Genomic DNA, 57,671 nt, shown 5'->3' with positions numbered 1-57,671 from the left:
ATGCTAATCAGCTTGCCATTAACCGCGCACTATTAAGCGATGATTGGCAGCAATTTGCTAAAGCCATTCAAAGCTTTTATAGCAGCATTCCTTATGATTACTACAGCAAAACACCATTACATCGCTATGAAGGTTATTATTGCGCGATTATTTATAGCTATTTTGCCGCCCTTGGTTATGACGTTAAACTAGAAGATCATACCTCTGAAGGTCGTATTGATATGTCGATTATTATCACGGGTAAAAAGGTCATTATTTTTGAGTTTAAGGTCAGTCAAGGTGAAGATTTGGCCGCAAAAGCCGTACAGCAGATTATCGATAAAAACTATGCGTTGAAATTTACCCATCTTGAGCTACCAATCTACCAAGTGGGGATTTCATTTGACTATAACTTACGCACAATTAATGGTTTTGAGGTTGTTGAAAAATAACCAAAGGAATTATTCACAAAAAACCACCGCCATTGATTATTACCATCCATGGCAGCTGACGCATTGGATTTGGACACCCCTAGCTCACGGATAACTCTGCTATTCCTAAGTCATGTGTTCTTTGCTACACTCTATGCCAGTAATGGTTTTACTTAAAGACATAATAAGCGCATGAAAAAATTACCAATTGGCTACTCAACCCTTGAGAAAATGCGTCAACCCAATATGATTTACGTTGATAAAACCAAGCATTTACTTAATTTAATTGAGCAAGATGCTTATTACTTTTTATCCCGTCCGCGACGCTTTGGTAAGAGCCTCACTATTGACACCTTAAAGCAGCTATTTCTTGGCAAGCGTGAGCTGTTTAAAGGCTTATATATTGAAGATAAATGGGATTTCAATGAAATATTTCCTGTCATTCATTTTAGCTTTGGGCGATCTAAAGCCGTGTTTTCTGAAGAGTCCTTACTACAATGGATTAGCCGTGAGTTAAGCGATAATTCTAAACGTTATAATGTTGAGTTAGACACTAGTATGCACTATGATCTACAACTTGATCAGCTCATTAAAACCTTATATCAAAAATACAATCAACGCGTTGTATTCTTGGTCGATGAATACGACAAACCCATTCTCGATGTCATTAATGAATCCGATAAGGCGCTGCGCAATCGCGAGATTCTCAAGGGTCTTTACAGTGTCATCAAAGATAATGATGCTTGTTTACGCTTTGTCTTTTTAACTGGAGTATCTAAGTTTTCTAAGGTAAGTTTATTTAGTGGTTTAAACAATTTGGAAGACATCTCCTTCCAAGCACGATTCGCTGATCTATGTGGCTACACCCAAGAAGAGTTAGAAAATACTTTCGATGATTATCTACCCAATGTTGATCTTGGCAAACTCAAAGCCTGGTACAACGGCTATAATTTTGCAGGTTCTGAAAAGCAAAAAGTCTACAACCCTTTTGATATCTTGTTATTCTTTAGAAATCAACAGTATCAAAGTTACTGGTTTGAAACTGGTACACCCACTTTTTTAATCAAGCTCATCAGCAAACGCCGCGACATAATTCCTGAGCTTGAGAATTATGAAGCAACGCCTGATGCGTTAAATAGCATTGATGTCAACAATATCCCAATTGCAGCATTAATGCTGCAAAGTGGTTATCTAACGATAAAAGAGCAATTTTATTTTGGTCAAGATCTTTGGTATCGTTTAGGCTACCCAAATTTTGAAGTGAAAACGGCCCTAAATAGACAACTGACCAAAATTGGGCTTACTCAGGAAGATGCCACCGCCAATCAACTTGCCATTAACCGTGCGTTATTAAGCGATGACTGGGATCAATTTGCTAAAGCCATTCAAAGCTTTTACAGTAGCATTCCCTATGATTACTATAGCAAAACACCATTACATCGCTATGAAGGTTATTATTGCGCGATTATTTATAGCTATTTTGCCGCCCTTGGTTATGACGTTAAACTAGAAGATCACACCTCTGAAGGTCGCATTGATATGTCGATTATTATCACGGGTAAAAAGGTCATTATTTTTGAGTTTAAGGTCAGTCAAGGTGAAGACTTAGCCGCAAAAGCTGTACAACAGATTATCGATAAAAACTATGCGTTGAAATTTACCCATCTTGAGCTACCGATCTATCAAGTGGGGATTTCGTTTGATTATAATTTACGGACAATCAATGGTTTTGATGTTATTGAAAGACAATCAAAGATTTGACATGGACAAAACCTAGCACACAACAGCAAGCCAAGAAACGCTGTAAAATAGCTTCTTATCGGTATATACTGCCTAGCAATAATAAGCTTCGCTCATTTATCTTATGCATAAAAAACCACACGATCAAACCACGCACTTTGGCTTTGAAGAAGTCAACTGGGAAGACAAACAGCAAAAAGTCGCCGATGTCTTTCATTCGGTGGCAGCAAAATACGACATTATGAATGACGTGATGTCATTTGGTGTGCATCGTTTATGGAAGAAAATCGCCATTCAGAAAGCCTCAGTCAAATCAGGTCAAAAGATTCTTGATCTAGCTGGTGGCACGGGTGATTTGGCTTATCAATTCACCCAAAAAGTTGGTGATCATGGCAAGGTAATATTAAGTGACATCAATGCATCCATGCTTAATATTGGTCGTGAAAAGCTCACCAATCGCGGTTGTGTTGGTAATATCGAATACGTTCAAGCCAATGCCGAGTGTTTACCCTTTGCCGATAATACATTTGATTGCATCACGATTTCATTTGGTCTTAGAAATGTCACCGATAAAGATGCGGCACTCGCTTCGATGCAACGCGTATTAAAACCAGGTGGCCGTTTGTTGGTACTTGAGTTTTCAAAGCCGATACTACCATTATTAAGCGCGATTTATGATCAATACTCTTTTAAGATTTTACCTTTTATGGGACAACTTATTGCCCAAGATGCCGATAGTTATCGCTATCTCGCCGAATCAATTCGCAAGCACCCAGATCAAGACACACTAAAAGAGATGATGCTAAATGCAGGCTTTGATAAGGTGGACTATCAGAACATGACTGGCGGCGTTGTCGCCTTACATATGGGCATTAAATACTAAGGTGATCAAATGAATGAACAAATGATCATTAAATCTATCAATCTCATACTCGATAAAGTACTTAGCTTAGATCCACAGAAAACCTATTTGCTCCAGCAGCTGAACAGTCAGCCTCTTTATATTGCTATTAATGATCTTGGTCTATGTTTTTGTTTTGAGCCAAGTGAAGATAAGCTTATATTTGCATTAGCTAAAAGCACTCATTCAGCCAATCTACTGACAGCAAGCTCGGGAACTTTAATTGCAATGGCATTAAGTCAGCATCCACAAAGCTATATTCAACAAGGTGAAGCTAAATTCATTGGTGATATGCATGTGCTTGAGTGTTATCGCGACTTCTTCAAAGCGATTCGCCCTGATCTGATCTTCACACTAACTTCAGGCCAAACGACGTCACTGAATTCTTTTTTAGCCAAACCGCTTGGTGTCATTAAAGCATGGTGGATGACCAGCAAAGAACGTCTGCCGCATGAATTGAGAGAATATATTCAATATGAAAAAGAGCTTTTCCCATGTAAAGAAGAAGTCGAGGATTTCTTCAGTGACATTCAGCTGTTAAAACAGGATCTAGAGCGCGTCACTACCAAGATAACTCGCCATATTAATGCCAACGGTGATCAGCATGACTAAACTTAAAAAATGGCTACGCCTGATCTATATTGGTTACGTGCTAAATAAATATAATGTCACCACGATGATGGCTGATTTACCCTTATTGCGCGCACTTAAAATCACGCTTATCTTTAATCCTTATTATTGGTTTGCACGTAATAAGCTTGATCGCGGTACTCGCTTACGTTTAGCGCTGGAGACTTTGGGTCCTATCTTTATTAAGTTTGGGCAAGCATTGTCAACACGTCGCGATTTATTACCGCATGATCTTGCAAATGAACTTGCCAAGCTACAAGATAAAGTCCCGCCTTTTTCTGGCGAATATGCACGTACAGTGATTGAAAAGGCATTGCAGCAACCGATTAGTGACGCTTTTACACAATTTGACATCACCCCTTTAGCATCGGCATCGATTGCTCAGGTGCATAGTGCTACACTTGCCAATGGTCAAGAAGTTGTGGTCAAAGTCTTGCGTCCAAATATCGAAAAAGTATTAGTGCAGGATACAGAGCTATTAAAAACCCTTGCACATATGCTTGAGCGTTATGTGCCGGCAACGCGGCGTTTACGTCCCGTTGAGGTCGTGGCTGAGATTAGTCGCAATCTTCTTGATGAGCTTGATTTACAGCGCGAAGCTGCCAATGCCTCACAACTGAAACGCAACTTCAAAGACAGTCAGATCCATTATGTGCCTGAAGTTTATTGGCAATATTGCCGCAGCAATCTATTAACCATTGAGAAAATAAAGGGCATCCCTGTCTCTGATATTGACACATTAAAGTCACTCAACACCGATCTTAAACTCTTAGCTGAGCGTGGCGTTGAAATCTTCTACACGCAGGTTTTCCGTGATTGTTTTTTTCATGCCGATATGCATCCGGGCAATATTTTTATCGATGCAACTAACCCGCAAGACCCAAAGTATATATCCATTGATTTTGGTATTGTTGGCACGCTTACCCGTGAGGATCAGCATTATCTTGCTGGTAATTTTCTAGCTTTTTTTAATCGTGATTATAAAAAAGTAGCTGAACTGCACATCGAATCAGGCTGGGTTCCCTATGACACTCGTGTCGATGAGTTGGAATCAGCAATCCGCACCGTATGCGAGCCTATTTTTGAAAAGCCATTAGCTGAAATATCATTTGGTTATACCTTAATGCGTTTATTCCAAGTGGCAAGACGCTTTAATATGTCCGTACAACCACAATTAGTACTATTACAAAAGACTTTATTAAATATCGAAGGCTTAGGACGAAATCTGTATCCTGAGCTTAACCTATGGGCGACGGCTAAGCCATTTTTAGAGAAATGGATGAAGACGCGTGTTGGCTGGCAAGGCTTTGTTAAGCGTTCAATGGCAAGCATTCCTGATTTGAGTGAACGTTTGCCTGATGTGCCTGAGCTGTTATTTGATTTATTAAGTGCCCAAGTTAATCAGACTAAACGTGATAGCTTAGCATTGCCGAATCAAAGCAAACAGGTCAAACACTCTAAACGCTATGGTGTTATGATTGGCTTTGGTATTTCACTAACCGCGCTTGGTATTATCTCCGGGTTTCAAGGTGAGCTATTAAACACCTTGCATCAGTTTATTGACAAACATTATGCTGTTGTTGCTGGGGTTGGTGTGGCACTGTTACTATACACTTTTTTCTCAAAACAAAAGGATTAGATCAATGAGTGATTGTATTTTTTGCAAAATTATTAATGGTGAAATCAAATCAAATAAAGTCTATGAGGATGCTGACATTTTAGCGTTTCATGATGCTTTTCCGGTGGCTGAAGCTCATGTGCTTGTTGTCCCTAAAAAGCATATCGATAGCTTAAATCATCTTGAAGATGAAGATATTCCTCTTGTTGGAAAAATTAATCTAGCGATCCCTAAGATTGCACAAACCTTAGGGCTTAAAGCAGGTTTTAAGACCTTGGTGAATACCGGTAAAGCAGGTGGACAAACTGTTTATCATCTGCATTATCATATATTAGGTGGGCGCTTTACCAAAAAGGATGCACTGCTACACACTTAATTTTCTTTGGTAAACTCAGCTGTTGTAGTGATTTGTGCCAAACGCGATAAAGCACTTAAACTTGCCTCATGTGACTCTTTAGTTGCTGCATTACAGGCATCAGCAACAATAACCACTTGATAATCACGATCATGCAACTCGCGTGCTGTCGCTTCAACCACATAAGTCGTTGATACGCCACAAATGATTACGCGTTCAATTTTATTTGCCCTTAATACAGGTTCCAAATTCGTGCCATATAATGCACTCACGCGGTGCTTAGTAACAATGACATCTTGAGGCTCTACATCCATTTTTTCGTGAAACTCAGTTCCCCATGTTCCCAGTTTTAATACACCGTATTCTGGCGCCTTACCGAACATCGGCGAATGCTGAGGGCACTCTTGATAATGTGCTTCAAAACCTACTTTAACATGCGCAATCAGCACCTTATGTTTTCTTGCCCAAGCAATCACTTCATTTGCCTTTTCCATTGTTTTATCTTCGATAATACGTGCCGCATTATGCGCACCAAAAGCACCCTTTGGATCTACGATTTCGTTAATAAAGTCTGCAACTAAGACTAATGTGTTTTGCATGATAAATTCCTTAAGTTATATGATATTTCATTTAGCTCCAGTCAGTGATATGTAGCTAAACAATCGTTTGTTGGTAATCATAGATATTAAGATCGAGCCTGAATATGACGGTTTACTGTCACTCTCAGACTTGACCCGAAAATCCAAATGAGGTGATTTAAACGCCATATGCAACGGCTTTAACTTCGCTCAGCCAACGTTCGTACTAACAAGCTCGCGTGTTATAACAACACAACACAACTCAACGCCACTTAGTTTAATCCAAAATAATACTAAATTGCTAATGGTAAAAACTAAATAGCTATATAGAAACTTTAAAGATTACATCCATCCAAGGCACAAAATTCCTTATCAAAAGCATACCCATCATAAATCTTTTTGCGGTGTTTGGTTGTAAAATAGTTTGTGAAGATTTTGGCAAGTTGGATTGCAGGTAATAGCTAGGACTATTATCAAAATTCAACTTGCTAAAAACACGCAAAATATAAAGCAAAAAAAATTCTGTAAAATGGTTTGTGATGGGTATATACGATTACACCGCTAAATATTTATTAACCAAACCGACAAAGTTTGCGGGATCTTCAAGTTGAGCACCTTCAACCAACAAGGCTTGTTGATATAAAAGATCTGTCCAATCAGCAAATTGCGCATCGTCTTGCTCTTGCTGCAAGTGCTTCACTAATTTATGATCAGCATTGATCTCAAGAATTGGTTTGCCCCCCATGCCTGGCATCATCATTTGCCCTGCATCTGCCATCATTTTTTGCAAATGCATGCTCATGCCATAATCATTAACAACAATACAGCTTGGTGAATTAGTCAAACGCTTAGAAAGACGTACATCTTCGACTTTATCTTTTAGCACTTCTTTCATTTGCTTAATAATGCTTTCAAACTCTTTCTGTGTTTCTTCTTGCTGCTTTTTATCTTCTTCAGAATCCAAGTCACCAAGGTCTAAATCACCTTTAGCCACTGATTTTAAGGTCTTGCCATCAAATTCAGATAAGTGCGATGTCATCCACTCATCAACGCGATCGCTTAACAATAACACCTCAATGCCTTTCTTACGGAATACTTCCAACTGTGGGTTATTCTTCGCTGCATTAAAGCTCTCAGCGGTCACATAGTAGATAAACTTCTGATCTTCCTTCATACGTGACACATAATCAGCTAATGACACATCTTGTTCGGCAGTATCTTTGTGCGTTGAAGCAAAGCGCAATAACTTAGCGATCTTATCTTTGTTTTCATGATCTTCAGCAGGCGCCTCTTTTAATACTTGTCCAAACGCCTTCCAGAATTTCGCATATTGCTCTTTATCATCTTTAGCCATTTTATCGAGCATATCTAAGACTTTCTTAGCTGTAGCTTTTTTGATCTTATCGATCACTTTATTATGCTGCAAAATCTCACGTGAGATATTCAATGGCAAATCATTTGAATCAATCACCCCTTTAACAAAACGCAAGTATGACGGCAACAAATGCTCGTTTTCCATGATAAATACGCGTTGTACGTAAAGCTGTAAACCAGATTTACGCTCGCGATCCCATAGATCAAATGGCGCGCGCTCTGGTAGATACAAGAGGCTTGTATATTCAAGATTACCCTCAACCTTATTGTGCGACCAAGTTAATGGATCAGTAAAATCATGTGAAATATGCTTATAAAACTCTTTGTACTCTTCATCGGTAATTTCAGACTTAGAACGTGTCCATAACGCTTTAGCTTTATTAATCGTTTCCCATTCTTTCGTTTCTTTTTCTTTCCCTTCTTCATCATATTCTGTTTTTAACATTTGAATAGGTAAGGAGATATGATCAGAATATTTTTTAACGATTTGACGCAATTTCCAATCATCTAACAAATCATGTTCTTCATCTTTAAGATGCAAAACAATCTCCGTACCACGTGCTTCTTTAGTGATATCTTCAACGCTAAATGAACCATCGGCCTTGGACTCCCAACGCACGCCTTGTGAAGCTTCAACACCAGCTTTGCGTGTATTTACCGTCACTTTATCAGCAACGATATACGCAGAATAAAAACCAACACCAAATTGACCAATCAATTGTGAGTCTTTACTCTGATCACCACTTAATGCTTCTAAGAATTTCTTAGTTCCTGATTTTGCAATTGTACCCAAATGCTCAATTGCCTCATCACGCGTCATACCAATACCATTATCGGCAATCGTGATCGTTTTAGCTTCCTTATCAAAAGAAATGCGTACTTTTAAATCGGCATCATTTTCAAAAATATCGGCATTACTTAATGCTTCAAAACGCAGCTTTTCTGCAGCATCTGATGCGTTAGAAATAAGCTCTCTTAAGAAAATTTCACGGTTTGAATAGAGTGAATGAATCACCAAATGTAATAATTGTTTTACTTCCGTTTGAAAGTCAAAAACTTGCTTTTCAGACATGGTCGCTCCTATTTTGGTTTGCTTTATTTAAAACTCGACCGCAAACAAATGGGCGTTAAAAAAGATATTTCAAGGCGAAATTTATAAAATGTTGTTATTGACAAGTTAAGCTCATAAATAGTACCGTCTATCCACACCAAACTTTTGGATATAACAGACAATGAACAACACCATCTACACTGCTAGTTGCCTTTGCGGAGATATCAAAATAAATATTACTGCTGAACCCATCGCCATGCTTAATTGCCACTGTAAAGATTGCCAAAAATGGACAGGCTGCGCTTATGAGCCAGCCGTTGCTTTTAACAAAAGTGACATTCAACTTCAAGGTCAAGTCAATTTTTTTGACAAAACGTCTGATAGCGGAAGCGTTGTCTCACGTGGTTCATGTGCCAACTGCGGTGGCTCAATTATCAATAAGTGCACCGCCTTTGATCACTTGTATATTCTATATGCCGGCACTATTGATAGTGAAAATTTCAAACATACGCCACTTGCTGAGATCTATACCCGCAGCAGAATGAATGATCATTGTGAATTAGAAAATACACCTCAATATCAAGGGGCATTACAGAGATAACTATTGAGTTTCACTCGTTTCCTGAGCATAGTCGAAGGGTACGAGTATCAATGGCTTCGACTGACGCTCAGCCAACGTTGATAAAATGATGAGTCAAATTATAAGTGCATCTTCATTTGTTGACATATGTCAACATTGATCTATAATTCAAAACATCCTGATAAACTACACAAATGCATGAGAACCAAGCACCCTAATAAAGAAATTGAGAAAGCCATCAAATATGCTGAAATGAAGGGGTGGCGCTATCAATCTAGCGGGAGCTCTGCACATGCTTGGGGTCGATTATTATGCCCACTTGAAAGCAGAGATGGTCACTCAATCAGTATATGGTCAACACCTCGTAGTGCTGAGAACCATGCAAAACAAATTAGAAGAGTCGTTGATAACTGTGAGCATCAAGGAGAATAACATGGCTGAAACTTATGAATTTACACTTATCCTTCAGGGAGTCGATGAAAATACACCGAACTTGGAAGACGCCTTATTTGAGGCAGGTTGTGACGACGCTATTATTAACTTTAAAAATGGCACTGTATATCTTGATTTTGACCGAGAAGATGTAAGCTTTGAACACGCAATTCTTTCCGCAATTAAAGATATTGAATCAGCGCAAATCAATGCTTCTGTAAGTAGTGTTGCGCCAGAACACCTTGTCAACTCAACTGATATTGCAAGTCGAGTTTCATTAAGTAAGCAGGCGCTATCGCTATACATTCTGGGCAAAAGGGGCAATAACACTTTCCCCAAACCAATTTTGAAAATTAGCAATAAAAGTCCTTTATGGCGATGGACAGCCGTAGCTGAATGGTTCTATCAGCAAGGAAGAATCAAAGATCATAAAGTCATTGAGCATGCCACAACTGTAGAAGATATTAATGAGACTCTGGGTGCTCGAGCAAGAAAAGCATTTTCCCATCGTAAAAAAATCTATCATGACTTAGGTGCATCACAGAGGTAATTATTGAGATTCACTTTTTCCCTAAGCATAGTCGAAGGGTGCGAGTAACAATGACTTCGACTGACACTCAGCCAATATTGATGCTAAACTAATATTATTTTTCAGATTGATCGTCCGCTTGTTGCGGTTTAGCCGCTTCAGACGGTGTCGCAGTTAACACTTCTTTGGCTACTTGTGGAGCCAATTTTTCTTTCTCATCTTTCGGGATATAGCTATCACCCCAATCACCTGGCTCTCTGACCTCGCGACGCGCCATTAAGTCATCGACCTGCATTGAATCAATCGTTTCATATTTCATCAACGCATCCGCCATAGCGTGCAAGATATCCGTGTTTTCCTTAAGAATAGTTTCCGCTCTTGAGTAATTTTCATCGATTAAGCGACGAACTTCGCCATCGATATCAACGGCTGTTTTATCTGAGAAATGTTTTGGATTCTTACCCATACTTTGCCCTAAAAACGGCTGCTGATCATCTTCATCAAACAAAATTGGCCCCATCTTGTCAGACAAGCCCCACTTGGTGACCATGCTGCGAGCGATATTGGTTGCTACTTGAATATCATTAGAAGCACCCGTAGTAACTTTGTCATAGCCAAAGATCAGCTCCTCAGCAATACGCCCACCAAAGATACTTGATAAGCGACTTAATAACTGCTCACGTGATTGACTGACTTGATCACCATCTGGCAAGTACATTGTCACACCTAACGCGCGCCCTCTTGGGATAATACTAACCTTATACACAGGATCGTGATCAGGTACCAAACGCCCAACAATCGCGTGTCCGGCTTCATGATAAGCCGTTAAGCGCTTCTGCTCGTCACTCATTGCCATCGAACGACGCTCAGTTCCCATCAAAATTTTATCCTTGGCTTTTTCAAACTCTTCCATGCCAACGATTTCTTTGTTAACACGCGCAGCAAATAATGCTGCTTCATTCACCAAGTTAGCAAGCTCAGCACCTGAGAAACCAGGTGTACCACGCGCAATCCAATCAACTCGCACCTCATCTGCTACCGCAATCTTACGCATGTGAACTTTTAGAATTTGCTCACGTCCTTTGACACTTGGTAACCCAACAGTTACTTGTCGGTCAAAACGACCAGGACGCAACAATGCTGGATCTAACACATCCGGTCGGTTAGTTGCAGCAATAACAATAACGCCTTCATTGTCAGCAAATCCATCCATCTCAACCAACATTTGGTTTAATGTCTGCTCACGCTCGTCATGACCACCCCCTAGACCAGCTCCACGATGACGCCCAACGGCATCAATCTCATCGATAAAGATAATACACGGCGCACGACGCTTGGCTTGCTCAAACATATCACGCACACGTGACGCACCAACACCAACAAACATCTCAACGAAATCAGAACCTGAAATTGAGAAGAAAGGCACCTTTGCTTCACCGGCAATTGCACGTGCTAATAATGTTTTACCCGTTCCAGGTGGTCCTACCATCAACACACCTTTAGGGATCTTGCCGCCAATCTTCTCGTATTTGGCAGGATTTTTTAAGAAATCAACGATTTCAGCCACTTCCTCTTTGGCTTCATCCACACCGGCAACATCTGCTAATGTGACTTTGATCTGATCTTCACCTAGAAGCTTTGCCTTACTTTTACCAAATGAGAAAGCACCACTTTTGCCACCTCCGGCACGCATCATTAGGAAAATAAAAAAGCCGGCAATTAACAATAATGGCAACCAATTAAACAAAAATGCCAATAGCAAACTTGGCTTTTCTGGTGCTTTCGCAGAAACTTCAGCATTTTTACTGAGCATCTGATCAACAATACTTTGATCCAAGAGTGGTGCATAGGTAGTAAACTTCTCATCAGAATCCGTTGTCCCCGTGAACGTCCGTCCATCAACGTTAACTGATTTGATGCTGCCGCTATTTAATTGTTGCACAAAACTTGAGTACTTCATCGTTGTTGATGGATCGGTCTTCGTACTCATGTTGCTAAAAATAAACACTAAGCCTACGGCAATCAAGCCCCAGAATAGTGCATTTCGCAAGAACTCATTTTTCTTCATGCAAGTGTAATCCTATTGATTTTGCTTAATTATTCAACTTCCAAGCTCAAACCTAAAAGCCAATTTATTGGTTGGACATTATAGTATATCGCTGACCTTGTCGCGATGGCTTCACAACAAAATTTTGCAAACACTTATTAAGCTCAACCTTAGCACAAAAAAATATCGCTTCACAGTTGTAATTCAGCAGATATTTAGCGAATGCGCTAACTCTTCTGTTTCGCCATTCCAATATTTAGTGGCGTAAGCATGGCAATGGTGAAAAAACAAGTTACACCAACTATTACCTCTCCCCTTGCAGGAGAGGTCGTGCAGCTTACGCTGCGCGGGTGAGGGGGGAGTTGAAACGCAACTTCTCTTTTATTCATTACGTAACAAATGTTTTGAAATAAATTAAATAATTATTGTTTATCGAAGTTGCAATATAGATCTGGATTAAACTTCATGGCTTTTAGCCCGTTATTAAATAAGCTAATCAGCTTAGCTGAACCGGTTTGATCTTTTGCAGCAATTAGGTAATGTGTCTGCTGATCAGCAACAAATGCCTTAGTGAAAAGAGTTACCCCGTCTTTGATATGCGCAATATTTTCAAGCGCATCGTCACCTGCGTAGACAGCAGTCACACGCTTTGCTTTCAATTGACTAAAACAATCTTGCATTGTTAATACAGTAATACGCGTCGCTGTCTTTTGCGTAAACATGTCTGCCAACTTGCCATAGGCACCATAGCCTTGCGGCACGCAGACTTTCGCCCCTTGTAACGACTTGAAATCAATATAGCTTTGCTTATCATCATTCAATACCCAAATGTAAGCCGATTTAGTGTAAAGCGCGTCACTATAAAGATACTTTTGTGCACGTTCTTTGGTGTAGCTCCATGGAAATGACACACTAGGTGAAGCGCCATAGGCTAAGCTTTTCATTGCCACACTCCAGGGTAACCATTTAATCTCGCCAAGATTCACACCCTGACTTTTAAAAACTTTTGTCACAAATTCAGTCAAGCAACCTTTGTTGTTTTCATGCTGATTAACATATGGGTAATAATAATCACCTAAGGCATAATCCACTGTATATTGAGTTTGCGCACTAGCATAGACCATGCCCATGCTCAGTAAAATAACACTAAACTTTAATCCCCTCACATCGCACTCCTCTTTCGCATTATTTATCCTTCACACCGATGCTCTTAGCATAAACGTAATTAATCCAAAATGCATTAATCATAATATAGATCCAGTGAATATAGCATTTTTTTGCCGCATACACATATTGACTTATACCAAATCAATTTCTACGATGTGGTGCGTATTTGAACTTTTAACAGATAATCTCAATCTAAGGAGAACACATGAAAAAGATTATTGCACTAACCACTGCCATGCTACTTGCTGGCTCAATCACAGCTTATGCCGCTGATGCACAAACAACCGCAACTGCAGTTGATGCCAAGCCTGCTGCGGCTAAAACTGACGCGGCAAAACCTGCTAAAGTCGATATGAAAGAAGTAAGCTACATCATCGGTCAAGAGATGGGCAAAGGATTCAAATCACAAGATATCGAGCTTGATGTCAAACAATTAAATGCAGGTCTAGAAGCGGGGCTTTCTGGCAAAGAATCTAAGATTTCTGAAGCTAAAAGCAAAGAGATCATGCAAGCTTTCCAAATGGAAATGATCCAAAAAGCCCAAACAAAAATGAAAGCTGAAGGTGAAGCAAATCAAAAGGCAGCCGATGCATTTATGGCTGACGTTGCTAAAATGCCTAATGTTAAAAAAGCAGCTGATGGCATCTACTACCAAGTAATCACTGAAGGCAAAGGTGACGTCCCTGCTAAAACTGATACTGTAACTGTCAACTACACAGGCACAACACCTGCTGCTGATTTCAACAAAGACGCTAAAGCAGGTGCAGCACAACTAGCCAAGGGCGAGCTTCTTGGTAAAGTATTTGATAGCTCTGAAAAAACTGGCAAACCAGCAACTTTCCCATTAAATCAAGTGATCCCTTGCTGGACTGATGCTTTAAGTCAAATCCCAGTAGGTTCAACAGTTATTCTTTACTGTGCACCTAAGCAAGCATATGGCGAGATGGCTCCACCACAAATCGGACCTAATCAAGTATTAAGCTTCAAAGTAGAATTAATCAAAGCAGAAAAAGCGGAAAAACCTGCAGCTAATGACGCTGCTGCAACTGATACTCAAGCAGACGCAACAACAGCTGCTGAATAATATACTCTGACATTTTAATCTTAAGCCCGCTGTTGCGGGCTTTTTTATTTATTTTTATTGCAGAAAGACAAGAGGGATGATTATATGAAGGTTATTTCATTTAATGCCAACGGCATTCGCGCTGCCACGCGCAAGGGCTTTTTTGACTGGTTCACCCAGCAAGATGCTGATTTTTTATGTATTCAAGAAACGAAAGCACAGTTTGATCAACTCAAAGACGATGGCATTTATTTCCCTGAAGGCTATCACTATGCTTATACTGATGCCAAGAAAAAAGGCTACAGTGGCGTTGCCATCTATGCCAAACGCAAACCTAAGCGCATCATCCACACCCTAGGCATAGACTGGGCAGATGATGAGGGGCGCTATATTCAATTTGATTATGATGATTTAAGTATCGCCTCTATTTATATCCCTTCAGGCTCAAGCGGTGATGAACGTCAGGCGTATAAAATGGATTTTTTAGATAAGTATAAAGATATACTCAAAGATCAAATTAACCATAACAAGCGCTTTATCGTCTGCGGTGATGTTAATATCGTGCACAAAGAAATCGATATTAAAAATTGGAAACAAAACCAGAAAACATCCGGCGTTTTACCTGAGGAACGTGCGTGGCTTGATCATGTCTTTGATTATATTGGCTGGATTGATGCCTTTCGCGTGATTAATCAACAAGCTGAACAATATACCTGGTGGTCGAATCGCGGTCAGGCACGCGCTAAAAATGTCGGTTGGCGAATTGATTATCAGTGGATTACACCTGAATTAAAAGACAAAGTCATTGCAGATAGCATCTACACTGATTCATGGTTTTCAGATCACGCACCTTTATCAATAACCTATCAAACTTAAGGATAAAACTCATCATCTAATAATTGCGCTAACGTGTAAGGCAAGCATGCTGGGAATTCACTTTCGGCCAGTCCCGTTTCTTTTTGCGCTGCCAAAATCGCATCACCATAAACATCATCAAGCACTTCAGCAAGATCAAACAAAAAAGCCTGCGACTGCAGGCTTAATAGTAAAAATAGCAAAAATAGAAAGTTGAGGAGTTCTTCCTATTTTTTACGGTTTTTTATCTTTAGAAGTATACTGAGATATCTAAAGTATATGCATTAGTATGCTGATTGTTGTACATATGCATATAAGCATATTCTAGACCAATCAACACATTCTCAGTGAAGAATGGACGTTGCGCTGAAGCAACAATCATCTTATCAACACCAGAACCTGGGTAGATAACTTTATAGTTATTACTTGAGGTAGCCCCCGACGTTGTCCCATAACCTTTATCTGCATTACCACTTAAAGTAATCGGTAAATTATTAGTGTTATAAGCACCGTTATAGGCGATATTGAAGTTGGTTGAACGACCATAAATCTCTGGTGAGAAGCCAGCTTGAACATACCAAGCACCAGCATAGCCATTATTTGTCATATCTGATTTATTTGTCGTTTGCGCCCAACCAGCACCAACACCATAGATATCATAAGCCAAGCTTGTATCGAAGTTTACTGCACCAATACGCGTCTTACTTGGTCCTGGGTTTGTTGCCAAATTAAATGAGCTATTACCTGTACCACTAACATTGTAGACGTAACCACCATTAATGCCGTATGCCAACTTACCAATCTCGTTGCCATAAAATGCAGCATAAACAAAGTCACTGGTGTGATCATCGGTTTGGAAAAGTGTCAAATTACTGCTTAGACCATCCTTATAGTAAGCAAGAGAGACATTATTAACACGACCTGGTCTAAATAACATCTGCGTCAATGAACCAGTCCATGGACCACCACCTGAGAATGAACCGAATGCTAAGCGGTTTTTACCAACCGTTGCATACAGTGGGAAGTCATCTAAATTACCAAACATCACAAAAGCATCTTGTGCATTGACTTTATAGCCGTCAGATGGATCAGCTGCTAAGGTTGTCTCAGCGGTCACATAACGACCTAAGTTCGCTGCAACATATAAGTTAGCAGTAGTAATTGGCAAGCCTTTACCTGATTGATAGGTTTGTACGCCAGTCTCAGTCCCAACATTATTACGCACAATCTTACTGCCATTCCAAACCTGTGGATCTGCTTCCAAATAACCACCAAACACTAACGCGCGATCGCTATACATATTACGCTGCTTTAATAATCCTAAAGCAAACTGTGATGAGCTTAGCATGCCCATCGGAATAACACCATCATGCACATCTGAGAACAAGAAGTTCTGAATCTGCCCCATATTCGTTGGCACCGTAACATGATCAGTGCTATCAGTGCCAGTACCAACACTCTCAACACTACCATGTTGCGTTTGCGTAGGTGCTGATTTTGCCATCGCTTCTTGGCTTGCTTGCAATGCGGCAATCTCTTTTTTTAGCTCAGCAATCTGTGCTTGTACCGATTGATTATCTGCACTACCAGTGTTAGCATCTTGCGCATAGACTGCCGTGGCAGCAGATGCGGCAAGCATTGCCAATGTGATTTTTTTTAACATTTGTCTTCCCCTTCCTGTTTTCTTTACGGGTAATTTTACCTACGAGCAAAAAATGCTCGGTAACAAGATAACTGATGACAAAAAAAAAGAAAAGTACAAAAACCTGCTTTTTATGAAATTATTATAGAGTAACGCTTGATTTTTGATTACAGTGAGCACACTAACTCAAATACTATTACTCAATGACTTCTAATGAATACTAGATCTAACGCTTTTAACACCGATGTTTTAATCATTGGTGCAGGTCCCTCAGGCACTGTTGCCGCATCAATCCTTGCACAGAAAGGCTATCAAGTCACCATTATTGAATCCTCCAAATTCCCGCGTTTCTCCATTGGCGAGAGCCTGCTGCCACAAGCGATGGAATTTCTAGAGCACGCTAATTTACTGCCCTGCATCGAAGACGCACATTTTCAATTTAAAAATGGTGCCGCTTTTTTCTGCCAAGATCACTACACTGAGTTTGATTTTAGTCAAAAGTTTAGCGCTGGATTTGATAGCACATTCCAAGTCGAGCGCAGTGTTTTTGATAAGCTGTTAGCTGATCAAGCTACACAATTTGGCACAACAATCATCTATGAGCAACAAGTCATTGATATTCAACTAAGCGACAATAGCCAAATGATCACTACAATGGATAAAAGTGGCAAAACACACCAATATCACGCACGCTTTGTACTTGATGCTAGTGGTTTTGCGCGCGTACTGCCTAATTTACTAAAACTTAATCTACCAAGTGAATTTCCACCGCGCATGTCTGTCTTCACACATATCAATATCGCACTTGATCAAAGGCTATTTGACCAAAATAAAATCTTGATCACTGTACACCCAACGCACAGCAATATTTGGTTTTGGTTGATTCCGTTAAGCCCAACTAAATACTCACTTGGTGTTGTTGGTGAGCCTCATTTGCTACAACAAAGTGAAGATGAATACGAAAAAATATTAATAGCACTTATTAATGAAACACCTAGTTTATCTAATATTTTAAAAGAAGTTAGTTTTGATATGCCAGTGCGCAAGATTGTCGGCTATGCCCAAGATGTGAGCACACTGCATGGCACAGGCTACGCACTTCTTGGTAATGCTGGTGAGTTTTTAGATCCTATATTCTCATCAGGAGTCACGATTGCTCTAAAATCAGCCGTCCTTGCCGCTGAAACATTAGATAAATCGCTAAAAGGCGAGCGCGTTAACTGGCAACAAGACTTTGCTCTTCCCTTACAAAAAGGCGTTAACACTTTTAAATCTTATGTCCGCGCTTGGTACACCGGTGAATTACAACAAATTATTTTTAGCCATACTCAGCCACCTGAAATCAAAGCCAAGATCTGCTCAATTCTCGCAGGTTATGCTTGGGATGAAACCAATGATTATGCCACAGACGCCAAACGCAAACTAAGTGTTCTTGCTAAGGTGTGTAGTCATCTTCAATAAAAAGCTATCGCCGCGCTTGCGATTAAATATTGCGCCAAATAATAACTGATCATGACAAGGCTTGGTTCTTGCTTTAACTTGCGTTTAAACTTATCCCACGCCAACACGGAATCTGAGAACATAAAGCACAATGCACCAAGCATCATATACAGGCTTGGTAATGACTTATCGGCAAGATAGACATTAACAGCCACAGCCCCCATTACCACAATAATCACAATATAAACAGCAACGGCAATGCGATCTGAGCCCAGTTTTGGGTGTAACTTAAGATAAAACACTACTGCATATAGCAACATCACAGCAATAACCCACCAATGAAATAATGTAAGCCGCAACGAGAAAGCCATAATATAAGCAATATGCGCCAACAAGAAACTCGCAAGCCCACCAGTGAAGTATTTCTCCTTTGTCGATAGCAAAAAAACATCACCTATTAATGACAGCATTAATCCCAATAAAATCAACACCACAAACATGTTAGTCTCCGCGCTAAAGCAAAATGCATATAGCAAAATCAACAAGGTTGTTAATGGCTTAAACACATAACTTAAAACACTCATCGTACGATATTTGTCGATAATATGTATGCTCGCGCATAATGCAATTAATAGCGTTAATCCAATTATTCCTAACATAACTTATTTATCCAACATCCAACATCCAACATCCAACATCCAACATCCAACATCCAACATCCAACATCCAACATCCAACATCCAACATCCAACATCCAACATCCAACAAAAACATTCTAACAAATTATTATCACAACGCATTCTTGTCATTGCTTAACTTATGTTATGATACGCAGCAATCAAATCCGGTCAACCTTGCACTTATGACTGAAAAGAAAAACACGCTTGGCGTAGTAATTATTACTAAAAACGAAGAAAAGAATATCGCGCGCTGCTTGGAGTCTATCAAATGGGCAGACGAGATTATTGTCGTTGACTCAGGCAGTACCGATAAGACACTTGAAATTGCTAAATCTTATGGTGCTAAAATTCATCATCAGGATTGGCTTGGATTTGGCGAGCAAAAAAATATTGCAATTGCTAAAGCCTCAAGCACATGGTTGCTGGCACTAGACGCCGATGAAGTCGTCACCGATGAGCTTAAAAATAACATTTTAACAGTCATTGAAAATGATCAGTACAGTGTATATAAATTCAAAAGATTATCTCAGTTTTGTGGGCAATGGATTAAGCATGGTGATTGGGGAAGAGATGTTATTACACGTTTATTTAAACGCACAGAAGCCAAATACTCTAGTGACATCATCCATGAGCGACTTATCAGCAATCACAATCCTCAGCTTATCTCTGGCATATTGCTACATTACTCACAAGACAGCATTACCAGCTCATTAAAGAAAATGAATGATTATAGCGATGGCACCTCCACGATTCTTTGGCAAAAAGGCAAAAGAACTTCCTTGCTAAAGGCAAGTTTTCATAAACATTGGACTTTCTTACGTGGCTTTATTATGCGCTTAGGATTTCTAGATGGTAAACGCGGTTATTTAATTGCTAAATTATCAGCTTATGGCTCATATTTTAAATATGTTAAATTATGGGAGAAACAGCAAAATGAGCAATAACACCTACCAAGGGTTGATCTCAGTTATTGTTTCAACCTATAACTGGCCAGAAGCGCTCAAGCTTGTTTTAACGGCGTTAAACAACCAAACCGATAGTAATTTTGAGGTTATTATTGTTGATGATGGCTCGACTTCTGCAACCAAAGAGATGATTGAGCAATTTAAAGCAGTGGCTCGCTTTCCTTTAAAACATTTATGGCAGGAGGATAAAGGGTTTCGTGCTGCAAGAGCACGTAACCTTGGCATTAAAAACACCTCTGGAGATTACATTATTTTTCTTGATGGCGATTGCGTACCAAATATGCATTTTGTCGAAAATCACCGCAAAATAGCTGAGACAAATTATTTTATCGTTGGTCATCGTATTATTTTATCCGAAAGCTATACACAAAAAGTTTTACAGCAACAACTACCACTATGGAAAAAAAATGCCTTTGAGTGGATATTTAATGCCTTGTGCAACAATTCAAATAAACTCTTGCCAAAACTTTATATTCCTTTTTTAAATCGTTATAAAAAACCAAATAAATGGCAAGGCGCCAAAACTTGTAATCTCGCCTTTTGGAAAAATGACTTACTTGCTATAAAAGGCTTTGACGAAAGTTTTGAGGGATGGGGATTTGAAGACTCAGACTTAGTTATTCGTATACTGAATCATGGGAAAAGGCGTAAATCTGGTAAGTTCGCCACTGAAGTTTTTCATTTATGGCACAAAGAGGCAGATCGCTCGAATGAAATAGATAACATGTCCTTACTATCAAACCTTATACACTCAAAAAGAATTACTCCCACCAAAAGTACCTTCATGCTTTGATCAATAACAGCTAAACTCTTAATCCAATAACCTGCATCATTTACACTTAGATGTCAGTAAGATTTTCATTTTATCGATTATTATTTTACTGGATAGTAAATTAACATCTACAGGGTCATATAACACAAGTGCCTCACCACCTAAAGGATGCCATTGTGTAGCGTTTATCCCCCCAAATAAACACAGCTGTTTCTTGGAAAACCCTCCCGCTAAATGCATAATTCCTCCATCGCCAATGAGGAAAACATCCATTTGTGAAACTAAACACACGAATGAGTCGAAGCTCGTTGTTGAAACAATATTTGCTTCAAAAGCAAGTTTCTCTTTTAACTCAATCGCCTCACCCTGGTCTTTCTGTTCACACGAAATCACAAGATTAAACTGATATCCATTATCATAAAGATAATTTAAAATATCTGCCATTTTATCGCTTTTCAACAAACTGCTCTCGCGGTTATTGCTAACTGAAACCATCAGCCGCTGAAGATTTTGATCATTAAAATGTAGCTTCTTTTCAATATCAGTTAACTCAGCTGGACAAACCTGACTAACTGGGGAAAATTTTGGTAAATAGCTTTCCGGAATTTCCAATTTATTTCCTTGCAACAGTTGAAGGATTGTCAATCCAGCATGCTGATCCACTCTTGGATCTAACAAAAATTTTGCATCACTAAACGCTTTAACATATTTCTTAAGGTTAACATAAGCTGAGTTTTTCTTAGCATTTAGAAGCTTCATAAAAAAACTAACGCCCTTCATTGGACCCCAATCAGCCGCAATAACCCAATCGTATTTTCCTCTATATTTAAATGCAGCGACAACATAAGCCTTATACCTATTACCTTTCATAAAAGTAACATGGTTATGTATATGAGGAATATATTTGACTAGCGCACTGTTTCGTTCATCAGTAAAAAGTGTAATTTCACAGTCTGGATATGTATGGAACAAATAATTAATCAACGGGATTGCCACAACTAAATCACCAAACCCATTTCTGCGTATTATAGCAATTCGCAATTTCTCAGCTTTCATTAGTTTAATCGCAATTTCAGTATACAGGTTTGACAATTCTACCTAAAAACCACGACAATGCATACATGTACAACTGATTTTTGAATCACATGCTGCTTAACCAAGCTTCTGATAAAAGAGAGTTTCAATGACCACAAAATTAAGCTTAACAAGAACCTATGCACTTCTGTCATTTCTACTTGGGATATTCATTTCTGTCTCCACAGCCCTAACCAGCATATTCGCCATATGTTTACTATTATTATTTATCATCAGTGGTGACTATTGTGCTAAATTCTCCTTAATCAAACGCTTTTATATTTGGCCAGCAATTGCATTAATTTTATTGGCTTTGATTAGCTGCCTGTATTCAACACTACCCTTTAATGAATCGATTGGTTGGGTTGGCAAATTTTACAAACTCTTAATTGTTTGGATTATCGCCTATGTTTGCTATAAAAATCCTGAGATTATTAATAAGCTCTTATTGGCATTTTTTATTGGCGTGATACTCAATGTCATTGCTATTTTCGTGAATTACTACTTCTTAAGCCCTGAAAATGCCATTGTCTTTAGTGGACCGACTTTTCCGGCGGCACAATCACACTTTGTGACGGGCTTCATCTTTGCCATTTCTGCATTTATGCTCTTTTCAATGGCGTTAACAACCCACAGCAAAAAGCAGCGAATTCTTTTTCTGATTCTCGGCATTATCATTATTTGTGCTGAGCTTGGCTTAAACACGAGTCGTACCGGTTATTTGATCGAGTTTTCTGTATTGGCAGTTGGCTTTTTTATGAAATTTCGCTGGAAAGGTTTAATTGCTGCTATTGTCATTGTCCCGAGTGTTTTTGCCGCATTTTATCATTTCTCGCCAAACTTCAAGATGCGTGTTGATGAAGCCCATAATAGCACTATTAGCTATTATAATGGCACAAACACTGACACTTCCGCGGGTATTCGTCTAGGCTTCTATCACACTGCTCTGGGAATTTTTGAACATAAGCCACAGCGCATTCTCTATGGCTGTGGTACGGGCGCGCAAACACAATGCAGCACGCATTTTATTAATAGTGAAATACCATCACGTGACAAAAAATATTATCGCGTGATTAATAACCCGCATAATCAATATATCTATTTTGCAATGCAATCGGGTATCTGGGCACTGGCTATATTCATCTTTTTATTACTTGCTTCTTTTTACTATGCCAAAGACATGCCAATGATGATGCGCAATAACGCACGTATTCTTATCATTGCCTTTGCCATTGGCTGCTTGGTGAATTCATGGATACTGGATATTGGTCCTGGGTTTATCTTCTGCTTTTTGTTACCCGTTGTATTAGCTCAACGCTACATCAAAAATCCAGATGCACAATAAAACCAAATTCCCCAATATTTTTATCTCTAGTTATATTAAACTACTTAGCAGTATTGATTTGCCATAATAAATAATCACCGTGACAACGACACAAAAAACACCACATTATCATTTTATCGGCATTGGCGGCATGGGCATGTCAGCACTTGCGATATTTTGCCTACAAAAAGGCTATCGTGTATCTGGCTCTGATTTGCAATCATCAGAGCTCACATCAAAGCTTACTAAAATGGGTGCGCATATCACACATGGGCATGATGCTAAGAACTTAACCAATGCTGATGCGGTGATTTATACCTCCGCCATGCGCAAAGATAACCCTGAATATCAAAAGGCATTGAATCAAAACATAAAAATTTATCATCGCGCCGAATTCTTAGCCTTTTTAAGTAAAGACTATGCTGAGCTTATTGCCATTACTGGCACTCATGGCAAAACAACGATCACTAGTCTTTTGGCACATATCATGCGTGAAGCAGGACTTGATCCAAGTTTTATTAACGGTGGACTTGCTAATAACTTCACGCATCACGCACATGCTGGCAATTCACCTTATATGATTATTGAGGCCGATGAAAGTGATGCCTCATTTCTTAAGATACACCCTAAGCATATTATTATCAGTAACGTTGATCTTGATCATATGCAAACCTATCAACATGAAATTAAAGCCCTTATTCAAAGCTTTGCTAATTTCGCTTTAGCTGATAACGTTAGTGGCGAAATTCTTATTGGCAGTGGCAGTAACAGCGCTTATCAACTCGTAGAGAGGATAAAAACACACAAGCCAAATGCCCTACATTATGGTTTAAACAATGATATGGATATTCAAATCACTCATTTCGAGCAAACAACACATCACGCGAAATTTGATATTACCATTACAGATAAGAGCTATAACGACTTCATAAGCACCTTGCCTGGTAAGCATAATGCTGAAAATACGCTTGCTGCCATTGCACTTTGCCTTATGTTTGGCATTGCCGAGAATACGATTAAACAGGCACTATTAAGCTTTAAAGGTATTTATCGTCGCTTTAATCACTACCAAACCACTATTAACAATCATTCAATCGAGCTCATTGATGATTATGGTCACCATCCGGTTGAGATTCAAAGCACACTGGATGCTGTTTCACAACAATTTCCGCATCAACGCCTTATCCACATCTATCAGCCTCACCGCTATACACGGACGCGCGATTTATTTCATGAGTTTATCGGTTGTTTAAACAGTGCGGATATTGTGATTCTAATGCGCAGTTACGCCGCCAGTGAAGACCCAATTGAGGGCGCGCATTCATTGGATTTATTTAATGCATTAACAAACAAACACCCGCAATGCTTTTACGTTGATAATAACAACGAAGCCAAAACCCTTATCGATAAACTTGCCACAGCGCATGATGTGGTACTCGTACAAGGTGCCGGTGATATCGCCCATTTAGTGAGTTTATTATCATGATTATTTCCAATTCTCCTGAATCTCATAATGTTGAATGGAAATCATCTTGGCAAGATGAATATCTAAAGTGGATTTGCGGTTTTGCCAATGCCCAAGGTGGCAAAATATATATTGGCGTTAATGACTGCGGCAAAGTAATTGGACTACCTAATACTAAAAGACTGTTAGAAGAACTCCCCAATAAAATTCGTGACCAACTGGGTTTGATACCCATAATTAACCTGCATACAGAACAAGGAAAATCATATATTGAAATCATTGTTAACTCAGCAAGTATCCCCATCTCACTGCGTGGTCAATATTATTGGCGCTCCGGAAGTACCAAACAGGAATTAAAAGGTAATGCGTTGAGTGATTTTTTGATGCGTAAAATGGGTATAACATGGGATCGAGTAATCGAAGAGCATGCAACTTTAGATGATATCGATAGCAATACAATTCAACGCTTTAAAACTGATGCTGCAACCGCTGGGCGCTTACCTAATTTAGATAAATTAAACTCAAAAGAAGTACTGCAAAAATTACACTTAATAACTCGTCAAGGCATAACACGAGCAGCCTTGGTATTATTCGGAAAAGACCCTCAAGAGTTCTACCCTAATTTATTCGTTAAAATAGGTCGATTTGGTCAAACAGATACTGATATTCGCTTTCAGGAAACATGCGAGGGAAATTTAATTCAAATATTGCATGATGCAATAGAACAACTGGAAAAAAAATTCTTGACTAAGCCTATCCGCTTTGAGGGTGTCAAGCGCATCGAGGAACTCGAATATCCTGTAGCAGCGTTGCGTGAAATGCTACTAAATGCATTAGTCCATCGTAGCTACCTTGGCAGCATGACACAGATGAAGGTTTATGATCATAAGCTAACCTTGTGGAATGCAGGCTCCCTTCCAGAGGATTTATCGATTGAACAGCTATTTAAAACACATGAGTCTATCCCTCGCAATCCCCTATTGGCAGAGGTTTGCTATCGAGCTGGCTATATCGACTCTTGGGGTCGTGGAATTGAAAAAATCATCGATACCTGCAAAGCTGCCTTTATGCCTCCACCACAAATCATAGAAAAGTCTGGGGGAATATTGATCGAGTTACAGAAATCATCTAAGTTAGGTAATGAGTTAGGTAATGAGTTAGGTAATGAGTTAGGTAATGAGTTAGGTAATGAGTTAGGTAATGAGTTAGGTAATGAGTTAGGTAATGAGTTAGGTAATACTAAACTTAAAATACTATCTGCAATGAGAAATGATCCCAAAATTTCTGCGAAACAACTATCAATCATGCTCTCTATTACCACTGCAGCTATTGAAAAAAACATTCGACAACTTCGCGAGAATGGTTATATTCAGCGAATTGGGGGCACAAGAGGTCATTGGAAAATACTGGAGTAACCCATATGAATATAGTAATTTATTTTTTAACGTCGCATCTCCTTAAAATAGTTTTCCCCCTAGTTAGGGTTAGGTAAAAAAGCTTATGAAAAATCAAATTGAACGCGGTGTGTTATATGTTGTCGCGACACCAATCGGCAATTTACAGGATATTACGTTGCGTGCTTTAGATGCTTTAAAACAAGCTGAGATAATCTTTGCTGAAGATACGCGAGTCACGCGCAAATTGTTAGAGCAATATGCAATTAAGCCACCAGTAATTATCTCTTGCCATGAACATAACGAACAGGCGCGTGTTGATTTATTAATCGAGCACTTAAACGATCAAAAAATAGTGGCTTTAGTTAGTGATGCCGGCACGCCATTGATTAGTGATCCCGGCTTTTACTTGGTAAAAACGCTGCGTGAAAAAGGCTATGCCGTAGTGCCATTACCTGGTGCTAGCGCTCTGATTACCGCCTTATCCGCAGCTGGTATTGCAACCGATGGCTTTCAATTTAAAGGTTTCTTACCTGCTAAGTCAGGAGCTCGCAAAAAGATTTTACAAAGCATTGAAAAATCAACGATCACAACAGCCTTTTATGAGTCAACACATCGAATTATTGCCACACTCACAGATATTCAAGACACATTACCAAATCACACACTAGTTGTTGCCAAAGAATTGACCAAACAATTTGAGCGTTTCTTTCATGGGACTGCTAATGATATTTTGTCTGACTTTGCACAAGATTCTTCATTAACAAAGGGAGAATTTGTTATCCTCATTGAAGGAATTAAGGCAGATGAAAAAGACGATACTATTGTTGATGAACATAAACTGCTTAGCCTATTGCTTGAGGAACTGCCAATTAAAAAAGCCGTCAGCATCGCAGTAGAGCTTACCCAAGGCAAAAAAAATGCCCTATATAAGCAAGCGCTTGCAATACAAGAAGATAAACAAAATAATACCAATAACACATCAGGAATATAGATTTAATGGGACGATTTAGTTTTACGATTAAAATGAGCTGGTATCAACGTAAAAAAATAAAAGCGATTGCCCAGCGCAAACATCAAGTGGAAAATGTCATACAGTTAAATCCTGAAAAACTTAAAAAATCAGGTATTCGTTATATTGCGCTTGATTTTGATGGCGTACTTGCGCCTCATGGTCAACCATTACCGGATGAAAAAATTCTCAATTGGCTTAACGCGCTAACGGAGAAGTATAGTGAACATAATATTTTTATTCTTTCAAATATGCCAACCGCAGAGCGCGCTCAGTATTTTGCTACACACTTCCCTAATATCCGCTTTATCGATGGTGTTGCTAAAAAGCCTTATCCCGATGGCTTATTAAAAATTCAAGAGCTTGCACAATGTAAAGCACATGAACTTGCTCTTGTTGATGATCGACTACTTACTGGATGTCTTGCCTGCATTTTGGCTGGTAGCTTTCCTATTCTAGTTATGAGCCCCTATAGCAACTATAAAAGACGACCTTTTCAGGAAAGCTTTTTTGGATTACTACGTTTTATTGAGAAGTCAATTTTTCTTTAAGTTGCTATACCATTATATAAGCGTTAGCTGAGCATTAGTCGAAGCCATATGTTATCTCTACATCGTCCTTCGGCTTCATTCAGAGCATGAAGGATTGCTCGGAAAATATTGAAGCTTAATCCATTAAGTAAACGACAACACCCTTTTTGCATGCTAGAATTACTCTTGATGAATCATAAAGAGTACAGGTGATGATATGCAAAAAATACAAGTCATGTTAGAAGATAGCTTAGCTAAAAGTCTAAAAAATAGTGCAAAAGAAGCTGGATTATCCACAAGTTCATATGCTCGATTGCTACTCGCAAATGCTTATAAAAAAACACTTACTCCAATTGAGAAATCTTTACTGGATACCACTGGTGATGAGCGCTGTAGTAGCGAAGATTTTTTAAAGCACCTAGACGAGATGATTAAGAATGCTTGACATCATCCAAAAGAAGCGGTTTATCAAGTCACTAAAGAAATATCGCGCCAATAAAGCCGTTTTAAAGGAGCTCAAGCTCATTATTGAGCTTCTGAGCAATAACAGACCGATTCCCAGAAAATACAAAGATCATGAGCTCAAAGGTAATTTAAAGGGTATTCGAGAGCTGCACTTAAAGCCTGATGACTTATTGTTATACCTTAAAATTGATGGCGAGAGCATTACACTTCTTGATATCGGTAGCCATGCTAGCATTTTTGGCATGTAATCTTCTGCATCATTGTTGCAATATGGCCTTTGCACCCTTTTCAATCATCTTTTGTGCTAACGCTTTACCTAGATCAATAGCATTACTACCAATCAATACTTCGCGCATTAGCTGTTTACCATCGCTACTAGCGACCATTGCCGTTAACTGCAAGCTGTTAGCATCTTTTTCACAAAATGCAGCAATTGGCACATGACAGCCACCTTGTAGCGCTTCATTAAAGCTACGCTCTGCCAAGGCGCATACTCTAGCATCTTCGTTATCAATAGCATTTAATAGTGCTTTAATTTGAGGGTTCTGTGCTAAATACTCAACAACGACAATGCCCTGCCCAACAGCTGGCAAGGAAATATTAACATCAATCAAGCTTTTGATGCGCGCAGTTAGCTCTAAGCGAATCAATCCAGCTGCTGCCAAAATAATCGCATCATATAGACCATCATCAAGTTTTTTGAGTCGTGTTTGCACATTGCCACGCAAATCACGAACATTTAAGTCTGATCGATAGGCTAACAGTTGCGCTTTACGCCTTAGACTTGATGTGCCAACAATCGCCCCTCGTGGCAAATCATCAATACTAGCAAAAGCATTCGACACAAAAGCATCTTGTGGATTCTCACGTTGACAAAAAGCACCCAATGCAAAGCCTTCAGGTAGCTCATACGGAACATCTTTCAATGAATGAACAGCGATATCTGCACGCCCCTTCGTCATTGCTACTTCAAGCTCTTTCATGAAAAGTGCTTTACCACCGATTTGATTCAATGGGCGATCAAGAATCTTATCGCCTTGTGTTTTCATTGTGATAATCTCACAAATCAATCCAGGATGTGTTTGCTCTAACAATTCCTTGACGTAACGGCTCTGCCATAATGCTAGCTGGCTATCACGCGAAGCAATAATCAATTTATCTAATTTATCTGGCTGTATCATTGATCAGCCCATAACATGATTGAATAAAATGACTAATGTCCTGAATCTCTGGCATACACACGCTATGCTCCATTGGGTAGTCATGAAATTTGTGTTTTATACCCAATTCCTCAAGCTTAGCTTTAAGCATTTGACCAGCAGCAAATGGTACCACTGGGTCATGACTGCCATGCCCTATAAAAAACGGTGTTTGCTGATTAGTATTATTAAGCTTTGTTTTAAAATAATCCCAATCTGGCAAATAAGTTGATAACAGCACAATGCCGGCAAATGAGTAAGGCATCGTAAGTCCTGCTAAGGCGGCAATCGCTCCGCCTTGAGAAAAACCTGCAATAATCATATTCTCAGTAGCAACACCGTCACTAAGCTGTGATTTAATGATCTCATCTAGCGCATTTAACGAATCTTCAATTCCTTTACAGTCCACGTCACGTTTTATATCATCAATGCGTTTTATGTCATACCAAGCACGCATTTCCATGCCCATGTTAATCGTCACCGGTTGCACAGGCGCATGCGGGAAAATAAAACGCACATTTGCATCAACTGGCAAATTCAACTCTGGCACAATCGCCTCAAAATCATGTCCATCGGCACCCAAACCATGCAACCATATCACCGTATGTGTCGCTTTTTTTTTTGGTTCAACAACTACTAAATCAAGCATTTTTCCCAATCTATATTACACTTAAGCTTAAAAATGCTGTCATTATGAAACACAATACGCTTGAATGCCAGCAACATACGTGGCAAATTAACACTGTTTGATAATTTAGTAATCAATAAAATTTAGGAGCTAAAACCATGGTTGCCCTCATTATTATCGTTGTTATTCTCGCTTTGATTTTTGGCTATGTCTTGATGACTTACAACAGTCTTATCGCTGAAATTGAAGCCGTTAAAAATTCTGAACGCCAAATTGATGTTCAATTGGATCGTCGCGCTAAAGTCTTTGACTCACTGATTAGTGTCGTCAAAAAGTATATGGATTATGAGCAAACGACATTAAAAGACGTCACCGCTTTAAGAAATCAGGCAATACATGCCAAAGAGAAAGGTGACTCTGAAACGCGTATGGCAGCTGAAAATGAAATCTCAAAAATCGCCGGTGGCTTAAATGTTCAGTTTGAAAATTATCCTGATTTAAAGGCCAATCAAAATGTTATGCAATTGCAGGAAGAAATTACCTCTACCGAAAATAAACTAGCGTTTTCAAAGCAGTCTTTTAACGACAGTATTGAAAAGTACAACGCTCATAAGAAATCAATGATCGCGGGTATTGTGGTTAATATGTTTAAAAGCAAGCTTGATGAAGATTTCATCTACTGGCAAGTCAGCGATGAAAAACGTCAAGTGCTTGAAGATAGTCGTGTTGAGCTATAAACCATGGCAGCAATTGATATAAACGGTGTTGATTGGCGTGAAGTCGTTAAGAAGAATACGCGCAAGTCATATATCGTTATCGCTTTATTTTTAATTATCTTTTTTGCGCTTGGTTTTTTAATCGATCTTGTTTGGCGCTATGGTCAATATGGCGGTATGGTGACTTATGCGGGATATCGTTTAAGTTTTGCTGATATCGCTTATCTTGTGGCGACCTTGAAACTCACGCCCTGGGCGACGATCATATCCACTGTAATTGCATTTATTTGGCTTGTCGCAACCTTTAGCTATTATGACAAGATCATGCTTGCAGGAACTCAGTATCGCGAGATCACCGCAAATGATCCTGATCCACTTTGTCAGCGTATTTATAATGTTACTGAAGAGATGAAGATTGCAGCTAACATGCCCTATATGCCAAAAGTCTATTTGATTGAAGCTGATTATATGAATGCCTTTGCTTCAGGCTTTTCTGAAAAATCATCGATGGTTGCGGTCACACGTGCACTTGCTAATCGCTTGAATCGCGATGAGCTGCAAGCAGTGATGGCACACGAGTTAACGCATATTCGTAATCAAGATATTAAGCTTAATCTATTTACCGTCGTGTTATCGAATATGCTGATGTTTATGATTGAATTTTTATTCTATTCAACACTTTTTGGTAGCAATCGCAATCGTCGCGATAACAATAATGGCGGCAACGCGATGGCGATCATCTTTATGGTGATTATGCTGCTGCGTTTCATACTACCCATTATTACCAGTATGATGGTACTGTTCTTAAGTCGTACACGCGAGTATATGGCGGATGCTGGTGCCGTTGAGCTCATGCGTGATAACAAGCCGATGGCAAATGCACTGATTAAAATCAGTCAAAATCATAACGAGCCGCAAACTGCGCAAAGCTACGCGCATAATAGTAATGAACGTATGCGTCGCGCCTCTTATCTTTATGATCCAGCTAGTAGTAAGTTTGCCGCAGGCGGTATGGATGATATGTTTTCCACCCACCCAAGTTTAAAAAAACGTTTAGCCTCTATTGGTGCCAATCTGCGCTAGCTTTGATTGGCTCATCTACTGTTTAAAAGATCATCTATTATTTCTTCAGCACCAATTAAAGGCAATAATCTAAGGATCACGTCTTTAAACACACCTTTTTCTGCCTTAGCAATGAATCGGCATTTGCGCTCTTTCCACGATAATGTTTGCACAATTGATGATGCTACAACAGATGAGTTATCAATATTATTAATAAGGACCTCGGTAGCCCCGCCACGAATAGATGTACTCACTGGGCAGCAAATAAGTGTCGCTGTTTTTGAATTATATTCTTTGGATGATAAGACAAAAGCAGGGCGATACTTGCCAATTTCCTTGCCTTTTGTTGGCTCAAAGTCAAGCCAGACAATATCGTTTCGCTCTGGAATATACTGCTTAGTCATGCCATTCATTGCCTTGAGGCTTAACTATTAAATCTTTGTGACTGCTTTCATCTAAGCCATCAAGTAATGATGACTCCGAAAATGGCAAAATTGTTTTTTGTTTAGCTTTGCGTATGAATAAACCATCTGCCTTTATTTCAACATCAACAATCGTTCCAGCCTTAAAGTCCGTTAAATCTCTGAGCGCGCCTGATAATCTAATCCCAAGACTATTTCCCCATTTGAGAATTTTTGCGTTTGTATGCATGATAGACTCCAGTTACTTAAGTTATACATAGTATAACAATCATTTGATAAATTGCTATCAGAGATCTACATATTTCACATTAACCTCGCAAATACTGCTTTAAATCACTGGCTGAATGGATGCTAGACATCACAGTTTTATGCGTTACCTTCTTATGTTTACCTGCCTTAAACCACGGAATATACACTGAAAAAATAATCGTTAATGTCCCCAGTAAAACAATTATACGTCTTAACATATCCTCCCCCTTTGGATATTACAGCATCATCTTTAAAAATCTGCCGGTGTGCGACTGCGCATTTTTAGCAATGCTTGCTGGCGCACCTTCGGCAATAATCTGACCACCGCCATCACCCCCTTCAGGACCTAAATCAATAATCCAATCTGCTACTTTGATCACATCTAAATTATGTTCAATAATGACAATGGTATTACCCTGCTCGCGCAAACGCATAATAACGTTTAGTAATTGCTGGATATCATGAAAATGCAGCCCTGTGGTTGGTTCATCGAGAATATATAACGTTTTGCCGGTTGCGGTTTTTGAGAGCTCTTTGGCTAATTTCACCCTTTGCGCCTCACCACCTGACAAGGTGGTCGCATTTTGCCCCAAGGTAATATACGACAAACCAACATCCATTAACGTTTGTAAGCGACGCTTAATTTGTGGCACCGCCGAGAAAAACTCTAAAGCTTCTTCAATACTCATATCAAGCACTTCGCTGATATTTTTGCCTTTGTATTGAATCTCTAAAGTCTCACGATTATAACGTTTGCCCTGACAGACATCGCATGGCACATAAACATCCGGCAAGAAGTGCATTTCCACCTTTAGTACGCCATCACCTTGGCATGCTTCACAACGCCCACCTTTGACATTAAAGCTAAAACGTCCCACCTGATAGCCACGTGAACGCGACTCCGCAGTTGCTGCAAACAGCTCACGAATGGGTGTAAAAACACCGGTATAGGTTGCCGGATTTGAACGTGGTGTACGCCCAATCGGGCTTTGATCAATATCGATAACCTTATCCAGCAACTCAAAACCTTTGTGTTTATCATAGGCTTGCGCTGTGATGCTGTTGTTTTTATTCAACAATTTTGCCGCTAAGGGATAAAGCGTGCGATTAATCAAGGTTGACTTACCTGAACCAGACACTCCAGTGACACAAGTTAATAAGCCCAAAGGAATTTTCAAATTAACATTTTGCAGGTTATTGCCCTTGGCACCATAGATCTCAACATATTGCCCTTTTTGTGGCTTTAATTTTTTGCCATTAATCGCAATTTGTTTGCGCTTGGAGAGATAGTCTGCGGTTAATGAGTTTTTATTATCAATAATCTCACTTAAGCGCCCTTCAGCGACAATTTGCCCACCATGAATACCAGCACCAGGTCCTATATCAATAATATGATCGGCTTGTTTAATCGCGTCTTCATCATGCTCGACCACAATCACCGTATTACCTAAATCACGTAAATGATGCAAGGTATCTAATAGTTTTTGATTATCACGTTGATGTAGTCCAATCGATGGCTCATCTAGAATATACATCACCCCAACTAAGCCTGCACCAATTTGACTGGCTAAGCGAATACGCTGCGCCTCACCACCTGAGAGCGTATCAGCTTGCCGTGATAGATTTAAATAATCCAAGCCGACATTAACTAAGAAGCCCAAACGCGCCAGAATTTCTTTGAGCAAGCGCTCAGCAATCACGTGCTTTTGACCACCAAGTGATAAATCATCTAACCATTTAACACTATCTTTTATCGACAGCGCTGTTAATTGCGCGATATTTTTACCGGCAATAAATACATTGCGCGCACCCTCATTTAAGCGCGTTTCATTGCAACTTGGGCACGGTAAATTACTCATTAGTTCACTTAATTCTTCACGAATCATGTTTGAGTCAGTTTCTTTATAACGACGCTCGAAATTTGCCAATACACCCTCAAATGGTTTCTGTGCTCGATATTCTCTGCCACCTGAGCTTTTGAAATAAATATTAATCTCAGTTTTTCCTGAACCATTTAGCACCAATTCTTTTTGCGCATCGGTGAGCTTATTAAACGGGGTATCCAGTGAGAAATCAAAATGCCGAGCCAACGCTTCTAATTGCGCAAAGTAATAACCATTACGCTTATCCCAGCCATGCAATGCGCCTTGGTTTAAACTTAAGTTATCATCAACGATAACCTTATCCGCATCAAAGTAAGCCTTAGTTCCTAAGCCATCACAACTTGGGCAAGCACCAATTGGGCTATTGAATGAAAAAATTCTCGGTGCCAATTCCTTAAGCGAATAATTACAGTGCGGACAGGCATGTTTGGATGAAAAGATAATATCATCTTGCTCACCCTCTAAAAATACAAGCTTCGCAATGCCCGCTGATAAATCTAATGCTGTTTCAAAAGACTCTGCTAAACGCTGCTGGTTTTTCTTTTGTGGTTTAAAGCGATCAACTACGACTTCAATCGTATGCTTTTTATAACGATCCAATTTAGGCGGATCACTAAGCTCATATAGCTCACCATTAATGCGCGCACGCAAATACCCTTCAGCATAGAGCTTTTCCATCAACTGGATATGCTCACCCTTTTTATCAACAATCACGGGAGAGACAATCATAAGTTTTGTTTCATCATCAAAACTTAATGTATGATCAACCATCTGGCTAATCGTTTGCGCCTTTAATTCAACCTTATGTACAGGGCACATCGGCTCACCAATACGTGCAAATAACACACGCAAGTAATCATAGATTTCAGTGACTGTCCCTACTGTTGAGCGTGGATTATGCGAGGTGGTTTTCTGTTCAATGGAAATTGCCGGAGACAAACCTTCAATATGCTCGACTTCTGGCTTATCCATTAGCGACAGAAACTGTCTGGCATAACTCGATAACGACTCAACATAACGCCGCTGCCCTTCAGCGTAAAGTGTATCAAATGCTAGCGACGATTTACCTGAACCACTTAAACCCGTTATAACCGTTAATTTATCGCGAGGAATCTCTAAATCGATATTTTTAAGATTATGCGTTTTCGCACCTTTAATTGTGATTTTATCCATGCTGTCATACCGCAAAAAAGAATGCCCCGATTGTAACACAATCATTTAGCGGGTTGAATCTTGGAAGCTACAGCATTATTATGATGTTCATTACAAACCATCTGAGTTTTTTGAGCTATTACATTTTAAATTTCCTTTATCAAGGAAAGTCAGCAGTATATACTGCTGACACTTAAAATATGGATAGCATTTTTAGATCAAAAAATGCTTAAAACACAAGGCTTAATAATGGAAACAATAGCACGCAAGCACCCAAAAGCATTCTACACGATTTTTATGCTTGAAGTTTGGGAGCGCTTTGGTTACATGGCGCTAACAGGAATACTCGCAGTTTATCTTACACGAAAACTTAACATGCCAACGGATCAAGCCTTTATTTTGTACGGCGCATTTGCTGCTTTAGTTTATGCCTTTATTGTGCTTGGCGGCTACCTTGGCGATAAAATATTGGGCGCCAAACGTACCATTATTTTGGGGTTAATTACCTTACTTGCTGGCTATATATTAATGACTCTTAATAGTGTAAGTACCGTCTATTATGCCATGTCGCTTATTTGCATCGGTACAGGATTGTTTAAATCAAACCCATCTAGCTTACTCGCTAAATGTTACCCTCAAGATGATGGTAACCGCCTACACAATGCCTTTACGCTTTTCTACATGGCAATCAATATCGGGTCGATGTTAGGTTTATTTATCGTGCCGACCCTTGCACACAACTTTGGCTATTCAGCAGCTTTCTCTGCTGCCGTTATTGCCACCTTTTTATCACTGCTAACCTTTGTTGGGTTTGGCTTCACCATGAAGAATGTGCATACTGAGGCAGGCGCGAAGCCGCTAAATCTTAAAGCACTCGCTCTGACCATTATTAGCGTTATTGTCTTGGTTTTTATCGTAGAGAGGCTACTAAATAATATCGCCTTAGCTAAGTCTATCGTTGTACTTACGTTTACAGTTACTTTGCTTGCTTATTTATGGCTAATGTTTAGCATAAAAAAGGAAGGATTCTTTTTTAAAATGTTGTTAGCGCTTATCCTAATGACTGAAGCAATTGCCTATAAAATATCTTATATGCAGATGCAAACTTCTATCAACTTTTACGCCATTAACAACACCATACATAGCATTTTTGGCATTCCCATAGCACCAGAAACATTCCAAGCATTAAATCCAATTTGGGTTGTTATCATGAGCCCTATTCTTGCTTACTATTATACAAAATCTAACAATACCAAATACTCTTTAAGCATTTATCACAAATTCACCTTAGGCATGCTATTGTTGAGCTTGTCTTTTATTACACTTTATTGCTCTAAGTTTTTTGCTAATGACGCAGGAATTATTTCTAGCAACTGGCTTATTTTAAGCTACTTTTTGCAATCAACTGGCGAGCTATTAATCTCAGCATTAGGACTGGCAATGGTTGCACAGTTAGTGCCACTACGCTTTACCGGTTTTGTCATTGGTTTATGGTGGGTATTTATGGCATTTGCAAGTCTATTAGGCGGTTATGTTGCCTCGCTCACCTCACCCAAAAGCGCAACTGTTACCAATACATTAACTCAACTTGATAACTATACACATGTATTCTTATGGATTGGAATTTGCATCTTTATTTTCACCTGCTTTATGTTTAGCTTATCACCATTAAAAAAACGATTGCTGGGGTAGTATTCGCTTATTGATCACATCAAATTTAATTTACAGTAATCTTGTAATTTGCTTTCATTTTAATTACCGTACTTGCCCACGATGATAAACAGAGACTTCATTTGAAAACACGTAACATAAGTATCGCAGGGCTACTATTTTCATCAATCAGCGCTATTTTAGGCTCCGGTTGGCTATTTGCAGCATCACAAACCGCAAGTTATGCTGGACCTGCCGCAATGCTGTCTTGGATTATTGGTGCATTATTGATCATGATTATTGCCTTTGTCTTTGCTGAAATTTGCACCATGATACCCGTCACAGGCTCAAGCACTCGTATCCCACACATTACCCATGGCACCTTGGTTAGCTTTATCTTCGCCTGGATTATCTGGTTATCTTATTTAACGCTTGCCCCAACGGAAGTTCAAGCCATCATCCAGTATCTTGCTGTCTTTTTCCCAACACTTATCAATGCCTCTAGTGGCGGTTTAAACGCTAGTGGCTTTGGATTTGCTGCCATTTTATTACTCTTGATCAGCATTCTTAATACCTACTCGCTACGCTGGCTTATTCGCGCAAATAACTTTCTGACAATCATTAAAATTATAGTTCCAAGCATTATTGCGATTATCATATTAGTGATTGTTTATCATCTGCATCAAAGCACTCCTGTAACATCCGCCAATCTAAGCTTTGCCCCCAATGGTAGCTCTGGCGTATTATCAGCCATCTCATTAGGTGGCATTGCCTTTTCCTTCACGGGGTTCAAACTTGCGGCAGAAATGGCAGGTGAGACTAAAAATCCTAAAAAAGCCATCCCCATTGCTATTATCGGCTCGATTATTGCGTGCTTGATTATTTTTCTACTGCTACAAGCTGCTTATATCTATACCGTTTCTGGCAGTGTTGAACATAACAACTGGCAACATATTAGTCTTGCAGGCGGTCATGCTGATGAGTCTTTTGGACCTTTTGCAATGATCTCTAAAACACTTGAAATTAAATGGCTAATGGTCTTGATTTACATTGGCGCAATTGTTGGTCCACTTGCTGCAGGACTGATGTATTTTGGCAGTGCCACACGCTCTATCTTTGCTATGAGTCAAAACAACTATATTCCACAAATATTTGCCAAACTGACGCCAAAAGGCAATCCACTTTACTGCATTATTATTAATTTCATCGTTAGCATGCTGATGTTTGCACCACTACCTGGCTGGTCAACCATGGCAACTTTCCTGACATCACTTGTTGCATTGACCTATATTATGGGCCCTGTTAGTGCTAGCGCTTTGCGCCTACGCATACCTGAAGCACATCGACCATTTCGACTTCCTTTTGCACGGATTTGGAATATTATGGCATTTTATGCCAGCACCTTAATTGTCTACTGGAGTGGCTGGAATATCGTCTCAAAAACAAGTTTTATGATTGCAATAGCCATTATTGTCTTAATGTTCTACCGGATATTCAAAAAGGATAAAAGCATCACGATCAATTGGAATTTTAAGCAATCTTACTGGCTCTGGCTTTATTTAGTGCTGTTAACCGCTGTATCTTACCTTGGCAATTATGGTGGTGGAATAGCTGTTTTTGATCTGCCTGAAGCCATGATTGCATTATTAATTATTTGTATTATTTGCCATCGCATTGCAGTACAATCGAGCCTACCTCGTGAATCTATCTCAAACAGTCTTAAAAACATTGAACTCGAACAGCGTAAGCTTAGAACAGTGGAACAGCATTAAACAATTTGCACTGACCACACTAGGTATTTCTGATATTTCAGCCACCGATTGCCTACTTGATCAGTATATCCCTAAGTATCAAGAGTGGCTTCAACAAGGTTATCATGCTGATCTTGATTACATGGTCAAGCATGGTAGCAAACGCTATACGCCACACGAACTTGTTGCAGACACTAAAAGTGTTATTGTTGTGCGTTTAAACTACTTACCCCAAGCTTATTGCTTCAAAGGTATTCGCAAAACGCTATCAACACCAAGTGAAAATGCAGCTATTTCTGTTTATGCGCACGGTCGCGACTATCACAAAGTGTTACGCCAAAAGTTAAGTAAACTAAGTGATTTCATTCAAAGTGTTTTTCCCAAGCACAGTGCGCGTGTTTTCACTGACAGCGCCCCTGTGTTAGAAAAGCCATTAGCTGAAAAAGCTGGTCTTGGCTGGATCGGTAAAAATAGCAATCTCCTACACCCAGTTGACGGTTCATTTTTCTTTATTGGCTGCATCTACTCTAATCTTGATTTTAGCGCATTTGCACAATCGCCTATAACGGATCAATGTGGCAAATGCCAAGCTTGCATTAAAGCATGCCCTACCAATGCCATAGTGAACAATAAAGTCATTGATGCCAATAAATGCATCTCTTATTTAACGATTGAAAACAAAGGTATGATTCCAATGCAATATCGGCAAGCAATTGGTAATCGCATCTATGGTTGTGATGACTGTCAACTGGTATGTCCTATTAACAAAGGCGCCCCTGTAACCGCTGAGTCCGACTTTCTCGCACGCGCGTACTTAAGCAACCAAAGTTTGATGGATTTAGCGCAATGGTCAGAACAAGAGTTTTTGAAAAAAACAGAAGGCTCTGCTATTCGCCGAATTGGTTATCAGGCTTGGCTTAGAAATATCTACATTGCCCTTGGTAATGCGCCTTTCTCCAAAGAGATTATTATGCTGCTTGAAAAAGCCAAACAAACACATGTTAGCAATGCTTTGCTCTTAGAGCATATCAACTGGGGAATTCAGCAACAGATGGCAAAAATTTAGGTGGGTTTCAGGATATCCATATCCTATTTAAATTCATCCGTGCGGGGGGGGCTATCCATTTCTACCTTCATCCGTTAAGGTCGCCATCCGTTGCATGAGTAACATTATGGACAAAACAATTATCAAAATCTGTAGGATTTTAACTAAAGCTTTGTGAGAAATTTGCCATTTCCATAAATTTAGATTATATTTTGATCACAAATGCCATATTATGATCATTATGCATCCTCCACAGCTAAGATAATCTGTAGAGTTTCTTACTACTTTACTTTATTCCTACTTACTACATATCATCATAATCTATAGTATTGACTTATTTTTAACTGCGAACCACCTTTGTAATCCCTCATGAATATGCCAAAATAAGCCACCTAACGCGATTAATTGGATATTACTACTTATGTTTTTTAATAAAAAAGCAGATCAAAATGAATTAAAAAAAATTGCTGCAACTGCCGCAATTGAATATATCAAACCGGGAATGACCGTTGGTGTTGGTACAGGTTCAACGGTTAACTTTTTTATTGATGAACTTGCGAAAATTAAATCTAAAATTGAGCTGACTGTTTCAAGCTCTGAGGAAAGCACTAAACGCCTCAAAGCACATGGTTTTGAAGTTGTTGATTTAAACTATCCAAATAAAGTCGATATTTATATTGACGGCGCTGACGAAGCAAACAAACATCGAGAGCTGATCAAAGGTGGCGGGGCTGCATTAACCCGCGAGAAAATTTGCCGTGTTGCCAGTGACAAATTTATTTGTATTATTGATCAAACCAAGCTAGTGCCTCAATTAGGACGCTTCCCATTGCCGATTGAAGTTATTCCTATGGCACGCAGCTATGTTGCCAAAGAACTAGTAAAGCTAGGCGGTCAACCGATCTATCGTGAAGGTGTAATCACTGACAATGGCAATATTATTATCGATATTCATAATCTGATGATCGATAACCCATTGAAACTTGAACAGCAAATCAATCAAATCACCGGTGTAGTTTGCAATGGTTTATTTGCAGTTAACCCTGCTGATATATTGCTGATAGCCAATGACAAAGGTCAAATCGACATTATTGAATAAGAATAACGGCTGCAATTAAAACCACAAAATGGTCGGGACGGCGGGATTTGAACCCACGACCTTTAGCACCCCATGCTAACGCGCTACCAGGCTGCGCTACGCCCCGAGGTCAAATCTCATATAATGAAATATTTGAAGTAATGAAAAAGCACTCCTAGAAGCGCTTTTAATGAAATAAATTATCCAGCAATTTGAACGTTTACTGCTTGTGGACCACGGCGGCCATCTTCGATATCAAATGAAACGCGTTGATCATTAGCTAATGATTGTAAACCGTTTAATGCAGTTACGTGAACGAAAAGATCAGAACCACCATTGTCTGGCTTGATAAAACCAAAGCCTTTTGTTTCATTAAAAAATTTTACGGCACCTGTTTGTTGCGACATATCCTATACTCTCTTACTATATTATTTAAATTAAACTTTACTGACTCCATGTACTCTTATGCGCTTAGTGGGTATATGCAGCATGATAAAATCACTCACATATAAGAACAAAAATCACTCAAAGACCAAAAAGTCGCACTCAGTATAGCAAGACTGTATAAAAAACAAATCATTTTATCTGCGCAATGCCAACTATTTTATTTTGACAGAAATCGATGATAGGGATCATGCGACAAGAATAGCAAGCCATCACCCTGTGAATAGTCAATAAATAGCTCATCTTGAAGTGCATGATTACGAATGCCCAGCTCTTCACCAAAGCGTAATGTATATTGATCCAAATCAAAGGCAAACCCTTGTAATGTTAAATCAATAAGCTCAAACAACGGCACAATTGAAACCATCTTGCCCTTGGCATTGCTTATACACATTTTCTGATGCATTAACTGTGAAACACCATAACGATCAATCACTTGACATTTGAGTTGATACTGATGCCTAAGCAAGGTCGATATATTGCCAAGGTAGTGATCCATTTCCCGACCACCAAACCCGAATAAAAATAACTCACGATATCCGTGTTGTCGTAAATGGTTTAACGCCTTCTCAAAATCGGTAGAATATTGATCATCATCTTGCTGATATGGGATGTTTAAGCGCTTAGCATGATCAATCGAGTCACCGTCACCAATAATCATCCGTACTTTGTTAACAAGACTTTTGACATTTTGAATCTGATTAAACGCCCCATCAGCACAATAAATCGGTAAATCATCTAAATGCTGACAGATATAAGATTCGCAAAACGCGATATCGATCTCGCCATTAATTAATAGAACTGCTTTTTTTGCCAAAGGATCACTCGCTTTTTTGCTTTTTCTGCTTTTTCTGCTTTTTCTGCTTTTTTTATTTTTTCTTGTCGCGATGAGTATATACTCATGACAAATACAAAAAAACCATGCGCAGGCACAAGTTTAGATGAACTCAGAACTTAATAACTTTTTGCATCACCTAAAATTTGAGCGCAATTACTCTGATCTCACCATCGATGCCTATCAGCGTGACCTACATGGCTTTGATGTCTTTTTGCAAAGCAAAGATAGAGTGCTTGCTGAAAGTACATCACAAGAGATAAAACTTTGGCTTAAAACATTGCATAGTCAAGGCATTAGTCCCAAATCCATTCAACGTAAATTAAGTGCTGTTAAATCTTTTTTCCGCTATTTGTTAAGCAATGAAATAATCATAGAAGACCCTTCTTATGCTATTAAAGCGCCCAAATCGCCAAAGAAGCTTCCCAAAACACTCGATGTTGATCAAATGCAGCAAGTTCTAGACTATCAAAGCGATGATGATTTAGAACTGCGTGATCTTGCCATGCTGGAGGTTATCTACAGCAGTGGACTGCGCCTTAGTGAATTAGCCCAATTACGTTTTGAACAAATCGATTTCTCACAAAAAACCATTCGCGTATTTGGCAAGGGCAGCAAAGAACGCATCGTGCCAATCGGTGATAAAGCAATTAGCGCCATGAATAGGTGGCTAAACATACGTCAGAGTTTAAACTGTGCTCATGACTATCTTTTTACCACGCTAAAAGGCACGCCAATTCAAGCGCGCAGCATTCAAAAACGTTTTGAAAAATTTGCACTTGAACATGCGCCAAAGCATATTCATCCGCATATGCTAAGGCACGCCTTTGCCAGCCATTTACTTGAATCCTCCAGAGATCTTGTCGCTGTGCAAAACCTACTAGGGCATAGTGATATTTCAACCACTCAGATTTATACGCATCTTGACTTCCAACAACTGGCAAGCGTATATGATCAAACCCATCCACGCGCTAAACGTAAAAAATAAGACCTCTAATATATGCAATCCATAAACTATCTCATATCACACAATACGACAATCTCACCTGATTTAGAGATGCTTAAATCTATATCTATCAATAGATTAAGCTCCATCCCTAAGCAGTTATTTTATCTTGAGTATGAAAATGATGTGCTCACCTTAAAGCATAGCGATTCAACATTAACGCTTTGCGTAGACTTCAATAGTCATGATATTCAAAATCGCATCAAACCCAATACCGCAAAACTTGATTTAATCAAAGCAATTGAGGGGAAAAGCAAAGATAAGCTCAGCATTCTAGATATGACTGCAGGCCTTGGACAAGATAGCTTCTCACTTGCCGCACGAGGGCATACTATCGATGCGATTGAGCAGAACCCTTATGTTTTCTTATTATTGCAAGATGGCTTACGGCGCGCCAAAGAAAAATCAAATTTAGCAGTAATTGCCGATAGAATTAGCCTTTACTTTGCCAATTCAATTCGGCTTGATCATGTACATCAAATGGCTAAATATAATGTAATCTACCTTGATCCAATGTTTCCTGAGCGCACCAAAAGTGCCAAGGTCAAAAAGAATATGCAATTATTGCATGATTTGGTAGGCATTGATGAACAAAGCAATAAGCTGCTTTTCCAACAAGCTAAAGCATTAAGCCCTAAGAAGATAGTCGTTAAACGCCCGCGCTTGGGCGATTTTATTGACCATCAAAAGCCGACCAGTCAAGTGATTGGTAAAAGTAGCCGATTTGATGTTTATGCCTATTCAATAGGCTAATGTAATAATTTTGATCCCTCTATTTACGTTGATTTTAAGAAATCATTAGGCAGGTGCTCCGGGTAAATAAATGTTTTTGGCATCAGTATTGATTTGCTGACAAATATTTCCACTACAATTTGAAAGAACAAGATTGCCGCTTGAGTTTTTCTCTAAATGAAACTGTGTATTGTCAGCGCTCTGTCCTTTATTCATCGTTAAACTCACGTCACACGCTTTATCAAAATTCAGCGGAATGACCGACTCATTAGCAACTGCCTTACCACATACGTTACCCGAGATAGTTGTCCAACCACCACCAATATTAATATTGTATTCACTTGGTGGCGGCGGTGGTGTATACGGTGATGTATTAGGCAAACTTTTTGTGCTACCCACATCAATCACTATACCTTTATAATTGGGTACATATAAATTCCCAATTGAATCATCAATTGAAAAAGCATATATCTGTAGCCCTAAATTAGGCGGTGTCTTATCATGCATAAAAATAGTGTACGGATCCAGCACATATTTATCACTATAGTTAATGCTATCAGCGCGATTACTATCATCAGCTAACCCTCCACGTAATAGATCCGTGACATCAGGCCCAAGGTGTATACTTTGATGATCATCAATATAGGGCCATATATTTTTCTTGGGATCTGTTGGGTATTTTGGATCCGGCGCTTTAATAAATGGTACATAGCCATAGACGTTTTGAAGAATCCTAGCACGATCTTGGGCATTAGCAATAACAGCTGCAATATTTTCAGGCGTAATTGCCTCTTTTTTAGAAAGCAGGTAGTTTTTAACAAAGCCATTAATAACATCCCTGACCTTTTGCTGAAAATCACTACAATAAGCTGTTGTTGCTCCGGCGCAAGGCTGACTATCTTGATTGTACCAAACATCAAACCACTTATGATCCAAAGATTGTCTTATTAGATCCCCTTTGCTCTGTTCAGCTAACTCAGGATGAGCAAACAAATTATATGCTCCTGGCATCTTATCCAAAACAGGTTGACCATCATCTCCTTTATAAAATGGCCAATTTGCTGCGTTTGAGAATTTGCTCATTGCATCTTGATAATAAGTTTGCTGATCACTCATTCCAACCCATCCAATTTGGGGTTGTGATGTCGTTGGCATAAAAGCTTCAACAGCAACTGGAATATCACTAAACGCATCAACTGCTGAAAAATCATAGTCAACCGTGTCCCCATGACTGAAAGTATACTCTAATAATTGATAAGGATATTTGGTATCTGGAGCTAGCGGGGCATTAGGTTGCATTTCAACAATAGAGCTTTGACCGATAAAAACTCGCCCTGCATTCCAACAATTTGACGCTAAATTTATAGTCACCGCTGTATTAGCCGCAATACCATTTTTCTCTATACCAAGATCCCCCGTACAATCAATTGGTGGAGATCCTGATGTTATCAAAGGATAAATTGTCTTGTTTGTATCGTTGACAATTTTTATATACATAGGGTCTGCCGACACAGCCTGCCCCGCCATCAAACCTACAACACATAATGGTGTTAGGATAAAAAATTTTTTCAAATATAACATTGTCACTCCTTTACCTTCTGATTATTTTTAAATTTAACCTGACGTCCTTTGTAGCATGTATGTCATTATCATTAAGTCATGTAGAATAAATTGTGGACATCCTTTTGTCTTCAATACAATCGTTGCCCTACATGATAAGATAACGATTGTATTTGCTTCCCCCTACCAAATGTTGCCGAGCATCTTTAATTAGACACTCCACTAAGAATCCGATGTGATGGTTTTTAGACTAACCATTCACAGCATACGCCGTAACATTAGATGCAGCTAACGAGTAATCCAAAGTTGGCGATGCTTTAACCGTGTCTTTATTATCACCGAGTGCTGCAATATTTTCTGTATCAAACATCAAAGTCATATTACCAGCATCTAAGCCTTTAATCACCGCTTTATCTGGGTACTCTGTCGTACTTAATGTATAAGGTTGAGCAACCGCTTGACCATCAAAATATGTCGTTAATACATAAGTATGATTTGGATCGGTAATATCACCTTTTAGCTGCCATTCGATACCGTATTGATGATTTTGATTAATGTCTCCCAGACCTAATTGATTGTAATTAGCAATGGCTTTTGAATGATTTTGATCCCAGCTAGGCCCCCCATTCAAGTTATTATGAGTAACACTGCCTTGCACCTTTGCCATATATTCAGCTTGATCAATTTCACCATATGTTGGCCATGAAGGTCCAACCAACCAAAAAGCAGGCCATATCTGATCTTTGATGGAGGGATTACCATTAATGGTAATATTTGCCGTTACATAACCATGCCTTTTAGCGGTCTGACTCTGAGTGAAAATATTGGAAAACCCAACATAACAGGTATTTTCAACATGCCCGCTTGATTCATCTCCTTGAACATGGTGATATTTAACCGTTAGTGTATTATCATTCCAGACAACATCTCGAGCAGAGTCACAAGAAATAAATGCGCGCCCATGATTGTTATACTGTGGATTTTTATCTGGAGACATAGTCCATATACTTTGGCAAGTCGAGCTACCACTAGCACACGGGGCTTGTTGGTTTTCAGCATAAGCTGTCGCTACTGAAATAGCTGCCACGGCGACCGTTAATTGAACCATTCTTTTTAGCATAGTACATCTTTCCTTTTGTTTGTTTTCTCTCCTTTTTCAGATCTTATTCCATCTAATGACTGACATACAAGAAGCCAAATGGCAGGGGTTGCCCCTAACTTTCAAAAAACTGCTTTCGCGAATTGCCGCCGTAACATTTTGACAAGCACAATACAGCTCCTTTAGCATACGTAATTGGAGACCCAAAGGAGGATAAGATGAATTATTTAACAAAACATTTAAACGATATCAATGAAGGATATTTTCAACACGCCAAAGAAGCACTCTATTGCGGTGTGTTGATGATTGCAGCAGGTATCTTTTGCTCGATACATGCAATATTGCCTTTTTTGTTTGAAAAAACGGCAAGTAGTATTTTAAACAAACTACAGCAACGCTTCAAAAAGCGTCTGGGCTCAAAGTGCGACTAATTCAATCAAATAAGCGCCCTATCTGCATTTGATACATGAATGTAATAAAGATGCTTTTCATACTGCGTTAGGATATCGGCAATTACCTGCTCTTCGGTATAGCCCATAATGTCATATTGCTGACCACCATGCTCTAAAAATACTTCAGCACGATAATAGTGTTTTTCTTGCTTATCTTTATCTTGCTCATTATCACCATCATCCTCAGCGTAGCTTGGTAAAGCAAAAGCGCGAATATGCACACTATAGACGAAATCAATATCATCTGATTTTGGAATCAATAAACGCACTTTATCTTCATCCATTACCATTTGAACTTCTAATTCTTTCCTAATACGTGCCCCAACTTTTTCAATCGCCGGTTGCACTACTTGTCTTAAGAACGTCAGTGCTTGTACGCGATTAGGCAACATCAAAAGACCATCTAAACGTTGCTGCCAGCTTGAATTTGCCGACGTGTACTGTACTGCTGTTGAGTGTGTTTTAATACTCGATAGACGCAAGTAGTCCTCACGCAATGCTTTAACTAATGCAATACACATGAAAAACAACACAATTAGAAATGGAAAAGCACTGGCAATAGTCGCTGTTTGCAGTGCTGCTAACCCTCCTGAATAAAGCAACGATATTGCCAAAAACCCTTCTAGCAATGACCAAAAGATGCGTTGCCATACAATTGATTTTTTGGCGTTTGCCGTAGCAATAATATCAATCACCAATGAGCCTGAATCCGCTGAAGTCACAAAAAATGTCACTAATAAAATCAAGGCAAGTATTGAGGTAATCGAAGATAACGGAAAGTGCTGTAAGAATTCAAATAATGCCACCGGAATATTATGCTGTACCGCCTGCACTAACGCCATTGACTGATCATGCAATACCAAATTAATCGCTGAATTACCAAAAACGCTTAGCCAAAGAAAGGTAAAGCCAGTTGGAATAAATAACACACCAACCAAGAATTCACGAATGGTACGCCCTTTTGATACTTTAGCGATAAACATCCCAACAAACGGCGACCATGCAATCCACCACCCCCAGTAAAATAGTGTCCAACCACTTAACCAGCCCTGCTTATTCTCATAAGCATAAAGATTAAAGGTCTTATTAACTATACTACTTAGATAACTTCCTGTGTTTTGCACAAATGCTTGCAGTAAAGAGGTAAAACCTCCCAAGAACAATACAAACAAAAGTAAAAGCACGGCCACGATAATATTAAAGTTACTTAATAGCTTAATGCCTTTTTCCAATCCTAATGCCACGGAAGCCGTTGCAATGAGTGTGATGATAATAATTAAAATAGTCTGCACAGGAACATTGACGGGAACATTAAATAAAAAATGCAATCCCGCATTAACCTGTGTCGCTCCCAGCCCCAAAGAGGTAGCGATACCAAACATCGTACCTAAAATTGCAAATACATCAACAACATGCCCTATCACGCCATAAATTCTTTTGCCAATAAGTGGATAGAGCACCGAACGTGGCAATAGCGGCAGTTTATGCCGATAGGAAAAATATGCCAAAGCCAAACCAACAATTGCATATACAGACCATGCCTGCAATCCCCAATGAAAGAAGGTGACATTCATCGCATCCTTTGCTGCGAGAATACTATTGCTTGTACTGACATCTGGTGGTGATAAATAATGTTGCAATGGTTCGGCAACACTAAAAAACATCAAGCCAATGCCCATACCAGCTGCAAACAACATTGCAAACCAAGAGATACTGCTATGCTCAGGCAAGCTGTGATCTGGACCTAGTTTAATATCCCCCAAACGGCTAACCATCAAGAAAATACATAAGCAGACAAAGATTGCCATACCTAAGATATAAAGCCAACCAGTTTGTAATGTTAGCCAGCTTTGGATATTTGCAAAAAATAATTTAGCATGCTCTGGCCATAGCACACCAATCAATGCAAATAATACAATCAAAATTATCGATGGGTAAAATACCGGTGCATAGGCGCCTTTTTGCCTACTCATAAACTCCTCCTCTGTTATCAATCCTTTTTTACCCTAACACATTTGGATCAAGCTTTCAAAAAAGTGTCAATATGAGCGTTTACTTTGATTCAATATGGGGAGTAGTTGTAATGCAACCTCTATTGATCATTTATTTTGATTACATCTGCTTAGAACATGATTCAAAACCCATAAAGGCCCGATAAGCAAAAACTGTAAGTCTTTGAAAAAAGAAGGTTTTTTGCCCTCAAGTTTGTGTCCAATAAATTGGAAAATCCAACTAATGATGAAGATAACCAAACTCACCCAGAAAAGTTGTGGTATTTGATAAAGAATAACAACCATAACCAAGGTAATCACCAGCATGTATAGACTAAGCTTTAGTGATAATCGCGCATAAAAAATCAGGCTAACAACGACTAAAAGCCACATAAGCCAAGGCGAAATACTTAATAAAACACCCATTAAGCTAAACATAATAAGTGGCACAAAAATATAGTGAATCGTCTTATTGGTTTTATTCTGATGGCTTTGAGCATATTCATCAAGCCATTGATTAAGTGTTTTCATTATCAGGTTCCTATAGATAATCATAAGTACCTACAGTTTAACTCAAGTTACAGCTTCTAAATAGCTATACCGCTCGTAAATCATCCCTAGCAAGCTGGATGTAACTCAATAAGTCTTAAATTTTGTCATAAACATGATAAATCAGAAAAATAACCGCCGCACCAAAGACAAATGGTCCAATAACAATCGCTGGCAACAATAAATTCTTAAGTAGTTTCATAGCTTCTCCCGTTTTATATCTTTTTCAACATTCTATCAATTGATAAAACACCGCTAGGATAACGTTAATTTGCTATAAAATTAATGCTCATGTTACACACACCAAACGTTAGTATATTCAAATACTAGTTATTAATATGCTGATTTTATAGTCTTTTATCAAATTTAGACTATAGTTAGTACTACTTTAAGACATAACAAAACTATAAAAATTATCAAATGGATATTGGTGATGAGACAAGCAAAGATATGGTTAAACAATAAGTTCAACATCAAAAACTCCAGATCATCCTACTGGCACCGTATTCATGTAACACTTATTAGCTTAATGCTCGTTATTATTGGCAATTCCGTATTTGGTGTTTTGCACTTTGCAACTGAGAAAGAAATCTATGGCGGCGTATATAGCTATTGTGCAGTATTTTCTTATTGCATACCGCTTATTTTATTGAAGTATCGCCATTACTATCTAGCAAAACTCACGCTTGGCGCACTGTTTATTATCAACACCTTTATTTTTACTTACTTTTTGTATCAACCGGAGCTGTTAAACTACCTTTTCTTTATGGCTGTGCCTCCTTTTAGCAACATGATTTTTGAGGTTAATCAACACAAAACCAAGTGGTTTCTGTCACTTACTTCAGTTGCTTTGATGATCTTTTGTGTAACGCATCCTAACTATAACTATTTGATTGAATTACCATTAACTGATCAAAAGATAACAAATGTCTTTATTCTTATGACCATCACAATTGTTATTGCGACAACGATATCGGTTATTTTATCTGATATTGCTTACAGTGAAAAACAATTAGAACTGATGGCAACAACCGATCAATTGACCGGTTTAATGAATCGTGGTGCTTTTTATGATAGCGTCAAAGATTTCAAGCAGCTTACTCGTGATGGTACACCTTATAGTGTGATGTTTATCGATATTGATAAGTTCAAAAAAATCAATGACGAGCACGGACATGCTATGGGAGATAAAATCATCCAGAATGTAGCAAGTATTTTAAAGCAGCACACACGAAAAGATGACATCGTGTCACGTTTTGGTGGCGATGAATATGTGATTCTTTTGCCAAATACCACGATGCCTCAAGCGCAAGAGATCGGTCAAAGACTTAATGCGAAAGTATGTCAAGACATACCCAAGATCGGCTTAATTCAAGTCACGATCAGCATTGGTGTTGCCAGCAACCTATATCACGCACTGGAATCAAATAACTTTGAAACCACCTTAAATAAAGCCGATGAAGCTCTTTATCAGGTGAAAGCGGCAGGGCGCAACGGTGTTGTTTGTTTGCAGGTGTAAGCTTTCTTACGGCTGAATCGTTAACACCTTATCTTCTTTTTTGCCCATATTTACACTATGCAGCTTCTGCTCTAAAAGATCGATATGCTTTAACACCTCTGCTGAGCGTTTATCTCTTAGGCGCGGGATATTTAGTGTATGTTCATAAGCAATTTTACCCGGATGGTTATCAAAGATAATAACGCGATCTGCCATCATCACCGCTTCTTCAACACTATGAGTGACTAGCACCATTGATTTTGTTGGAATTTGCTTATTAAGCCACAGGTTTAATATATCACTACGCAGAGTATTTGCCGTAGTAATATCAAGCGATGAAAACGGCTCATCTAAGAATAAAATCTCCGGCTCAACCATAAGAGCTCGCGCAAAACCAACACGTTGTTTCATGCCACCGGATAGTTCGTTTACATAAGCTTTTTCAAAACCTTGCAATGAAATTTTTTGAATAAGCTCATGCGCTTTTGGCTCACTTATTTTACGTGAAATACCCAATGCATCACTACCAAATAGAATATTGTCAACCACATTCAACCATGGCAGTAATGCAAAGTTTTGAAATACCATACTCATATTATCAAGTGGCTTAGTTACTGGCTTGTCTTTGTAGAGCACAGAACCATAGCTTGGATGTAAAAGTCCAGCAGCAATGCGTAAGAAACTTGATTTACCAGCACCTGATTTACCTAAGATGGCAACGATTTCATTTTCATGTAATGTGAAATTAATACGATCCAACACTTTTAGTGAGTGCTTTTTGTCTTTTTCAAAATAAAGTTCGATATTTTGGCATTCGATAAGTACATTGTTTTTCATTTTCAAATCCTCTTTTCACGCTTCTTCGCCAAGATCATCACCCGTTCTGTCATTTGCGTTTTGATGATAAGGTTGGCAAAGAAGCGATGGTCAACCTATTAAATTTTATATTTTGTTTCCGCAAGCTTATACAAAGGCTTCCAGATAAATATCACACACAGCGCGACAAGGACACACATTGCACTGACGGCTAATGCTGCTTCAGCTACTTGATTGTTACTGGTAGTTTGTGATACAAGCTCACCAATACCACTAATTGAAATCGTTTTACCACCCCAAGTAATCAGCTCAGCAGCAATTGCTGAGTTCCATGCGCCACCTGCGGCACTGATAATCCCACAAACGATGTAGGGGAAGACCGCAGGAATTGCAAACTTAAACCACCATTTAGTTCCCTTTAAATGAAAGCTGCGCGACATCTCAATTAAATCCGATGGCAAAGCTGAGGCGCCAGCAATCACATTAAACAACACATACCAAGAAGTGCCTGTCATAATGAGTGGAATTGCCCAGATGCTTAAACTACCGCCACCGAACATCAGTAAAATCGCCACGATTGGGAAGAAAATCGGTTGCGGAATAGCTGCCATTACCTGAATAATTGGCTGCAACATTTTGGTACGCTTCGGTGAGATACCAATCCAGATACCAAGAGGTGTACAAATCACGATACTTAACCCCATGGCAATTGCGACACGATACGTCGTCTCCCACATCAGTGGTAACAGATAGGTCATATCGCCATTAGGGAAAAACTTCCATAATGAAACACCTGCCCAAATAGCTAAGGTAACAATACACAGATACCAAATCGCTGTTGATAGGTGTCGAACTGCTGGCGTGAGTGATAATTGCGGTATTGACAACTTTCTGGCAATAATTGTTGGTGAATTAATGAAGTAAAAATTCACCGTTTTTATGCCTTTAGCAATTGCATTAAAGCACGCTGATTTAGTACACAGATCATGCATCCACGAGCTATGCGCACCACTGACATTTATCTGTTCATACTTAAACTTCTTTGACCACTTGACCAATGGACGAAATACCAACTGATCAAAAGCAACAATCGTCAAAATAATCGCAATAAGGGCGTATACGATTGCTAACGCGTTGGCGTGATCAAGTGCGGTACTTATATACGCACCAACGCCCGGCAACATCACATCTTTATCACCCACAGGAATCGCCTCAGTTGCAACAAGTGCAAACCATGCGGCAGATTGCGAAACCATCACATTCCACAAAAGCCCAGGTACTGAATAAGGCATTTCAATCTTCCAAAAACGCTGCCACGCATTTAGCTTATACACACGCGACGCATCAATCACTTCCTCCGGCACAATGCGAATCGTCTGATAAACAATTAATGCCATATTCCATGCTTGTGATGTAAACACGCCAAAAATCGCTGCCGCTTCAAGCCCCATCACTGAATGAGGAAACAGGAATAAGAAAAAGGCCGTGGTAAAGGTTAAAAAACCCAGTAAAGGTACTGATTCCATAAAGTTAATAATTGGCAACAAAATGCGTGCAACATGCTTGTTCTTAGCACATGCATAACCGGCAATTAAGGCAAAAGCAAACGACCACACCATCCCAATGAGTAGGCGCATCACCGTACGCAATGTATAGTAAGGCAAATGACTTGGGTCTAGTGATATTGCCGCCACAGATGATTCATTAATAAAGCTTTGATGCATACCAATCCACGCATAATACATCAGCCCAAGGGCTGCAATAACCAGCATGACAAAAACAACATCATGCAGGGAGTAGTTTCTTTTTCTGTAGTTATTTTTTAATGTTATTGTATTCATAACTTACACCTTAATGTATTAACTGAATATATTTCTTTTATTTTTTTAATCTTATAAACCAAGCGCTAGACAACAGATTGAGAATATCAATAAGGCATAAACATAGCTGTTTTTATTGCTAAATATTTCAATAATAACGCAACATACCACAGAATAAATACATTACACATCTATGTATAATATATTATCCGAGTGACTGAGCTATCTTGGTATTACAGCATTGGAGTTACAACTATTTGATGAATACTTTCTATTTGGCATTTATCAAAACTAACGATAAACAAAACTAAGTTACAATTAACCATCACCCGTACAGCTTATGCTATACGACATCTCCCGCAAGGGGCGAGATAAGAGATGGCATAACTCATTTTGCGATAGATATTAGAAACTATAAACGCAATCAATCAAATATAAAAGTATTAATGAAACAGCTATAGAAATAATCTATTTATCTCCAACTGCAAAAGATTAACAACTGGGTGGTTGAAGTGAGTGAAAAGTTATCATGTTTAGCTCCTTAATATCATGTTGGGGAGGGTCACATGTGCCCACATATCGGGGTACACTATTTGGTTCTGTCGCGCATTATTTACTTAAGCATAACAAAGGTCAAGTATTTTTTTAATTTTTATAATATTTATCTAAAAACAATACATTTTCAGTGGCGATAAACCTTAATCGTCGTGATTATTGCAAATTACGCAACATATAATTGATTATAATTCACTTTATTTCAACACAAACTTTATAGCACAATAACTTTATCGGCGAATTTTTATTTTTAATTATTAAAAACACTAAAAACAACGAGGTAATACCGCATGAAAATCCAAAGCAATATCTTTGACGTTAAAGAATACAACTTAGGCGGTGGCAGTGAGACAATTGTTGCCGGAGGTCGTCATTTATTCTCGAAGTTGCCACAAGCATTTGATGGTATCAAACAAATCGGTGTGATTGGCTGGAGCTCACAAGGTCCAGCACAAGCGCAAAACTTGCGTGATTCACTCGCTGATACTGATATTAAAGTGTGTGTTGGTTTGCGCGCTAATTCCAAATCAGAAAAATCTGCTGAAGCAGCAGGCTTCTCTAAGGCAGATGGTACATTAGGTGAGATGTTTGACGTTATTTCTAAATCTGATTTAGCGATCATTTTGATTTCAGATGCAGCACAAGCTGAACTTTACAAAGAAATTTTTGCTGCGGCAAAACCAGGAAGTACCCTTGGTTTTTCCCATGGTTTTTTAATCGGCTATATGAAGACAATCAATGCGCCAATTCGCAATGATATTAATATTGTTGCAATGTGTCCAAAAGGGATGGGACCTTCGGTAAGACGACTTTATGAACAAGGCAAAACAGTTAATGGTGCCGGCATTAACAGTAGCATTGCCGTTTATCAAGACATCAATGGTAAGGCAACTGATTATGCCCTTGCATGGGCAATTGCCTGTGGCGCACCATTTGTTTTCCCTACGACGATGGAGATGGAATATCGCTCAGACATTTTTGGCGAGCGCGGCGTATTACTCGGTGCCGTTCATGGCATTATTGAAGTGCTTTATCGCCACTTTACCGATAATGGTGTTAATCCTGAAGAAGCCTTCAAGCGCACTGCTGAAGCAATCACAGGAAATATATCAAAAACCATCTCAACACAAGGCCTTAAGAAGGTTTATGACAGCTTTAGCTCCGCCGATAAAGAAAAGTTTGAAAATGCCTACAATGCTGCCTACACACCCTGCTTAGATATTCTTTTTGAGATCTATGAAGATGTTGAAAGTGGCAATGAATTTCGATCAGTCACCTTGGCAGGCAAACGCCATTCACGTCTACCAATGGGCAAAATCGATGGCACTGACATGTGGAAAGTCGGCGAAAAAGTGCGTAGTCAACGCGATAATAACAATATGCCAAATGATCCAATTACTGCTGGTGTTTACCTTGCCTGCATTATCGCCCAAGTCGATGTTTTAGCGGAAAAAGGTCACAGCTATTCTGAAATCGTTAACGAATCAATTATTGAAGCAGTCGACTCACTTAACCCTTATATGCACTTTAAAGGGGTTGCGCACATGGTTGACAACTGTTCAACCACTGCACGCCTTGGCGCACGCAAATGGGCGCCACGCTTTGACTATAACTTAATGCAACAAGCAATCCCTGCGATTAATCAAAAAGCATCAGGCAATGCCCCATTTACAAAATTTGCAAATCACCCTGTACACGAAGCATTAGCCGTCTGCTCAACTTTGCGCCCATCGGTTGATATTAGTGTTGTTTGCTAATACCAATTAAATCCAGCTACTCTTAGGCACAACAGGAAGATAGAGTTTTTGCTCTGGGCTAATCACGTTTCCTTTCAAGTGATTTAATGATTTGATGCAGCTTTCAGTCGTATTATTTGCTTTAGCAATCTTGCTTAAACTATCACCTTTTTTCACTGTATAGGATTGTAAGGTTTCAGTTTGACAATATTGATCCGGCGTGAGATATACCGTTTTTGTCGCACATCCTGCTAACAACAAACCAGCTGCTGCCAGCGCGCTTAAGCTCAGTAGACTTTTTTTATTCATCATTTTCAACTCCTATGTTTAACGTTTACTTAATCAGCAGACTGATTATAGTTTCAATATTGGAAATTACTATATCATTTATGTCAATTAGACTTTTCAACTCATACAATCTTTTTTGACTGCTAAAGCTTGCGCTGCCGCGATAATCAAATCTTCTTGTCCCGCAAGGATTTTCTGTCTCGAGAGTTCATAGAATATTTCCCTAGGGCATACGCCAAAATCAGCCGCTGCTTTTTTAACGGGTTTAATAAATCCTGAGAAAATACCTGTTAAACCACTAACCAAACTAAGTGTTGAGATATGCGGTACGGTTTTAATAAATAAATCTCTGGCAATCTCAACGGCATCGAACAGCTTATCTAAATCAATCTGTGTCTTGATATTGAGTTTTGACATTGTTGCAACTAGCACCTCAATAGCTGCATTACCAGAACCCGCTCCAAAACCATAAGCCGTTCCATCAATGATTGTAGCGCCCGCATCAATTGCAGTTAATGAGTTTGCAATAGCAAGACCTAGATTATTATGTGCATGAAACCCCACTTGAATATTTAAATGATTCACTAGGTGTGCCACCTTAGCGCGAACATCATGCATCATATACGCACCTGCAGAATCCATTAATATAATACCATTTGCACCATAATCTTGCATTTTAGTAGCTTCTGCTAATAGCGTCTCCGCATTCGCTAGATGTGACATCATTAAAACACCAAACACTTCACACCCTGCGCGTGCAGCGTAGTTAATATGGCGCTTAGTGATATCTGCTTCTGTACAATGTGATGCAACACGCACTACATCAACACCCTCATCAACCGCCATAGCTAAATCGCGATCAATCACACCAAATCCAGGAATGATATGAACGCCTATTTTGTTGTTATTAACCGCTAATCGTGCTATTTTCAGCATATCGCGATCACTATATTTAGCAAGACCCAACTGCACTGAAGAAGCACCAAGTCCATTGCCATGCCCAACTTCAATAATATCAACACCTGCTTGGTCAGCGGCTGTTGCATATTGTCTGATATACTCCAAATCCATTTGATGGGAAATAGCATGACTGCCATCACGTAAGGTTGGATCACTTACTATAATTTGCTGTGTTTTCTTTGTCATCACTCTCATTCTAAGCCTCACACACCGATTCTTTATGAAACGCCATTTCTTCAGCGATATGCACTGCAGCTGAGGTAATAATATCAAGGTTTATTCTACCCCAAAGTGTCAATACAGTTTTTTAAAAATTCTTATTCCTATACATGTCATGCAACCTGCAATGTTTTTTGCGCCTGACTTTTAAAGTCAATAGCACCTTCTTTGTACACGTTCATT

At 39.2% G+C, this 57,671-nt stretch carries 57 protein-coding genes and 1 tRNA gene (1 of these 58 running past the window's edge); 32 read left to right on the top strand and 26 right to left on the bottom strand.

Features of this window, described 5'->3' with window-relative positions; genetic code table 11:
• The 6 genes from DNJ75_RS08715 to DNJ75_RS08690 form a co-directional block, all read left to right on the top strand.
• Nucleotides 1-431, top strand: the 3' end of a protein-coding gene (locus DNJ75_RS08715; protein ID WP_117003064.1) for an ATP-binding protein. The gene continues 1,126 nt to the left of window position 1, outside the view; the window shows 431 of its 1,557 coding nt (coding positions 1,127-1,557); its start codon lies beyond the left edge, outside the window; the stop codon is at nucleotides 429-431.
• A 171-nt stretch (nucleotides 432-602) separates the two neighbouring features.
• The gene (locus DNJ75_RS08710) at nucleotides 603-2,171 is read left to right on the top strand and encodes an ATP-binding protein (protein ID WP_117003063.1); all 1,569 of its coding nucleotides are present in this window, start codon (nucleotides 603-605) and stop codon (nucleotides 2,169-2,171) included.
• A 103-nt stretch (nucleotides 2,172-2,274) separates the two neighbouring features.
• Entirely contained in the window at nucleotides 2,275-3,033 is a 759-nt protein-coding gene (ubiE, locus tag DNJ75_RS08705) for a bifunctional demethylmenaquinone methyltransferase/2-methoxy-6-polyprenyl-1,4-benzoquinol methylase UbiE (RefSeq protein ID WP_117003062.1), read from the top strand.
• Nucleotides 3,034-3,042: 9 nt separating this feature from the next.
• Nucleotides 3,043-3,663, top strand: coding sequence for an SCP2 sterol-binding domain-containing protein (locus DNJ75_RS08700; RefSeq protein WP_117003061.1), 621 nt, complete (start codon nucleotides 3,043-3,045; stop codon nucleotides 3,661-3,663).
• The gene (gene ubiB, locus DNJ75_RS08695; protein WP_117003060.1) at nucleotides 3,656-5,320 is read left to right on the top strand and encodes a ubiquinone biosynthesis regulatory protein kinase UbiB; all 1,665 of its coding nucleotides are present in this window, start codon (nucleotides 3,656-3,658) and stop codon (nucleotides 5,318-5,320) included. The genes DNJ75_RS08700 and ubiB overlap by 8 nt, the downstream gene beginning before the upstream one ends.
• 4 nt (nucleotides 5,321-5,324) lie before the next feature.
• On the top strand, nucleotides 5,325-5,675 hold the full coding sequence (locus DNJ75_RS08690) for a histidine triad nucleotide-binding protein (protein ID WP_117003059.1): 351 nt from the start codon (nucleotides 5,325-5,327) through the stop codon (nucleotides 5,673-5,675).
• Here DNJ75_RS08690 and DNJ75_RS08685 read toward each other — a convergent pair.
• Together DNJ75_RS08685 and htpG are read right to left on the bottom strand one after the other, a co-directional pair.
• A complete protein-coding gene (locus tag DNJ75_RS08685) occupies nucleotides 5,672-6,253 on the bottom strand; it encodes a cysteine hydrolase family protein (protein WP_117003058.1) in 582 nt (193 codons plus the stop codon). The genes DNJ75_RS08690 and DNJ75_RS08685 overlap by 4 nt on opposite strands.
• A gap of 532 nt (nucleotides 6,254-6,785) precedes the next feature.
• Nucleotides 6,786-8,678 carry a molecular chaperone HtpG gene (gene htpG, locus DNJ75_RS08680; protein WP_117003057.1) on the bottom strand — a complete coding sequence of 631 codons (1,893 nt, stop codon included), beginning with the start codon at nucleotides 8,676-8,678 and terminating at the stop codon, nucleotides 6,786-6,788.
• A gap of 160 nt (nucleotides 8,679-8,838) precedes the next feature.
• Here htpG and DNJ75_RS08675 point away from each other — a divergent pair, with 160 nt between their 5' ends.
• The 3 genes from DNJ75_RS08675 (at nucleotide 8,839) to DNJ75_RS08665 (ending at nucleotide 10,219) form a co-directional block, all read left to right on the top strand.
• Nucleotides 8,839-9,258, top strand: coding sequence for a GFA family protein (locus tag DNJ75_RS08675; protein ID WP_117003056.1), 420 nt, complete (start codon nucleotides 8,839-8,841; stop codon nucleotides 9,256-9,258).
• A 177-nt stretch (nucleotides 9,259-9,435) separates the two neighbouring features.
• Complete coding sequence (locus tag DNJ75_RS08670) at nucleotides 9,436-9,669, top strand: hypothetical protein (RefSeq protein WP_117003069.1); 234 nt, start codon at nucleotides 9,436-9,438, stop codon at nucleotides 9,667-9,669.
• Nucleotide 9,670: 1 nt separating this feature from the next.
• The gene (locus DNJ75_RS08665; protein WP_188618910.1) at nucleotides 9,671-10,219 is read left to right on the top strand and encodes a helix-turn-helix transcriptional regulator; all 549 of its coding nucleotides are present in this window, start codon (nucleotides 9,671-9,673) and stop codon (nucleotides 10,217-10,219) included.
• A gap of 94 nt (nucleotides 10,220-10,313) precedes the next feature.
• Here the strand turns inward: DNJ75_RS08665 and ftsH are convergent, their stop codons facing one another.
• Together ftsH and DNJ75_RS08655 are read right to left on the bottom strand one after the other, a co-directional pair.
• Complete coding sequence (gene ftsH, locus DNJ75_RS08660) at nucleotides 10,314-12,266, bottom strand: ATP-dependent zinc metalloprotease FtsH (RefSeq protein WP_117003055.1); 1,953 nt, start codon at nucleotides 12,264-12,266, stop codon at nucleotides 10,314-10,316.
• Between the two features lie 401 nt (nucleotides 12,267-12,667).
• Nucleotides 12,668-13,411: a substrate-binding periplasmic protein gene (locus DNJ75_RS08655; protein ID WP_150469017.1), complete on the bottom strand. Its 744-nt coding sequence runs from the start codon at nucleotides 13,409-13,411 to the stop codon at nucleotides 12,668-12,670.
• Between the two features lie 206 nt (nucleotides 13,412-13,617).
• On the opposite strand from DNJ75_RS08655, the gene DNJ75_RS08650 reads away from it, so the two are divergent.
• Nucleotides 13,618-14,496 (top strand): FKBP-type peptidyl-prolyl cis-trans isomerase N-terminal domain-containing protein, encoded by an 879-nt coding sequence (locus DNJ75_RS08650; protein WP_117003053.1) that lies wholly within the window; start codon nucleotides 13,618-13,620, stop codon nucleotides 14,494-14,496.
• 84 nt (nucleotides 14,497-14,580) lie between these two features.
• Nucleotides 14,581-15,351 (top strand): exodeoxyribonuclease III, encoded by a 771-nt coding sequence (locus DNJ75_RS08645; protein WP_117003052.1) that lies wholly within the window; start codon nucleotides 14,581-14,583, stop codon nucleotides 15,349-15,351.
• On the opposite strand, the gene DNJ75_RS08640 is transcribed toward DNJ75_RS08645, so the two are convergent.
• Together DNJ75_RS08640 and DNJ75_RS08635 are read right to left on the bottom strand one after the other, a co-directional pair.
• Complete coding sequence (locus tag DNJ75_RS08640; protein WP_117003051.1) at nucleotides 15,348-15,533, bottom strand: DUF29 family protein; 186 nt, start codon at nucleotides 15,531-15,533, stop codon at nucleotides 15,348-15,350. The two genes, DNJ75_RS08645 and DNJ75_RS08640, sit on opposite strands and share 4 nt — an antisense overlap.
• A 47-nt stretch (nucleotides 15,534-15,580) precedes the next feature.
• Nucleotides 15,581-16,993: an LbtU family siderophore porin gene (locus tag DNJ75_RS08635; RefSeq protein ID WP_117003050.1), complete on the bottom strand. Its 1,413-nt coding sequence runs from the start codon at nucleotides 16,991-16,993 to the stop codon at nucleotides 15,581-15,583.
• Nucleotides 16,994-17,185: 192 nt separating this feature from the next.
• On the opposite strand from DNJ75_RS08635, the gene DNJ75_RS08630 reads away from it, so the two are divergent.
• Nucleotides 17,186-18,433 (top strand): NAD(P)/FAD-dependent oxidoreductase, encoded by a 1,248-nt coding sequence (locus tag DNJ75_RS08630; RefSeq protein WP_117003049.1) that lies wholly within the window; start codon nucleotides 17,186-17,188, stop codon nucleotides 18,431-18,433.
• Here the strand turns inward: DNJ75_RS08630 and DNJ75_RS08625 are convergent.
• Together DNJ75_RS08625 and DNJ75_RS08620 are read right to left on the bottom strand one after the other, a co-directional pair.
• Nucleotides 18,427-19,071, bottom strand: coding sequence for a lysoplasmalogenase (locus DNJ75_RS08625; RefSeq protein ID WP_117003048.1), 645 nt, complete (start codon nucleotides 19,069-19,071; stop codon nucleotides 18,427-18,429). The genes DNJ75_RS08630 and DNJ75_RS08625 overlap by 7 nt on opposite strands.
• 3 nt (nucleotides 19,072-19,074) lie before the next feature.
• Nucleotides 19,075-19,221, bottom strand: a complete 147-nt coding sequence (locus DNJ75_RS08620; protein WP_206609103.1) for a hypothetical protein — start codon at nucleotides 19,219-19,221, stop codon at nucleotides 19,075-19,077.
• A 53-nt stretch (nucleotides 19,222-19,274) separates the two neighbouring features.
• On the opposite strand from DNJ75_RS08620, the gene DNJ75_RS08615 reads away from it, so the two are divergent.
• Nucleotides 19,275-20,036, top strand: coding sequence for a glycosyltransferase family 2 protein (locus tag DNJ75_RS08615; protein ID WP_150469018.1), 762 nt, complete (start codon nucleotides 19,275-19,277; stop codon nucleotides 20,034-20,036).
• Entirely contained in the window at nucleotides 20,026-20,850 is an 825-nt protein-coding gene (locus DNJ75_RS08610) for a glycosyltransferase family 2 protein (RefSeq protein WP_117003046.1), read from the top strand. The genes DNJ75_RS08615 and DNJ75_RS08610 overlap by 11 nt, the downstream gene beginning before the upstream one ends.
• 36 nt (nucleotides 20,851-20,886) lie before the next feature.
• Here DNJ75_RS08610 and DNJ75_RS08605 read toward each other — a convergent pair whose 3' ends face one another.
• Nucleotides 20,887-21,885, bottom strand: a complete 999-nt coding sequence (locus tag DNJ75_RS08605) for a glycosyltransferase family 9 protein (RefSeq protein ID WP_117003045.1) — start codon at nucleotides 21,883-21,885, stop codon at nucleotides 20,887-20,889.
• Nucleotides 21,886-22,012: 127 nt separating this feature from the next.
• Between DNJ75_RS08605 and DNJ75_RS08600 the strand changes: the two genes are divergently transcribed.
• From DNJ75_RS08600 to DNJ75_RS08570, 7 genes are all read left to right on the top strand, one after another.
• Nucleotides 22,013-23,248, top strand: coding sequence for an O-antigen ligase family protein (locus DNJ75_RS08600; protein ID WP_117003044.1), 1,236 nt, complete (start codon nucleotides 22,013-22,015; stop codon nucleotides 23,246-23,248).
• Between the two features lie 79 nt (nucleotides 23,249-23,327).
• Complete coding sequence (murC, locus tag DNJ75_RS08595) at nucleotides 23,328-24,713, top strand: UDP-N-acetylmuramate--L-alanine ligase (protein WP_117003043.1); 1,386 nt, start codon at nucleotides 23,328-23,330, stop codon at nucleotides 24,711-24,713.
• Nucleotides 24,710-26,107, top strand: coding sequence for an ATP-binding protein (locus DNJ75_RS08590; RefSeq protein ID WP_117003042.1), 1,398 nt, complete (start codon nucleotides 24,710-24,712; stop codon nucleotides 26,105-26,107). Before murC ends, DNJ75_RS08590 begins: the two co-directional genes overlap by 4 nt.
• A gap of 85 nt (nucleotides 26,108-26,192) precedes the next feature.
• Nucleotides 26,193-27,080: a 16S rRNA (cytidine(1402)-2'-O)-methyltransferase gene (rsmI, locus tag DNJ75_RS08585; protein WP_117003041.1), complete on the top strand. Its 888-nt coding sequence runs from the start codon at nucleotides 26,193-26,195 to the stop codon at nucleotides 27,078-27,080.
• 5 nt (nucleotides 27,081-27,085) lie between these two features.
• Nucleotides 27,086-27,649 (top strand): YqeG family HAD IIIA-type phosphatase, encoded by a 564-nt coding sequence (locus DNJ75_RS08580; protein ID WP_117003040.1) that lies wholly within the window; start codon nucleotides 27,086-27,088, stop codon nucleotides 27,647-27,649.
• Between the two features lie 196 nt (nucleotides 27,650-27,845).
• On the top strand, nucleotides 27,846-28,073 hold the full coding sequence (locus DNJ75_RS08575) for a hypothetical protein (RefSeq protein WP_117003039.1): 228 nt from the start codon (nucleotides 27,846-27,848) through the stop codon (nucleotides 28,071-28,073).
• A complete protein-coding gene (locus DNJ75_RS08570; protein ID WP_117003038.1) occupies nucleotides 28,066-28,341 on the top strand; it encodes a type II toxin-antitoxin system RelE/ParE family toxin in 276 nt (91 codons plus the stop codon). Before DNJ75_RS08575 ends, DNJ75_RS08570 begins: the two co-directional genes overlap by 8 nt.
• Before the next feature lie 9 nt (nucleotides 28,342-28,350).
• On the opposite strand, the gene hemC is transcribed toward DNJ75_RS08570, so the two are convergent.
• Both hemC and DNJ75_RS08560 read right to left on the bottom strand, forming a co-directional pair.
• Nucleotides 28,351-29,274, bottom strand: a complete 924-nt coding sequence (gene hemC, locus DNJ75_RS08565; RefSeq protein WP_117003037.1) for a hydroxymethylbilane synthase — start codon at nucleotides 29,272-29,274, stop codon at nucleotides 28,351-28,353.
• A complete protein-coding gene (locus tag DNJ75_RS08560; protein WP_117003036.1) occupies nucleotides 29,258-29,941 on the bottom strand; it encodes an alpha/beta hydrolase in 684 nt (227 codons plus the stop codon). Before DNJ75_RS08560 ends, hemC begins: the two co-directional genes overlap by 17 nt.
• A gap of 137 nt (nucleotides 29,942-30,078) precedes the next feature.
• Here DNJ75_RS08560 and DNJ75_RS08555 point away from each other — a divergent pair, with 137 nt between their 5' ends.
• Nucleotides 30,079-30,657, top strand: coding sequence for a LemA family protein (locus DNJ75_RS08555; protein WP_117003035.1), 579 nt, complete (start codon nucleotides 30,079-30,081; stop codon nucleotides 30,655-30,657).
• 3 nt (nucleotides 30,658-30,660) lie between these two features.
• Nucleotides 30,661-31,719 carry a zinc metalloprotease HtpX gene (htpX, locus tag DNJ75_RS08550; protein WP_117003034.1) on the top strand — a complete coding sequence of 353 codons (1,059 nt, stop codon included), beginning with the start codon at nucleotides 30,661-30,663 and terminating at the stop codon, nucleotides 31,717-31,719.
• Between the two features lie 11 nt (nucleotides 31,720-31,730).
• Here htpX and DNJ75_RS08545 read toward each other — a convergent pair whose 3' ends face one another.
• The 4 genes from DNJ75_RS08545 to uvrA all read right to left on the bottom strand — a co-directional run bounded on the left by DNJ75_RS08545 (nucleotide 31,731) and on the right by uvrA (nucleotide 35,425).
• On the bottom strand, nucleotides 31,731-32,102 hold the full coding sequence (locus tag DNJ75_RS08545) for a type II toxin-antitoxin system PemK/MazF family toxin (RefSeq protein ID WP_117003033.1): 372 nt from the start codon (nucleotides 32,100-32,102) through the stop codon (nucleotides 31,731-31,733).
• A complete protein-coding gene (locus DNJ75_RS08540; protein ID WP_117003032.1) occupies nucleotides 32,095-32,349 on the bottom strand; it encodes an AbrB/MazE/SpoVT family DNA-binding domain-containing protein in 255 nt (84 codons plus the stop codon). The genes DNJ75_RS08545 and DNJ75_RS08540 overlap by 8 nt, the downstream gene beginning before the upstream one ends.
• A 79-nt stretch (nucleotides 32,350-32,428) precedes the next feature.
• Nucleotides 32,429-32,587, bottom strand: a complete 159-nt coding sequence (locus DNJ75_RS15350; protein ID WP_157968275.1) for a hypothetical protein — start codon at nucleotides 32,585-32,587, stop codon at nucleotides 32,429-32,431.
• An 18-nt stretch (nucleotides 32,588-32,605) separates the two neighbouring features.
• Nucleotides 32,606-35,425 carry an excinuclease ABC subunit UvrA gene (uvrA, locus tag DNJ75_RS08535; RefSeq protein WP_117003031.1) on the bottom strand — a complete coding sequence of 940 codons (2,820 nt, stop codon included), beginning with the start codon at nucleotides 35,423-35,425 and terminating at the stop codon, nucleotides 32,606-32,608.
• Nucleotides 35,426-35,653: 228 nt separating this feature from the next.
• On the opposite strand from uvrA, the gene DNJ75_RS08530 reads away from it, so the two are divergent.
• From DNJ75_RS08530 to rpiA, 4 genes are all read left to right on the top strand, one after another.
• Entirely contained in the window at nucleotides 35,654-37,096 is a 1,443-nt protein-coding gene (locus tag DNJ75_RS08530; protein ID WP_117003067.1) for an oligopeptide:H+ symporter, read from the top strand.
• A 101-nt stretch (nucleotides 37,097-37,197) separates the two neighbouring features.
• Entirely contained in the window at nucleotides 37,198-38,826 is a 1,629-nt protein-coding gene (locus DNJ75_RS08525; RefSeq protein ID WP_224742317.1) for an APC family permease, read from the top strand.
• Nucleotides 38,783-39,871, top strand: a complete 1,089-nt coding sequence (gene queG / locus DNJ75_RS08520; protein ID WP_117003065.1) for a tRNA epoxyqueuosine(34) reductase QueG — start codon at nucleotides 38,783-38,785, stop codon at nucleotides 39,869-39,871. Before DNJ75_RS08525 ends, queG begins: the two co-directional genes overlap by 44 nt.
• Before the next feature lie 400 nt (nucleotides 39,872-40,271).
• Nucleotides 40,272-40,949, top strand: a complete 678-nt coding sequence (gene rpiA / locus DNJ75_RS08515) for a ribose-5-phosphate isomerase RpiA (protein WP_117003030.1) — start codon at nucleotides 40,272-40,274, stop codon at nucleotides 40,947-40,949.
• A gap of 29 nt (nucleotides 40,950-40,978) precedes the next feature.
• Here rpiA and DNJ75_RS08510 read toward each other — a convergent pair.
• The 3 genes from DNJ75_RS08510 to DNJ75_RS08500 all read right to left on the bottom strand — a co-directional run bounded on the left by DNJ75_RS08510 (nucleotide 40,979) and on the right by DNJ75_RS08500 (nucleotide 42,189).
• Nucleotides 40,979-41,055: transfer RNA gene (locus tag DNJ75_RS08510), tRNA-Pro, on the bottom strand.
• A gap of 73 nt (nucleotides 41,056-41,128) precedes the next feature.
• Complete coding sequence (locus DNJ75_RS08505) at nucleotides 41,129-41,335, bottom strand: cold-shock protein (protein ID WP_117003029.1); 207 nt, start codon at nucleotides 41,333-41,335, stop codon at nucleotides 41,129-41,131.
• A 197-nt stretch (nucleotides 41,336-41,532) separates the two neighbouring features.
• Complete coding sequence (locus tag DNJ75_RS08500) at nucleotides 41,533-42,189, bottom strand: thiamine diphosphokinase (protein WP_157968274.1); 657 nt, start codon at nucleotides 42,187-42,189, stop codon at nucleotides 41,533-41,535.
• Between the two features lie 124 nt (nucleotides 42,190-42,313).
• Between DNJ75_RS08500 and xerC the strand changes: the two genes are divergently transcribed.
• Nucleotides 42,314-43,195: a tyrosine recombinase XerC gene (gene xerC, locus DNJ75_RS08495; RefSeq protein ID WP_117003027.1), complete on the top strand. Its 882-nt coding sequence runs from the start codon at nucleotides 42,314-42,316 to the stop codon at nucleotides 43,193-43,195.
• Between the two features lie 12 nt (nucleotides 43,196-43,207).
• Nucleotides 43,208-43,966, top strand: coding sequence for a class I SAM-dependent methyltransferase (locus tag DNJ75_RS08490; RefSeq protein WP_117003026.1), 759 nt, complete (start codon nucleotides 43,208-43,210; stop codon nucleotides 43,964-43,966).
• 45 nt (nucleotides 43,967-44,011) lie between these two features.
• On the opposite strand, the gene DNJ75_RS08485 is transcribed toward DNJ75_RS08490, so the two are convergent.
• On the bottom strand, nucleotides 44,012-45,526 hold the full coding sequence (locus DNJ75_RS08485) for a hypothetical protein (protein ID WP_117003025.1): 1,515 nt from the start codon (nucleotides 45,524-45,526) through the stop codon (nucleotides 44,012-44,014).
• Between the two features lie 229 nt (nucleotides 45,527-45,755).
• Nucleotides 45,756-46,625: a family 16 glycosylhydrolase gene (locus DNJ75_RS08480; RefSeq protein WP_117003024.1), complete on the bottom strand. Its 870-nt coding sequence runs from the start codon at nucleotides 46,623-46,625 to the stop codon at nucleotides 45,756-45,758.
• A gap of 197 nt (nucleotides 46,626-46,822) precedes the next feature.
• Here DNJ75_RS08480 and DNJ75_RS08475 point away from each other — a divergent pair, with 197 nt between their 5' ends.
• A complete protein-coding gene (locus DNJ75_RS08475; RefSeq protein WP_117003023.1) occupies nucleotides 46,823-47,035 on the top strand; it encodes a DUF6356 family protein in 213 nt (70 codons plus the stop codon).
• Between the two features lie 5 nt (nucleotides 47,036-47,040).
• On the opposite strand, the gene DNJ75_RS08470 is transcribed toward DNJ75_RS08475, so the two are convergent.
• Nucleotides 47,041-49,029 carry a BCCT family transporter gene (locus DNJ75_RS08470; protein ID WP_117003022.1) on the bottom strand — a complete coding sequence of 663 codons (1,989 nt, stop codon included), beginning with the start codon at nucleotides 49,027-49,029 and terminating at the stop codon, nucleotides 47,041-47,043.
• A gap of 126 nt (nucleotides 49,030-49,155) precedes the next feature.
• On the bottom strand, nucleotides 49,156-49,578 hold the full coding sequence (locus tag DNJ75_RS08465) for an Mpo1 family 2-hydroxy fatty acid dioxygenase (RefSeq protein WP_117003021.1): 423 nt from the start codon (nucleotides 49,576-49,578) through the stop codon (nucleotides 49,156-49,158).
• 451 nt (nucleotides 49,579-50,029) lie between these two features.
• On the opposite strand from DNJ75_RS08465, the gene DNJ75_RS08460 reads away from it, so the two are divergent.
• Complete coding sequence (locus tag DNJ75_RS08460; RefSeq protein ID WP_117003020.1) at nucleotides 50,030-51,115, top strand: GGDEF domain-containing protein; 1,086 nt, start codon at nucleotides 50,030-50,032, stop codon at nucleotides 51,113-51,115.
• Nucleotides 51,116-51,121: 6 nt separating this feature from the next.
• Here the strand turns inward: DNJ75_RS08460 and DNJ75_RS08455 are convergent, their stop codons facing one another.
• Nucleotides 51,122-51,931 (bottom strand): ABC transporter ATP-binding protein, encoded by an 810-nt coding sequence (locus DNJ75_RS08455; RefSeq protein ID WP_117003019.1) that lies wholly within the window; start codon nucleotides 51,929-51,931, stop codon nucleotides 51,122-51,124.
• Between the two features lie 98 nt (nucleotides 51,932-52,029).
• Nucleotides 52,030-53,751 carry an ABC transporter permease subunit gene (locus DNJ75_RS08450; protein WP_117003018.1) on the bottom strand — a complete coding sequence of 574 codons (1,722 nt, stop codon included), beginning with the start codon at nucleotides 53,749-53,751 and terminating at the stop codon, nucleotides 52,030-52,032.
• A gap of 824 nt (nucleotides 53,752-54,575) precedes the next feature.
• On the opposite strand from DNJ75_RS08450, the gene DNJ75_RS08445 reads away from it, so the two are divergent.
• A complete protein-coding gene (locus tag DNJ75_RS08445) occupies nucleotides 54,576-56,042 on the top strand; it encodes a ketol-acid reductoisomerase (protein ID WP_117003017.1) in 1,467 nt (488 codons plus the stop codon).
• Between the two features lie 6 nt (nucleotides 56,043-56,048).
• Here DNJ75_RS08445 and DNJ75_RS08440 read toward each other — a convergent pair whose 3' ends face one another.
• Together DNJ75_RS08440 and dmpG are read right to left on the bottom strand one after the other, a co-directional pair.
• Complete coding sequence (locus DNJ75_RS08440; protein WP_117003016.1) at nucleotides 56,049-56,333, bottom strand: LysM peptidoglycan-binding domain-containing protein; 285 nt, start codon at nucleotides 56,331-56,333, stop codon at nucleotides 56,049-56,051.
• A 93-nt stretch (nucleotides 56,334-56,426) separates the two neighbouring features.
• The gene (gene dmpG, locus DNJ75_RS08435) at nucleotides 56,427-57,455 is read right to left on the bottom strand and encodes a 4-hydroxy-2-oxovalerate aldolase (protein ID WP_117003015.1); all 1,029 of its coding nucleotides are present in this window, start codon (nucleotides 57,453-57,455) and stop codon (nucleotides 56,427-56,429) included.
• Between the last annotated feature and the right edge of the window lie 216 nt (nucleotides 57,456-57,671).

The sequence above is a fragment of the Cysteiniphilum litorale genome (genome assembly GCF_003428165.1).
In the GTDB taxonomy this organism is placed as follows: domain Bacteria; phylum Pseudomonadota; class Gammaproteobacteria; order Francisellales; family Francisellaceae; genus Caedibacter; species Caedibacter litoralis.
This window is presented reverse-complemented; position numbering and strand designations above follow the sequence as displayed.

Bases quoted from the DNA above. Each gene is read 5' to 3' on its own strand.
- DNJ75_RS08710 (WP_117003063.1), top strand. From the start codon at position 603: ATGAAAAAATTACCAATTGGCTACTCAACCCTTGAGAAAATGCGTCAA.
- ubiE (WP_117003062.1), top strand. From the start codon at position 2,275: ATGCATAAAAAACCACACGATCAAACCACGCACTTTGGCTTTGAAGAA.
- DNJ75_RS08700 (WP_117003061.1), top strand. From the start codon at position 3,043: ATGAATGAACAAATGATCATTAAATCTATCAATCTCATACTCGATAAA.
- ubiB (WP_117003060.1), top strand. From the start codon at position 3,656: ATGACTAAACTTAAAAAATGGCTACGCCTGATCTATATTGGTTACGTG.
- DNJ75_RS08690 (WP_117003059.1), top strand. From the start codon at position 5,325: ATGAGTGATTGTATTTTTTGCAAAATTATTAATGGTGAAATCAAATCA.
- DNJ75_RS08685 (WP_117003058.1), bottom strand. From the start codon at position 6,253: ATGCAAAACACATTAGTCTTAGTTGCAGACTTTATTAACGAAATCGTA.
- htpG (WP_117003057.1), bottom strand. From the start codon at position 8,678: ATGTCTGAAAAGCAAGTTTTTGACTTTCAAACGGAAGTAAAACAATTA.
- DNJ75_RS08675 (WP_117003056.1), top strand. From the start codon at position 8,839: ATGAACAACACCATCTACACTGCTAGTTGCCTTTGCGGAGATATCAAA.
- DNJ75_RS08670 (WP_117003069.1), top strand. From the start codon at position 9,436: ATGAGAACCAAGCACCCTAATAAAGAAATTGAGAAAGCCATCAAATAT.
- DNJ75_RS08665 (WP_188618910.1), top strand. From the start codon at position 9,671: ATGGCTGAAACTTATGAATTTACACTTATCCTTCAGGGAGTCGATGAA.
- ftsH (WP_117003055.1), bottom strand. From the start codon at position 12,266: ATGAAGAAAAATGAGTTCTTGCGAAATGCACTATTCTGGGGCTTGATT.
- DNJ75_RS08650 (WP_117003053.1), top strand. From the start codon at position 13,618: ATGAAAAAGATTATTGCACTAACCACTGCCATGCTACTTGCTGGCTCA.
- DNJ75_RS08645 (WP_117003052.1), top strand. From the start codon at position 14,581: ATGAAGGTTATTTCATTTAATGCCAACGGCATTCGCGCTGCCACGCGC.
- DNJ75_RS08635 (WP_117003050.1), bottom strand. From the start codon at position 16,993: ATGTTAAAAAAAATCACATTGGCAATGCTTGCCGCATCTGCTGCCACG.
- DNJ75_RS08630 (WP_117003049.1), top strand. From the start codon at position 17,186: ATGAATACTAGATCTAACGCTTTTAACACCGATGTTTTAATCATTGGT.
- DNJ75_RS08625 (WP_117003048.1), bottom strand. From the start codon at position 19,071: ATGTTAGGAATAATTGGATTAACGCTATTAATTGCATTATGCGCGAGC.
- DNJ75_RS08620 (WP_206609103.1), bottom strand. From the start codon at position 19,221: ATGACAAGAATGCGTTGTGATAATAATTTGTTAGAATGTTTTTGTTGG.
- DNJ75_RS08615 (WP_150469018.1), top strand. From the start codon at position 19,275: ATGACTGAAAAGAAAAACACGCTTGGCGTAGTAATTATTACTAAAAAC.
- DNJ75_RS08610 (WP_117003046.1), top strand. From the start codon at position 20,026: ATGAGCAATAACACCTACCAAGGGTTGATCTCAGTTATTGTTTCAACC.
- DNJ75_RS08605 (WP_117003045.1), bottom strand. From the start codon at position 21,885: ATGAAAGCTGAGAAATTGCGAATTGCTATAATACGCAGAAATGGGTTT.
- DNJ75_RS08600 (WP_117003044.1), top strand. From the start codon at position 22,013: ATGACCACAAAATTAAGCTTAACAAGAACCTATGCACTTCTGTCATTT.
- DNJ75_RS08590 (WP_117003042.1), top strand. From the start codon at position 24,710: ATGATTATTTCCAATTCTCCTGAATCTCATAATGTTGAATGGAAATCA.
- rsmI (WP_117003041.1), top strand. From the start codon at position 26,193: ATGAAAAATCAAATTGAACGCGGTGTGTTATATGTTGTCGCGACACCA.
- DNJ75_RS08580 (WP_117003040.1), top strand. From the start codon at position 27,086: ATGGGACGATTTAGTTTTACGATTAAAATGAGCTGGTATCAACGTAAA.
- DNJ75_RS08575 (WP_117003039.1), top strand. From the start codon at position 27,846: ATGCAAAAAATACAAGTCATGTTAGAAGATAGCTTAGCTAAAAGTCTA.
- DNJ75_RS08570 (WP_117003038.1), top strand. From the start codon at position 28,066: ATGCTTGACATCATCCAAAAGAAGCGGTTTATCAAGTCACTAAAGAAA.
- hemC (WP_117003037.1), bottom strand. From the start codon at position 29,274: ATGATACAGCCAGATAAATTAGATAAATTGATTATTGCTTCGCGTGAT.
- DNJ75_RS08560 (WP_117003036.1), bottom strand. From the start codon at position 29,941: ATGCTTGATTTAGTAGTTGTTGAACCAAAAAAAAAAGCGACACATACG.
- DNJ75_RS08555 (WP_117003035.1), top strand. From the start codon at position 30,079: ATGGTTGCCCTCATTATTATCGTTGTTATTCTCGCTTTGATTTTTGGC.
- htpX (WP_117003034.1), top strand. From the start codon at position 30,661: ATGGCAGCAATTGATATAAACGGTGTTGATTGGCGTGAAGTCGTTAAG.
- DNJ75_RS08545 (WP_117003033.1), bottom strand. From the start codon at position 32,102: ATGACTAAGCAGTATATTCCAGAGCGAAACGATATTGTCTGGCTTGAC.
- DNJ75_RS08540 (WP_117003032.1), bottom strand. From the start codon at position 32,349: ATGCATACAAACGCAAAAATTCTCAAATGGGGAAATAGTCTTGGGATT.
- DNJ75_RS15350 (WP_157968275.1), bottom strand. From the start codon at position 32,587: ATGTTAAGACGTATAATTGTTTTACTGGGGACATTAACGATTATTTTT.
- uvrA (WP_117003031.1), bottom strand. From the start codon at position 35,425: ATGGATAAAATCACAATTAAAGGTGCGAAAACGCATAATCTTAAAAAT.
- DNJ75_RS08530 (WP_117003067.1), top strand. From the start codon at position 35,654: ATGGAAACAATAGCACGCAAGCACCCAAAAGCATTCTACACGATTTTT.
- rpiA (WP_117003030.1), top strand. From the start codon at position 40,272: ATGTTTTTTAATAAAAAAGCAGATCAAAATGAATTAAAAAAAATTGCT.
- DNJ75_RS08505 (WP_117003029.1), bottom strand. From the start codon at position 41,335: ATGTCGCAACAAACAGGTGCCGTAAAATTTTTTAATGAAACAAAAGGC.
- xerC (WP_117003027.1), top strand. From the start codon at position 42,314: ATGAACTCAGAACTTAATAACTTTTTGCATCACCTAAAATTTGAGCGC.
- DNJ75_RS08490 (WP_117003026.1), top strand. From the start codon at position 43,208: ATGCAATCCATAAACTATCTCATATCACACAATACGACAATCTCACCT.
- DNJ75_RS08485 (WP_117003025.1), bottom strand. From the start codon at position 45,526: ATGTTATATTTGAAAAAATTTTTTATCCTAACACCATTATGTGTTGTA.
- DNJ75_RS08480 (WP_117003024.1), bottom strand. From the start codon at position 46,625: ATGCTAAAAAGAATGGTTCAATTAACGGTCGCCGTGGCAGCTATTTCA.
- DNJ75_RS08475 (WP_117003023.1), top strand. From the start codon at position 46,823: ATGAATTATTTAACAAAACATTTAAACGATATCAATGAAGGATATTTT.
- DNJ75_RS08470 (WP_117003022.1), bottom strand. From the start codon at position 49,029: ATGAGTAGGCAAAAAGGCGCCTATGCACCGGTATTTTACCCATCGATA.
- DNJ75_RS08465 (WP_117003021.1), bottom strand. From the start codon at position 49,578: ATGAAAACACTTAATCAATGGCTTGATGAATATGCTCAAAGCCATCAG.
- DNJ75_RS08460 (WP_117003020.1), top strand. From the start codon at position 50,030: ATGAGACAAGCAAAGATATGGTTAAACAATAAGTTCAACATCAAAAAC.
- DNJ75_RS08455 (WP_117003019.1), bottom strand. From the start codon at position 51,931: ATGAAAAACAATGTACTTATCGAATGCCAAAATATCGAACTTTATTTT.
- DNJ75_RS08450 (WP_117003018.1), bottom strand. From the start codon at position 53,751: ATGAATACAATAACATTAAAAAATAACTACAGAAAAAGAAACTACTCC.
- DNJ75_RS08445 (WP_117003017.1), top strand. From the start codon at position 54,576: ATGAAAATCCAAAGCAATATCTTTGACGTTAAAGAATACAACTTAGGC.
- DNJ75_RS08440 (WP_117003016.1), bottom strand. From the start codon at position 56,333: ATGATGAATAAAAAAAGTCTACTGAGCTTAAGCGCGCTGGCAGCAGCT.
- dmpG (WP_117003015.1), bottom strand. From the start codon at position 57,455: ATGACAAAGAAAACACAGCAAATTATAGTAAGTGATCCAACCTTACGT.